The following is a 57,671-nucleotide window of genomic DNA, read 5'->3' on the forward strand; positions in this document are numbered from 1 at the left end:
AGTACGCGTCGTACCTGGTGTCGTAGCTGGTCGTAGCCGACCAGTAATAGCCGTTGACGTTAGCCGGGTTGCTACCGTTGCCGGCAAGAGGAAAACCCGAAGCAACCGCTGTGAGCCCGGGCGACGAAACGGCGGCGGGGCGAAGCCCGCACCGCAGGAAGAGTCGTCGCGGCGGCTTCGTCGGGGCGACCGACGAAACAGTACCGGAGCCGAAAAGCAGCGGGCGTCGCCGACCCGAAAAGGGACCGGACAAGCCCGCTGAAACTCCGGCGGGTTACTGAACAGGCACGGCTCGCTCCGCATACACCCCGCAGGATGATGCGGATTCCGGCACGAAACCCTCTGCAAGTGTTTTCAAAGATCGTTCGATTCGCCCCCGTCCCTGCGGACGACAGCGTTTTTGGTCAGGTATTTGTCCCATGCCGCCAGTTGCTTGGAGATCGCCTCGGCCCGCTCGCAGAGCAGCACGTACTGCTTGAGCGAAAGCTGTTTGAGATCGTGGAGGATGCGCAGGTAGATTTTCACCTCCTCGATATGCTCCCGACACAGCGCCACCTCGCAGAGTTTTTCGCGGCTTCGGTTGGCCCGGAACAGGCAGAGCATCATCGTCATCAGCATCTTTTTCAGGTCCTCGCCGATCGTGTAGCGGAAATCGCGCTGGAACGTCCGGCTGACCGTATAGACGCGCAGCAGCAGATCGTAGGCATCCTTAAATACCGGAAGATTCTGGTAGTGCGCCATAGCATCTCTTTTGAACCGATTGCAGGAACAGCATGCACTCCAGCGGCGAGGCGCTCTCCAAGCGGAAGCGCAGCACGTCGGCAAGGATAGCGCGCATCGAATCCGGCGTGCAGGTCTGCGGGAGAATGGCAGGAGTATCCCCGCCTTCCTTCCCGGAGCGCACTTCGGCCTGCGGTGCGGCATTCGCCGCCTTCGGGGTCCGGGCCGCCTTGCGGGCATCCGCTTCGGCAGCGGCACGCTCGGCCTCGCGGCACCAAACATCGTACTCCTGCGCATCGAATCCCAAGGCCGGGGCGCCGTAAATCCGATAATCCTCGCTGATTTCGGTCTGGATCCACTCGGAGTTTTCGCCGAACACCTCGTCGAGGGCGAAAAACGGAAATCCCAGCGAGTAGTAACGCCCCCGCTTGCAATCCGTCACGTTGACCTTGTAGCGCCGCACGTGTTCGGTGAAAAGAAAAGCCGACTCGTTGTAGAGTTTGGCGAACATTCCCTCGTGAAAAACGTGCAGACGCGGCTCTTCGACATCGAAAGAGGACAATTTTTCCTGAATGGTCATTTTTCATAAAAATTTTCAACGCCCAAAGGGCGTATTTCAACCCTGCGGCCTACAAGCCGCAGGGTAATAATCCAATCAATCGAATTCTCGCGCACGTTACTGCGCCGAGGTGAACTCGTCCGCAATAACGGTACGGACACAACGCACGGAATACAAGGCCGTCCCGTAGCCCTCCACCGAGGAATCGGTAGCGGTAACGCTCAGGTAGTACCCGCCGCGGACACCGACGCCGTACAAGCTGGGCGTAGCCGACAAGTAATAGCCGTAGACGTTAGCCGGGTTGCCACCGCTGCCGGCAAGAGGAAAGTAACAGCCAATATAATCGCCCGACACCTTATCTCTGGTTGCGGAAACGAGGAACGCACGCTGTTTGGAGAAAATAAGGTTCGTGTTGATCAAATTCAAGTGAGTCTGTGTCGGAACGACCCATTTCGACTTGTCGGCGGTCTTATACCACGGCGAGAACTTGCCGTCTTCATCCATGTTCGTGCTGCCGTCGGCGGCATCCCCGATAAGCCAATACTTCTCGACAAAGCTCGCGGTTCCGGCGCCGATTTTGCCGCCTGCGTCACTCCACGGATAATACTCGCCCTTCCAGTCTTTGTTGTCATTTTGCTTCCCGGCGCCAGTAATGTCCACCTTCACATCATTGGTATAGTATTTTGCGTATGTAAACCTATCGTTGGCGATACGCATAGGGGTACCTACGTTCCGGTCGGCAACCAACAGGTAATTCTCCCCGTCTTTAATCAACACGTCGTTTACGATGCATGACGTCTTGATCGAAATGGTTATGGCGAGTGTCTGCGCCTGGCCTTTATCCGGGCTTTTCGGTTCGGCTTTGATCGTGATCGTACCTCTGATTGTAGGGTCACCGGGGCCCGTTCGGAACACGTTGACGTAGAACGATTCGCCGTTCTGTAATCCTGTGAGTTTGTTTAAACACTTCGCATTTACGGTCCATCCTGCCGTGATCGTGCTGTTGTCAGCCCTGTCTTTGGAGAGGAACAAGTCGTAATCCTTGTTGAAGTCGGATTCCACGCTATATTGGTAGTTCGTGGGATCGGCCAGATTGACTATGAACTTCTTCTGCACCGAGATGCCGCTCTTCAACGTCGTGACCGTCGGGTCGAATCCGTCGATGACCAGTCCGTCCTGACCTTCGGGAACCGAAGGTGTCACGGTCAGCAAGTAGTCCGATTTGGGCTGGACGAAGCTCAGCGTCACCGGAGTGGTCTCCGAGTCCAAGCTCCCGGTATAATTCATTCGGGAGACTTTCAACGAGAAGGTTCTCTCACCAGCGGAAATGTTGGTCGGAACGTCCACTTCGAGCATACCGCCGTTGGCGCCCGATGCAGTCCATGTGACGCCGATACTGCTGCAGCTGTTATCCACGTCGACCACCTTCCATTGCGACCGCTTGGAGCCGGTCTGCACCTGCATGCGGAGCGTGCCGCCCGACCCGGGAGCTCTGTATTGGACGGTCCCGATCTGGTTGTCCACCATCAGCACCTTTATCTCGTCCTTGGACGAAAGCTGCATTACGTCGATCACGGCCGTCAGCGGACTACTCGAGCTCACGGTGCCGCCGGTAGCCTTGACGGCCAGACGCGCCTTGCGTAAAAATTCGGTGGCGTTGTCCTCTTTCGTGCGGATCGAGAACGACCCGTCGTCGCTGCGCACGTAGGTAAACTTGGCGTAGTCCGGGGCATCGGCAGCGTTCTGAACCCACTCGACGGACCACGAAAGACCCTCCTTGACCTGCACCTTGACCGTCTCGCTGAGGTCTTTCTCCCCGGCGAACGAAACCATGGCGCGGGAAATGGTCAGGAAGTTGCCCCGCTCGTCGGTGACGGTCGTATTGTCGTCGTCCTTCCATGTGTCGCTGACCGTGTAGTCGAGCAACGGTGCGCTGGCGTCCTCGGCCTCGCTCTCGCTCGGAGCCCCGGGCCCGCTCACGCGGGTGATGATGCCCCGGTAGAAGTGGTTGCGGCGCAGAAGCTGGCTGCGGCCGTTCTCGGCCATGTTGAACCGATAATAAGTCAACTTATTTCTCGGATTCGCGGTCGTATTGTCGGTGCCGTCCTGATAATAACCGGCGATCATCAGGTAAGTCGTCTGTTTGTCGTTCTGGACGACGACGGGAACCATATTGGGGAAGGCGTAGATCTGTGCCTTCACCTCCTGACGCTTGGAACCGTCTGTCAGGTCGGCAGGAGTTCCCACGGTGATCCACTTGCCGTCGTTGATGCCGCCCAGTTCCTCCCCGCTGGCGGGAGCCCACGGCACGTCGTTATGGAAGTAGTAGCCTCCCTTGCGGAAATGCACCAGCTTGACCTTCTCGATGATAAGGTCTTTAGCGGCGTCATGACGCAGGTCGAGGCGGCAAACGCTCCGCCAGAAGCGGAGGGTGCCCGAAAAGGTGTAGCCCGACTGGGCGTTGCCCGAGAAGCTCAGTTCGCTCGCGTTGCCCAGTCCGTCCTGCACCTCGCCCCACATGGGCAGGACGATGGAACCCGAGGCGCTCGAACCTTCCAGGTGAACGGAGTTCACCACGGCGTAGAGGTCCTGTCGGATGGTCTGATAGCTGCCGCTGGCGGCGGTATGGTTCAGATAAGCGTCGAAGGTGCTGTAACCCGTGGGCACGTGGTCGTGGGCGTTGCCGATCACCAGCGTCCGGTACGATTCACCGGCCGTCAGACCCTTCGGGATCGGGAACGAGACGTAGCTCGACCCGGCGGTGACGTTGGCGTGCTGGTAGGTGATGTAGTTGCCATCCTGGGTGAAGAACAGCACGTGCACGTCCTTCAGGTTGCGTTCGTGAGGGTCGGTGGCCACGGCGCGCGTGTCCGCCTCCATGCCGTCGATCGAGAAAGCTATACGCAACTCCCCGGAACTGCCCGTATCGGGGCCTGCGAGCGGATCCGTATCGTCCCGCACGCACCCCGCAACGGCGGCGGAGACCAGCAATCCCGCGAGGAACTTGCCGAGGCGGCCGCCGAATCGGTATTTCATTCTGTTTTGCATGTCATTCTAATGTTTTTTTATATACATTGACCTGGATAGGGTGTCTAAAAGTCGTTCTCGACGTCGCCCCCGTTCTCCCACTCGGTGTCCGAATAGGGGTGTTGGTACAGGTTGACCACCAGTTCGAGCCGTCCGATGCGGATCGTCAGCACCTCGTGCCGCTTTTGGCTGCCTGCGGGCAAGGCCTCTTTCGTACGGATGGTCAGCTTGCCTCCCTGTTCGGTCGCGGCGTCGGGGCGGTCGGCGGGCTTGGTCACCTCGAAGTGGCTGCCCGAAACGGAGGTATCGGTCAGTTCCTCGCTGGTGGCAGCGCCGTTCGGCAGCGAGAACTGCATGCTCCACTGCGACGGCTTGACGTTGCTCAGCAGTTGCAGCAGCGCCTCGACGCCCTGTCCGTCGTTCAGGTGCACCTCCTTACGCTCCACGGACGCCCAGTTCGTCCCGTCGAAGGCGATGTTCTGGTTGTTGTCCGTCCAGGTGATGATCTCGGCGGTGACGTCCGCCGTCCGGGACTCGTAAGCCTTGTCGGGAGTCTCCTCGCCACGTCCCATCACCTGCGTGATGCGGACGTTGTAACGGTGGTTGCGCAGCACGTCCATCAGCTTGCCCGACGGAGTGCCGCCACTGGCCGGGGTTCCCTCCTTGAAGTCGATGCGGTAGTAGGTGGTCGGGGCGTTCCCATCCGGGTATTTCCCGCCCACCACAATGGCGCAGCGGTTCAGGTGGTTGGCGTCCCCGGGCGTGCCGTCGCCCTTCAGGATGACGTCCGATTCCGGAATATAGATCGAGTAGTCGATCTGGTTTCCGGCAACGACGTACTTCCAGTTCTGGGTGAGGATAGCCGTCCCGGCAGGTACGGACGGGGCTGTTACCTTGCGTCCGAAGGCATCGTAGGCACTCAGCACCGGCATCAGCGACAGGCTGTTGTTGGGCTTGTAGATGTGAACCTCCGTGAGCGTGAAGTTCGAGACTTTCTCATCCACGGCGACGTCCACGCGGGCGACGCTGCGAAGCAGCGGTACGGAAAGTTTCTGCTGCGGTGTCGATGGGATGAGGTCCTCGTTGGCCTTGCCCCACATGACGAAACCTCCGGTGTTGCTCGTGTGGAGTTTGTCGGTTACCTGCTGCGTGAGTTTCGCTTGCAGGTCGTTGTAGGTCTGCAAGCGCCAAGACCGCCGCTCGTCGGCGTTGTACCTGTCGGCGACGTTGGCCAGCACGATGCACGTGAACGGCTCGGAGGCGAGAGCGCTCTCTACGGAGAAGCTCGTCTCGAACGTGTACGTTTTGTCGTCATCGGACTTGGCGGTCAGCTTGCTGCCCTCGGCCACGGAATGCAGTGTCATCCCGTCCTTCCGGAAGAACAGCACGAGCACGTTGTCGATGCGGGTTTCGTCCCCGGCGGTCAGCGCACGGCTGATGCTCCCGGACTCGGGCGCCCGGAGCAGGATCTCGACCCGCACGGAGTTCCCCGCAGAGGGACCGTCCGGCATCGGATCTTCGCCGTCGCGCACGCACGAAACCGCGAGAACGCACAAGACGGCGATCAGCCATCTCACTGTGCATTTGCCTTTGGTATATTTCTTAATGTCTATCATCTTGTTCTCTGTTAGTCCACTTCTCTGTGTCCGGCTATCCCAGACCGCCGTTCATGTCGATGACGTGCCAGTCGTTCACGAAGATTGAGACGCTGAAGTTGCCGTCGGGCTGAAGCTGCGACTCCAGACGTATGACGAACTCGTCGTCCAGGTCGAGGTCCACGGCGGGATTGGCCGACAGCAGTTCCGAGAGGCTCCCGTCGAAGATCACGCCGGAGAGGCCCCGTCCGCTGTCGTCGGGAAGCACCTCGACGTGCAGCCGCGAGTCGTCGCCCTCGGCCAGACGCAGCACCGTGAACTTATGGATGGAGCGGTCGCTCTCCCGACTCGATTCCGGAAGCCACACCACGGGGTTTTCGTCCCGCGTGCGGCCCTCAAAGTCGTACGTCCCGTTCGACGCGCTGATCGTGCAGGAGAGCCTCGGAAACTGCTCGTCCCGAAGGCCCGAAACCTCGACGCGCACGTCGTTGCTCAGTTTGTGCAGGTCCATCGGATGCGGAGCCTGCAACTCGCCGGTGACGGTCAGTCCGCGGCCGATCTCGTACCACAGGTGTTCGGGCTTCTGCTCGACGCTCGACCCGTCAGAGAGGGTCTGTATCGACAGGCGGCTTTGCGGAAACCGTTCGCTCGAAAGGACCCGGTATCGTTCGCCTTCCGAACATCCCCATGCTACGGCATGGTAGGAGCCGGGGGCCACGTTCCATGTGAACGTATTGTCCGGCCCGAGGTCCTTGCTGCGGGCGACGGCCGAGGCTTTCAGTTCCCCGCTCCGGGAATCGAACAGGTACAGGCGCACCTGTTCGACCTCGGCGGAGAAAAGGTCCCGGCCTTCGCGGTTGTAGGTATAGCTGAACTGCAGGCGAAGCGGAAAAAGGCAGTCGTCCCGGTTATCCCGGACACAACCGCAAAGGAAGGAGGCCCCTCCGAAAAGGAGGAGCGCTCTTCTCATTACATACAAGGCCTTTTTCTGCATAGTTGTGCGGATTGGTTAGCCCAGCGGCTCGTTCATATCCACTACCGTCCACGGTTCGATCGTGATGTCGGCCGAGATGTGGGTCTGGGTTTCCAGCGGAGTGGTCGGTTCGGTCGGAATCGTACCCGCGGCAGTATTGAAGCCCAGGTTGCTGATCTCGGTAATATTGACCTTGTAGTAATGGTTGCGGTTCACAGCGTACTTCTTGGTCAGAGTGGTCTCGCGGATGTCGCGGATATTGAGGCGGTAGTAGCTTATACCATTGGTATATGTCTCCACATCGTAAGTAGTCAGGTCGACCTGCGTATTCTTGTACGTAGTAGCATCGACCTCTTGTTTGAAATAGAGGATCTTGTTGTCTTTGGAAGCGAAGGTGATCTTACCCGAAGTGAGTTCTTTCTTGGCCAGCACGTAGAACGTTGTGCCGGGCGTCAAGGCAGTTTGGGTTACATTACCGGTAGCGTCTGCTGTTGCCTGGGGAGTAACCTGCAGGCTGACCAGCACGTAAGAGGTATTACCGGTAGTCGGATTCTCGTTGACGTTCTCGGCCAGGTACTTTGAAGTGGCATAAGTATTTTGATACGTCGTCCCGGCATTGATCCATTTGAGCTCATCATCCGTCGTGGGCAGTTTCATCAGGTGGTCGTAAGTGCCGTCTGCGTCAGCATCGGTCTGCTCGGCGGTTTTACCCTTGGGCGAGAACCCTTCTACAATGAGTTTGGCGAGGTACATCTGGGAATTCTGCTGTGCCAGCGTGAACTTGGCATCGGCGACGGAGGCATTAACGACCGGCTTCACGGGAACGTTAGTCCCGAACTGCATCTGCACTTTGGCGGCGCCGCGAGCGACGGAGATCTTGATGAGATTGGCGTCTTGCTTAGCCTCATCCTCCGTCCGCTCGGTCAGGGTAGCTTCCGTCTTACCGGCCATGAAGAAGCCGTTCTCTTCGGCGATATCCGTAGCAGCGATCAACTGTTTCTCGAAATCGCTCTGCAGCGAGCCGATAGCTCCCTGAGCATTGTTGTAGTTGGCCACGGCGTAGATCGTCTTGGTGCCGGTAGTCGTAGCGAGGGCCGTAGTGCCTTTATTGTCTGTATTCAGAGTAATCTTGCCCTTAGTCTCCAAGACCCCGCCGTTGAAGATGTAGATGTGGAGGTCGCTGATTTTTGTCTCTGTTTCTACGGCGTTGGGATCGGTGGAAGCGGCGCGCGTACTCTGATTCAGAAGAGACACCGAGAACGAAGCGTACGTCTTGACTCCGGCTTCCGGGGTAACACGGTTGCCACCGTCTTCCTTGTTGCATCCTACAGCCAGCAGCATCGTCGAAAGCATGCCAGCGATAATCGATTTGGTTTTCATAAAAATTAATTTAAAAAGTGATTAAAAAAAAGTGAAAAAATGGTTATTAATGTATCTTGTCGTCAGGATTGTTCGTCCGTCGCCCGCACGGGGTCCGTCACTCCGTCTTGACCTCGTATTCCACCTTGCACTCGATGCGCCGCAGTTCGGGGAAGAACTCCCGGAACATCCACCGGTAAGGCTCTCCGCCATAGAGATCCATCAGTTTGCGTTCGCGGCCTTCGTAAACGCCCGTATTGAGGATGATGCGCTCGATAGCGTTCTTCCACGCCGTATTGTCGCTCTGTTCGACCAGACGCAGCAGACCGCTCCAATCCTCTCCGCGGCCGGCCGTGTGCATGATGTCCTTCATCCACGGATAGAAGTCCAGCAGGTATTCCTGAAGACTGTGTGCACGGGTGCTCGACAGCCGGTCGTTGTATTGGGCCGTACCTTCGATCGAACAGTAACCCGTCAAAGAAATACGCTGGATGACGACCGTCGAATCTCCCTGTATCCGGTCAATGAACTCTTTGAAAGCGGCCAGGCGCTCCCCATTGTCGGCCAGTGTACGCACGATTTTGGCGCTGCCAGCCTCGTACTGCAAATGCAGGACGTAAGTTTCGTTGCGGAACATTCGGGGTGGCTCAGAAGCATGGATAACGACGGTATCACGAATGATAACCGTGTCGCGCACGATGCGCTCCTCGATGATGGGCTTCGGAGCGTTGAGCGCAGCGAGGCGGGCGGCCTCGGCCATGCGTTTCTTCTTCCCGAAGCGGTAAATGAGGTTCAGGGCGATCTTCGTCGGGCCGAACCAATGCTTCGAACCGGAGCTTACGCGGACCCCGCAATTTTTGGGGCAGAATTTATCATATTCGGTATAGATCCATCCAAGACCAAGCTGGCCCTCCATGCCCCACCGCTCGGAGAAGTTCCAGCGGTAGCCGTAGGTGAAGCCCGCGCCGACGCCCCAGCCCTCGTGCCGACGGTCGGCCGTCGAGGGATACATCTTGAAAGGCAGGTGCATCCGGTTCAGGTTATACTCCCCACCCAAGAGGTGGATGCCTATAAAGTGGCCCCGCTGCCGGGTCTTGGTCCAGAAGCGGAACTCCGGCTGAACCATCCAATGTTTCCATTTGCGGTTATCGCTCAGCGTCCACCCGTTGTAGTTGCCGGATATGTCCATCGACCACCGGCGGCCCAGCGGGAACTCCACGCCCAGGTTGATCGTGGCAGTGGCGTCCATCAGAAGGTTCGTTTTCAAATCCACTTCGTAGGGCACGGGGTCGTAGCGAAGCGTATCCCCCAGCGGGTATTCGGCAGCAGACCGGCCCTGCGCCACACACCACAGCGGCAGGAAAAATAAAAAGGTCAGTAAGGCTCTCTTCATACGGTATCGTCTCCTTTTTCGTCTATACTTATGCAAATAATTGTAAATCAAACACCCAAGACTTGTGAACGACTTTTAAGCGTTCGATTTATAACGTATATTGTTCTTTGTGATTTTCAAGAGATTACAAAACCGGTTGCAGTAGTATAAATACCTAATTGATACATTTTTACATCCGAATTCGCATTTTTTTGAATTCTTTTGCTATTTTTGTACCTAGAATCGAACGTTTTTTTGTCGGTCCCACGGGCGGCATCCGCCCGTTTTTTGTTCGGGAGTTTTTTGAGTTATAATATGCCCATCAAATTCTCGAAAAATGGTCATAGCTTATTTACGGGTCAGTACCGGCAAGCAGACGCTCGCCAACCAACAGAACGAAATCTCCAAATTCTCTCGAAGCAGAAATCTGACGGTGGATCGGTGGGTCACCGAAACCGTCAGCGGCCGCAAGAAAGGACGCGACCGCAAATTAGGGGCGCTCGTGCGCCGCATGCACAAGGGCGATACGCTCATCGTAACCGAGCTGTCGCGTCTGAGCCGCACGCTCACGGACATCATGGCCATCGTCGGCGAACTGCTCGAACGACAGGTGCATCTCTACAGCACCAAGGATCATTATGCCTTCGACGATACCATCAACAGCAAAGTGCTCTGCTTCGCATTCGGACTCGTCGCCGAACTCGAACGAAACCTCATCTCCCTGCGCACGAAAGAGGCGCTGGCCCTCAGACGCGAGCAGGGAATACCGCTGGGCCGAAAGAAAGGCACATATACCAAACTCCGCCTCTTGTTCGACAATCGACGCGAAATCGCCGTAATGATGAACTGCGGACGTCCTATCGCGGAAATATGCCGCCAATACGGAGTGGCTCGAACTACGTTCGTGCGATTTCGAAAAACCTGTCTCTGTCCATTCAAAAAAGGAACACGAACCCGATGGCGTGTCAACGGCCGTATCAGGTCGCTCGATGATGTTACCGAGATAAAGTGATAAGAAAATTACCCACCCAACACCTCCGACTTGAAGTTCTCTTTTCCGAGAACATACACCAGATCCCGACCCTTGGCAGTCAATTGACCGCCGAGGGTTATTCGCAGGTTCTGCGCGCTGCCGCCCGTCGGGAGCATCGCCTGCAACTTCGACAGCGGCGCGATGACTTCGGGATCCGTGCCGGCATTGGGATTGTCGCCGACCATTGCATAAGTGGGGCCGTATGCCAGACCGCCTTTGGCCAGCGCCGGCTCGCTCTTCTCCGCATTCTTGTTGATGAGCGCCGTCATCACGGCTGCCGCCGCGACCATCGCAGCACCGATGGCGATCGCCGCCCACGGATTGGCGAGGACGGATTTCAACGCCGACTTGAAGGCGATGATCATCACGCCGAACTCGATGAGTTGGAAAACCAGCGGGTAGGCCCCGCTCTTGAGAGCACGATGGCGGTTCAAAATCAATTTTACGCTTGCCATGATACTGAAGTTTTAGTTGTACTTGGCAAAAGTAAAGGGAAAGGCGCGTGAGGAGGTCTTAACGTGTGCGGGAGAGGGGCGAAGTTTCTGTATATCCTATTAATTAATGCAGGCTCAAACAGCGAATCGGAATATGACGGTGTGTCTAACTGTACGCTGCTGCGTGATTGGCGGGATATGGGCTCAGGTATTTGCGACAGGCGAACTACTGTCCCCTCGCGCCCTTAATGCGTTGCATCGGGGCGGATTCTTACACGCCCTTGGTGTAAATTATGACGGCAGGAGAAAGGATTCCGTATCGAGAATGAGGGAAATAAATTCCGCAAGGCAGTATTTTGCCACAAAAACTGAGGAAATAATTTAATTATTTGAGATTCAAGACTGAAAGAGAATAAAATTCAGTAACAGGTAGCTATTTAGTAGCAGTGCACGTTTCGCTGCATTGCCTTGCTCTGCACTGATAACGGGACAAAGATAGAAAATCAGACTGAAAAGTGGAAATGTATAGGGCTTTTTTAGGCTCTTGACTGATAAAAAACAGGAGATTGGAACGGGATTTTTGAATCGGTGCAAAAAAGTGGTGATTTTGCTCCGATTTTTCGTCTTGCAAAATAACTGATAAATAATCTGTTGACATTTGGTGCAAGGTGCACGTATCTATATAGATATACGTGCACCTTGCACCAACGTTTTATATGTGGTCAGAAAAAGGCTTTTCCTGTGCCGTACTATTGGGTTGTAAACAGGTTGAAATTAGTGTTTGCGCAATTCTATCTTGGTCGTTCTTCTGAAAATGCAATCGCACTGATGTTTTCCCTTTTGTATTTCGTTTGATGCCGCTCATTGTTTGGTGGTACTGGTACTGTAGAAATTAGGATGCACATAAGCACAACATTCAAGTAAACTTGATGTTCTGCGATTCAGTAATTCAGCAAATTTTCATGGTGTTCTGTTACGGTATCTTTGCAATAGAAAAGAATTCTATTGATGGAGTATAAAATCCATCCTTAACAAAATCATCAAAGATGAATGGAAATTAATGGCTAAATATCAGCCTATATTCTTGCAATCAGGATCGTGATTTTACTTTCCTGATAGGAAACCGTTAATTTCCTTTAAATGACTTGCCACCTCCCAGTTGCATCATGACCGTAAAACTATGGAATGCGGCTATCGCCACATCAGTGCTGTTAAATGTTAAATATCCCAATTATCCAAAATCCTTTTCCTTCTTTACCATTATAATGTAGTAAACTAAAAACAAGGAATAATGATGGACAGGAAAAAGAAAACGTTACTTTCTCCATTGTTGGATCGGACACTGGAAGCATTGAAAGGACAACGTAGCGTGCAAACGTTGGAGAACTACCACAGTAGTATAAATAAGGTAAAGGAATTTGTGGGGGATGGATGGGAACATCTGACGGTAGAAGACATCACAAGAGGTTGGACGGACAGATTCACCACATGGCTGGAAAGCCGCCACGCCGACAAACCTCAGACCGTGGACTTTTACCTTCGCACGTTCCGTGCGTTGTACAGTCATTCACTTGCACTTTCAGACAATAAAACGGACGGGAAACCTTTCGGCGGACATCATGGCGGGAGCAGCTTCCCCGCCAAACGTGCGCTCCGGAAAGAAGAGGTTCAGCGTCTGCTCTCTCCGGCCTTGCGGCAGACACTGCCGGAGAACCGGCGTGAGGCATTGGACGTATTGCTGTTCATCCTTTACGCCCGTGGAATGGTATTTAAGGATGTGTACAACCTGACCCACCGTATGGTGACGGACCGGCACATCCGTTACCTGCGCAGCAAGACCGGCGTGCCCATCGACGTGGAGGTAGTGCCTGAACTGGAAGAAATCATGAAACGGTATTATCGAGAAGATTCTCCTTTCGTTTTCCCTTTCCTACACAAGACAAGAAAAGGGTGTTGCGGGGAGGAACTCTCTGAGGAATCCGCCCTGCGGCGGATCAACCGTTCCATGCACGAGATTGGCAGGAAAACGGGACTCCCCGTGCCGCTCACCACCTACGTGCTGCGGCACACGTGGGCGACGTTGATGTTGGAAGACTGCCAACCGGTTGAACTTATCAGTCAGTGCATGGGTCACACCTCAATACGTACCACGCAGATATACCTCTCGCGCATCAGCAGCCGTAAGGTGGACCTTGCCGTAAGTGGCATGTACGACCGGATGCTGCGGCAGCCCAAACATAAAAGAAAGGAAAGGGACATCCCGTCCGGACACCGCCGGAAAACCGAATCTCTTGCATCGCAACTTTTGGAAAACAGAAACACACAGCCGCATATATCCCAAACTTCCGAAAACAAAAAATGTCCCTTTCTTAGCAAGAAAGAGACATCCGTTTCGTGTCACGTGAACACCGTAATATTTTTCGCTGCAAAGGTATATATTTCATACATTTGCAGCAAATTTTCTTCCGCTTTTTTCTCTGTTTCACCCGATATTTCTTCCTGCCTTTCCACCCTCTATTCTTTCCATGCGATGTGAAACGCATTTTCAACAACCTGTATCACAGAATTATACAAATCAATTTCCCATAATGTCTCTTTCTTGCTAAGAAAGGGACACGTGCCAAGGGCCGCCAAGATGTATGGAAAAGCGAAAAAATAGACAGGAAAGCAAATCCTGTTTCTTTTTCCCATCCAAATACAGTGAACCGTTGTATTTGCCGTACTATTCGCAAATGTACGGCAAATAGGCAAGAAAACATAAGGAGACGATAAAATGAAACAAATGACGAAGGAAAGGGGCGGGTCATGCTGACGAACCCCACACGATACGGGTTGATCGCCTGCCGCTATCTCGCATGGGGATGGCACTACGGTGTATGGCTCAACGCACCGGAGATAGCGGAGCGTTACCGCATCAACGTGCGTGCCCTCTCACCGGCGTTGCTGCGACTGGTACAGGCGGGTATCCTGCACTCACGTGTCGGAGGGCCGAAGCCGGGATATATGCTCTCACGCGACCCTGCCGAAATACCGATGCTGGAAGTGGTACGCGCACTGGAAGGAACCTTCCGCATGGACTGCTGCCGCACGGTACTCCCGAACGTCCAGTGCCAGTGCGAAGCGGATAACTGTCGGGTATGCGGAGTGTTCCGGGACATACTGGACGAGCTTCGGTCGCGGCTGTCGGGTGTTTCGCTCGAAGACCATGCCGCAACTGAAGAATTTCTACCAACTTACTGGGGGGGGGGTAAAATACTGCAAACCAATAAGATAGAATACTTGGTTTAAAACGGGCGATAACGCATGAGAAACGAGAACTAAAATTTAAAAAGAAACGATATGAAAAAAAGATTCATTCCGTCCCTGTTGCTGGCGGCCTTGCTTGCCGGGAACGCCCAAGCGGAAATCGTGTCGGACAGCCTCCGCACCACGGTGTACTACCGCACCGCGAGCGCACGGCTGGAGCTGCCGTACATGGACAACGCCCGCCACCTGTCGGCGCTGGGGGACAGCATCCGCGCTTCGGGAGCCGACCCTGCGGCTGTGCTCAGGCGTATCCGTATCCAGTCGTCGGCTTCGCCCGAGGGGAACAACAAGTTTAATAAGGAGCTCGCCAGAAAACGCGGCGAGGAACTACGCGACTATCTGAAAGGGAACCTCTCGCTTCCCGACAGCATCTTCACGCTCCAGCCTCTTGGCGAGGCCTGGGACGAGCTGGCAGAGAAACTCGCCCGCACCGACGTTCCTTGGCGCGACAAGGCGCTGGCCATCATCCGCGACACGCCCGAATGGGTGGTTCGCGAGGGCAAGGTGGTCGATGGTCGTAAACGCCAGCTGATGAACCTTTCCGGCGGACGCGCGTGGCAATATATGATGGAGAACCTCTTCGATAGCTTACGCAGCGGTGCACTCGTGGTGTGCGAGATGGAACGCATCGAGCGCGTGAAGCCCAAACCCGAATCGGCACAGGCCGAATTGAAGCCGGCACCCGAACAGGCAGTCGACAATGTGATGAACCCCGATGACACGGTGGACACCGCCGGGAAGGAGCTTGAAACGACCGCCACGCTTTATAACAAGGAGGACGAGACGATTCCGCAGGATAACACGAACGAAGAAATGGAAAAGAGACCTTTTTATATGGCGGTCAAAACGAACCTGCTCTATGATGCAGCCCTTGTTCCGAACGTGGGACTGGAGGTCTATCTCGGTGGTGGCTGGAGCGTCGGCGGCGACTGGATGTACGCATGGTGGAGCAAGGATTCAAAGCACCGCTATTGGCGCATCTACGGCGGTGAGTTGGAAGTGCGCAAGTACTTCGGAAGTAAGGCGGCCGAGAAGCCTTTGCAAGGACATCATGTGGGCGTGTACGCGCAGGGGCTGACCTACGACTTCGAAACGGGCGGCAAGGGCTACCTGAGCGATTTTAACTACGGTTTCGGATTGGAATACGGCTACTCGCTGCCCGTTGCCAAGAGGCTTAATATCGACTTCAGTATCGGTGTCGGTTACAGCGGTGGCAAGTACAAAGTATATGAGCCGGAGGACGGTTGCTATGTATACAAGGAAACGAAGAGACGCCACTGGTTCGGCCCGACGAAGGCGGAAATCTCGCTCGTCTGGTTGTTGGGTCGCGGCAACGAGAACAGCAAGAAAGGAGGTACGAAATGATACATATACGGATATACAAGGAACTGCACAAGGCAATCGCAGGATGTCTGGCGGTAATGCTGTTGCCCCTGCTCACGGCCTGTGAGCACAAGGATCTGTGTTACGACCATCCGCACTCGGCGAGCGTGGAGGTGGTGTTCGACTGGACGGAAGCTCCCGACGCCCACCCTGCCACGATGAGCCTTTACCTCTATCCGGAGGACGGTTCCGAGCCGATGCGTTACGAGTTCACCAAGCGTGAGGGCGGTACCATCGTCGTTCCGGAGGGTATGTACGATGCCCTTTGCGTAAACAGCGACAAGGAGACGCACCGCATAGTTGACAAGGAACGTATGGAGACATTTCAAGTGACAACGGGGAACACCCGTTCACTGCGTGGGACACTGGCCACGAGGTCGGAAACGGCACCGAAGGCACGCGGCGCGGAAGAGGAGCGCAGCGTGATGGAACCCGAGGCCCTCTGGAGCGACCATGCCGAGCGGTTGGACATCGGTCCTGCGAGCGGCGTGAAGCGGATCGTCCTGACCCCGAAGCCACGGGTGAACACTTGTACGGTGGAGGTCAGAAACGTGGAGAACCTGCGTCACGTGAGTGCACTCAGCGCATCCGTGACGGGTATGGCGGGCGGCTGGCTGGCAGGAATCGACGAGTTGACAACCGAGAAAGTGACCATCCCGTTCGAGGTACACGCCAATGAGGAGAAGACGCAGTTGTCGGGCAACCTGACCTTCTTCGGCCATTGTCCGAAAGAAACCGGCACGCACAAGCTGATGATCTATGCGCTGATGTCGGACGGCAGCACCTATTATTTCGAGGCGGACGTGACCGACCAGTTGCATGATCCGGCACAGGACCCGACGCACATCGTCATCGTGGTCGACAAGCTGCCGCTTCCGAAACCTGTGTCTGGCGGCGGAGGCTTGCAGCCTACCGTAAAGGACTGGGAGGAAGTGCACATCAGCCTGCCGATGAGCTAAGCAGAGAACAAGTGGAACAGAAAAGTAAAAATACAAGTATATGAACAAATCGATTTATATATGTGCGGCTGCCGCGATGATGCTGGCTTCATGCTCCAACGACGAGGTCGTGGAACAGGCGCAGGAGAATGCCATCAGCTTCCGCAGCATGATGGGTGCGAATACCCGTGGCGTGGTGGCTGACGTTAGTAATTTGAATACCCTCTGCGTGACGGCCTATCAAGGAACAAATCTGCACTTTGACAATGTCATATTCCAAAAGGACGGTACGGGCTTCTTCAACTCTGCCAAGCCCTATTATTGGCCGGAAACCGGCGAATTGACTTTCACCGTACTTTCAGGCAACTGGAGCGGTACCCGTGATTTCACCGGCTCTACAGAGCAATGGATGAGAAATGTCACCATCAACGATGATATTGTCAAGCAGGAAGACATGACCTATGTCAGCAATGTGGCAGGCACGAAAGCCGCCAACGGAAAAGTGGGCGTACCGCTGGAGATGAAGCACGCGCTTGTACAAGTTCAGCTCAATGCAAAGAATACCAATCCCAACTATGTGTACAAGGTGAAAGGATTCCGTCTCAACAATGTAGTAAGTAATGGCGACTTTGACTTCAAGAATGAACAATGGAATACTAATGGCAATGGCAACATAAAGCATAAGACACTTGAAGTTACCTACGACACTCCCATAGACTTGGCGGCGGATGCCAAATCTATCATGGGCACGGCTGGCAACGCCATGGTGATACCGTGTACTTCGTCGCAGTGGATCGTAGGCGGGGGCTCTTTTGAAGTTCCGCTTTCTGCCGATGCTCAACCACAGGCCAGTACAATAGAGGGAGCATTCTTCTCGGTCTTGGTAAATATCCAGATGAAGTTGGGAGCGACTGTTTATCCCGACAAGGTTGGAGGCTATGCGTGGGTTGCCATACCGGTGAACTATCAATGGGCACAGCAACATGGCAAGAAGTTTACCTATACGCTCGACTTCAGCAACGGTGCCGGACGTGTTGACCCTGTAGATCCGGGCACGGACTGGGATGCAAGCAAAGACCCTGCCAAGACGCAACCCGTCTTGGGCGGCCTGATACGCTTCGGCGTGACGGTCAGCGAGTGGGGCACCGACGACAAGGACGTGGACCTGAAAGACCCTGAAAAGTTCGATGTCACGGTGGACGGTTGGACGGACGACAAGAAGGACGCTCCCCTGAAATGAATCTGAAAAGTTATACAAAAGGTTATCAATCAATTATTTTTTTAATTATTCATTTTTTTAATTATTCATTTTTTTAATTTTTCAATTATGAACAAAATGATTTATTTATGCGCAGCGGCCGCATTGGCGCTGGCATCATGCTCGAACGACGAGACTGTGGAAATGGCACAGCAGAAAGGCATCAGTTTCCGTGCCGTAACAGGACTGAATACACGTGCTTCCGAAGTGACAACGGACAATCTGAGTGCCATCAAGGTTACAGCCTTTTGGAATGAGAACAAGAACAAGTACGACGGTTTTGATACTGAAGTTGATTATGTAAAGGAGGGCGGTGTATTTAATTCAGCCGATTCAAAATTCTGGCCGCAAGATGCAAACGAAGTATTGAGCTTCACCGCCTTCTCTACCAACTGGACGGGAACGAAAACCATCACGGACAAGGATAACATCAACGTGGGTGGTGTAGCGATTAACGCCGATGTGGACAAGCAGGCCGACATGGTATACGTTACAGGCATGACCGGAACCAAGGCTGCCAACGAAACTGCCGGTGTCGCATTGGAATTGGAACACGCCCTTTCCCAGATCCAAATCTCTGCAAAGAGTGACAATACGGTCTACACATACCAAGTGAAAGGTATCCGTATTTCAAACGTTGACGGAGAGGCCGACTTCAATGTCGTAAATGGTACGTGGAGCAACAACGCTACAAACGACCAGATTTACACTGTGGAGTATACTATTCCGGTAACTTTGAATGGTACTGCCCAAAGCATCATGGAACAAAAGCAGGATAATGGCGTTAACTACAGTGACAATGCCATGCTGATCCCGCAGGAAGCTACCACGGCTTGGGATGTTGAAAACGACAAGCAAAATGCCAACAAGGGTACATACATCTCCGTACTGTTGAGAATCACTAAGACGGCTGATAACAGTAACGTTTTCCCTGCTGAAGGTGCTGACACTTACGGTTGGGCTGCCGTTCCCGCTTCATTCACTTGGAAGAAGGGCAACAAGTATGTCTATACTTTGGACTTCACCAACGGTGCGGGACGTGTTGACCCTGTAACTCCGGGACCGGATGTTAAGCCGCAACCGGACGGAAAAGACCCGGACAAGGGAGACAAGATCTTGGGTGACCCGATCAAGTTCACCGTTACTGTTACTCCTTGGAATCCCCAAGAGAACAACATCGACATGTAATCCGACATTCGTATAATCAAAAATCAATAACCAAACCGCACTTCCGCCCGGTGGCTGTCCGCACACTCAGCCAAGGCAGGAAGTGCGCCCTTAGGCCGGACGGGGTTGAATGTCCCTTTCCGGTCACACGAAAAGACAAGCTAAAAAAGAAGAACTATGGCAAATAAAGCGATTCATGTATTGGCGGCAGCGGCCTTGATCCTTGCCTCGTGCTCCAACGACGACACGGTACAGGTAGCTTCGGGGAAAGGCATCCGCTTCCGCATGGCGGTGGGCATGAACACCCGTGCCCTCTCCGCCGACCTCGCCGGGCTGAAAGCCACCGGCTTCAGCGTGTCGGCGTTCGCCACGGCCGGCAACGAGGAGAAGTACGGGTTCCGGAACTTGCTGTTCACGCACGAGGCGGGGACGGAGAACGACTGGACGTCCGACCCTTTGAAGTATTGGCCGGACGACGGCAGCGAGCTGCGCTTCGTGGCCGCCTGTCCCGCGGCCGCGGACTGGGGAGGCACCTACGAGGGTGACAAGCCCGGCGAGCTGAAAGTGACCGGCTTCAGTCCGGAAGCGGACATCGCCGGACAAAAAGACCTGCTGGCAGGTTACGCCTCGGGTGACAGGAACAATGCCGCCAAGACGGAGATAGAGCTGCGCCACGTGCTCACGCAGGTGGAGGTACGTGCCAAGAGTTCTAACAATACCTACCGCTACGACGTGAAGGCGGTACGCATCGGTTCCGTCCGCTCCACAGGCGACTATACGTTCCCTTCAGCGGTAAATACCGACGGCAGCTGGACGCTGAAAGAGGGCAGCTACGCTTCCTATACCACTGAGGACTTAAAAGAGCCTGTACGCCTTACGGCGGATGCCACATCGCTCATGGGCGACGGCGGCACGGCGATGCTCCTTCCGCAGCAGCTCACGGCGTGGGACGCGAAAGACGACAAGGAGAACACAAAGAATGGTTCCTATATCGCCCTGCTGTTGAAGATCACCACCGATGCGGGCAGGCAGGTCTATCCATCCGCTGATGATGAATACGGCTGGGCGGCAGTGCCCATCGGAGGCCACGCGGAGAGCAAGAAGAACCACTGGCAGCCGGGCGACAAGTTCGTCTACACGCTCGACTTGACGGGCGGTGCAGGGGTAACGCCCCCGGACAGCCCCGATCCCGGTGAGCCGATACTGGGACAGCCCATCCACTTCACGGTGACGGTGAATAACTGGGTGATTCGCCATCAGGACGTGAACCTGTAAGACAGAAAACGAATTACGAATAATAAACGAATGACAGATATGAACTACAAGAACAAACTGATGGGCTTGTCGCTCATCCTATTGGCGATGTTCTCCGCCTGTACGGACGATGTGGAGAACGGAGGCCGTGACTCGGGCACGGGCGACCACCGCATCACCTTTGCCGTGGGCACGGCAGCCCCTGATGCCCGGACAAGGGCGGACGGCAGCCACTCTGGTGCCACCGAATCATACGAAACCAGCTCCGTGGAGATGCAGGGCAAACTGGATGGGAAAACCGTCTACCTGACTGCCGAAGTCTCCGACGCTTTCCCGGGTGACGACCAACCCTTGACACGGGGTACGCAGGTGACAGGGGGCGCACAGGTGGATGAATTTAGCGTGTCGGCTGCTATTTTAGATGCTAACGTTTTTGAACCCGAGACGTTGGATGTGATGTACAACGTGAAGGTGACGAAAGACAACGCCTCTTCCACATGGACTACCGGAACGCCGTATTACTGGCCTACCGGCAAGAAGCTGACTTTTTTCGCTTGGTATCCCTACAACTCGAAGAACCTGACCATCCCGAAAGACAACAATGTCAAGGATACGAAGCTGTTCTACGAGATACCCGAACAGGTAGCCGACCAAGAGGACTTCATGATGGCCAACAGCTATGACGTGAGCGAGACATCAAGCGTGCCGATTTGGTTCAGGCACATGCTCACGGCAGTGAAGTTCAAGACGAGCAACAATATCCCTGCCTGCACCGTCAAGTCCATTGCCCTGAAAGGAGTGAAATACAGAGGCTATCATAACTGGCAAGCACACGGCAGCAGTATACTTCCTTGGGATTTGGATGCTGACACCAGAGACTTCACCTTGAACTTTCCCGAAGGAAAGAAGGTAGCCGAGAATACCGAGACCGAACTCACGGGAGAGGGCGAGACTTTCTTCATGATGCCGCAGACATTTGGAGATGACAGCGAAGCCCGTTTGGAGATGACGCTGGAGATGAATGGCGTGGAGCAGACCATCGGTGCCAAACTGAAGGATCTTGCCAATGCTTATGGTTCGTCAGTTTGGAATCTGACAACAACGGTTACATATAATATCTCGCTCGACCAGAATGTCGAGTTGGAATTGAACAAGGATGTCTTCGTGGCTTCGGGTGCCGACGCTGTGATTTATGTGAAGAGCAACTGTGACTGGGAGTGTACACTGAGCGACCCGAACGGCATCACCGGCAGCGCCGCACCGGCCTTGTGCAAGCCGACGCTGAAAGGTAGCACCAGCGGAGTGCAGTCGGACAGTTTCGATAATGAAAACGCGAAACTCACCCTTGAAACCATCCAACCGACCGACACTGAGACGCGCAAGGGCAAGGTGAAGCTCACGTTTACGTTCCCTTCCAAACCGGGAAAGACGGTAGAGAAAGAGGTGACGCTGACTTCCAGTCTGATGGTGGAATATCCGACAGGAAGTGACATCTGGTACAAACTGTCCCAAGGGTCTATGAGTTGCCACGACTTGATGACCACCGATACGCCCACCTTGCCCGATAATGCCGACTTTGCCACGGCCATAGCCAAGGTGGTAGGTGCCGATGTGACATATAGCCGCGAACTGGTAGCGACAAGAACTGGAGGAACTTCTTATGATGGCGATCCGGCCGTCTTCACTTACTTCGGTATCCGCAGAGCCAAAGCTGACGGTTCGACCATCGTGGTGAACCTTTCCAGAATCACCTTGGAGAACTATGGCGATTCAACTTTCGATGAAAAGAACTTCATGACTTGGGGTGGAACTTACTATCCAGTAGGTAGCACATGGACGGTGACCAAAGACAACTATAATGTGAAGACTCACGTAGACGACATGGGTACGGATTTGTCTGTTTGGCAAAGCACTGCCATGGGTAACTGGGGATATGACCAAGCGTATGACTATAGTAGTTCTACTTTCCGCTATCCCGGTTACTACACCATCAAGAATAACAAGTTCGGCTACTACTCCATTGAAAAGGTCTCAAATTGAGAAACAGGCAAGGCAAGATCAATAACAGTTTGAACAATAAAAAAGACAAGATATGAACTACAGGAATAAACTAATGAACCTTTCTCTCATCGCGCTGGCAGTATTCTCCGCCTGTTCGGACGAGGTGGAGAACGGTACTCACCCGGGAAAGGGAGACCAGCGTTTGAGCTTCGCCGTAAGCATGGGAGGCACGAACGCATGGAAACCGACAGCCGGCACCCGTGCGGCTTCCGGTTTAGGGGAGAGCACGTACGAGCTGAAACCCATTGAGATGGAAGGCAAGGTGAACGGGAAGACCGTCTACCTTACCGCAGAAGTGACGGACGGATTTCCCGGCGACAACCGTCCGATGACGCGCGGCACGCAAATCTCCGAGACCAACAAGACGGATATGGAGACCTTTGCCTTATCGGCCTATACCGATGCCACCGGCACGCCCGACTTCATGTACAACGAGACGGTCACCTTGAATAAGGACGAAGGCCGTTGGTATCCCACGGGGACATACTACTGGCCCGCCAAGAAGCAGTTGAGCTTCTACGCATGGTACCCCAGTGCGGCGGACGGCATGACGCTCACCGACAATACCCATCCGGGCGCCCCCGTGATGACCTATATCGTGCCCGACGACGTGAAGAAGCAACAGGACGTGATGAGTGCCGTAGTCATCGGAAAGGATAATCCGACGCTGGCAGACGGTTTCGCCACCACCGACCTGACGTTCAACCACGCCCTCTCGGCGGTGAAGTTCGTGGCAGGGGATGACCTGCCCAACTGCGTGGTGAAGTCCATCAAGCTGGATGGCGTGCGCTACAAAGGTACTTACACGTTAGGAACGGACGCATGGACATTGACTGATGACACGCAAGCCTTTACCCTGCGTTTAAACAAAGTGGTGACAGGAAACGGTGGAGCCATTACGGAGGATGGCAAAGGCGAGACCCTCTTCATGATGCCGCAGACATTGTCCGATGACGTGAAGATAGAGGTGGTGCTGAATGACGGAACTGCCGACTTTACGGTGGGCGCATCCATTGGAGGCACGAAATGGGAAATGGGCAAGACCTATACCTACCACATCTCGTACAATTTTGTGTCGCTGATTACCACCAACGACCAGTTCATCGCCTACACGGACGAAACCCTGACGGATCAGGTGGCTTTCTTCTTGAGTGCATCCGCAACTACTGCCGGGACTACGGGTACGATTATAGCCCCGACTGGATTAACCGTTACACCTACCACTTTTGCAAGCGGTGCGTCTAACATCCCTGTGAAGGTCACTTGGCCAAAAGACTTGGGGAATTATATAAGTATGGAGATTCAGTTCGCAGGCAAGAAAAAACAAATCAGATTGTCCCGTCAGACACCCACTGAAGGGGATGCCCATTGGCTCTATTCCTTGCCCGAGACGACCAGCCAGCACTTGGAAAATGACATCATCGGCTTGCAGAACGCATCGGAATCGGACTGGATAGCCATGACCTCGTCTCCTACGTACACGAAGGACAATTATTCGCAGGTCATTTATGACAACTCCTCAAAGGGCGACATTTACCTGCAGACGTTGAGCATCCCGTCGGCGAACCGCTTCGCCTCGTTGCTTGCCACCAAAGAGGACTTTGACCAAAATGTGATGTACTGCGTGGAGCAGAAAGCCTTTACCGCCGATTTCGGCTTCAAGGGCTGCGAACGAAATATTTCCCGCGAATCGGAGAAATGGAACATCGTGCTGAACGGCGGACATTTCAAGGACAACGTCACAAACATGAAAGCCAGAGTGGTAATCTCCTCCGATGTATCTGATGAGCTGATCAACGATCAGGGACGTGATCTTACTTATGGCGAACCGGTGTCTATTGTCGTAAACAAAACTACATCTATGGCTGTGTCCGCCACTCCTTACGTGAAGAAGCGTTGGGACAACCTGCAAAACAATACGGCCAATAACGGCACACGCAAGGTAAACGTGCAGGTGAAGAACGACGGCATGGACGAGTGGTACGATTGCGGACCTGACGGATTGATGAGTGATAGGTTCACGTGGGGAAATAATTTTGCAATAGGATATAACCAATACCACGGAAAAGGTAATAATTGGAATAATGGTGCACTTCCAATAGTCCGGGATTATTATGAAGTGCATCAGAAACACCCGATGTTTGGCTTGCACAGATGGTCTATAATGAGGGACAACGGTGATGCAAATATAATGGGGAACGCCCTATATATGATATTCTGCAGTGCCAGACAGTGGAACGGATGGAATAATGGAAGCATCTACCGCAATAGTACGTCTGGGGGATGGTCATACATTGCATGCAATCAGGCAAACAGCATTACTGATCCTGAAAATCCCAATTACAATGATGTCTATAATGGCGGCCGATTCATCACCATTGGCGTAAATGGTCGTAACTGGAGATGGTCATCTTGGCAAAACTATCCGGGACCTCTTACAGTATGGATTCCGGTAGTATACACTGACTCCCATTGCGGATTGAACGCACGCCCTACAGACGGCACTCCCATTCCCGGAACATCGGTTAACGAATAGTGGCAAATCGCTTTAATAACCAACAAGATTATATATACACTTTAATTACATCAAGACTCTCCCCAGCACAGCGGGAGGGATTATGTATAATAACCCTAACAACTTGCCGCCCTTGTGAAAGACCGGCAAGTCTCCCTTTATTTCAATAAAACAGAATACGAATATGGAAACAAAGATACTTGAAACGGAAAAAGGCAACAAGGATACTGTCTATCTTCACTGGAGCGGAACGGACGAGACTTGGAACGCCTACGGCAAATCGGCGGAGAACGCCCTGCGTATGAACCCGGAACTCCGCACGCTGACGGACGAAGTGAATTTGGACGGCACGCAGGTGACACACCTGAAAGTGACCACCGAACAGTTCGAGCGGTACGGCCTTGCCGACTACTGCGTGGCGGTGGACGACGAGAGATTGAAACTGAAGATACCCGTGCATGGCTGAACGAACGGACATGAAGGACTTCGCCGCAAGGCTTGAGGAAGAGGCGGAAAAGAAGGTGGAGAAGATAGAGGCCGGAGACCTGAACATGATCAAGAAATCATTCGAAGCCTCGTTGGTGCTCGCGGACGCTTTCCTGCAACTGAAAGCCTTCATCGCGGACTATACTTTCCGTGACGAGGCAGAGGAAATCGAGTTCTTCAAGACGGTCAAACCCCGAATCTGCCACCGGCTCATCTACTACCGCAAGATATACAACATCGAGATGAACCGTCCCGTAGGCAACGAGTCACAGCGGAGCTACCTGATAGACGAGATACGGGGCATCAACCGTTACAACGAGAAACGTTCGGACTTCGTGCGTTACTACCGCTCCGGGCTGACCCACTTGGACGCACTCTATTACCTGAGGGGTAACCTTGACACGGCACTCTACTTGGAGTCGTTCCATCACGAGCGTGATCCGTCATTCTCGACCAACTGTGACTTCATGGCGGCACGGCTTCTCGCCAACGAGCGGCTGATCCGCTACCTGACGAAAGAATTAGAGGCGTTCGAACTGCGGCAAGCCGAAGAATCGTTGCTGAAGGTGCGCCTGACGTGGAAAGCGACGAAGACGGAACTGACCGAACTGCTATTTGCATTGGACAGTCGCAAGGCATTCGGGGATGTCCCGTTGACAAGGCTGTCGGAGTATGTGCAGAGGGCATTCAACATCGAGTTGGACAAGAACCTGTCCCGGACATTCGGCGACCTGCGCATCCGCAATCGGCAGACGCCTTTCCTTGACAGCCTGAAGGCCGCACTGCTCAGGCGGATGAACCGCCCGCTGAACAACCGCCCCGGAGGGCGGAACAAAAAGACGCTTTGAGAAGGATAAGAATTGAATAATAACAAACAGAAACCTAAATAGAAAAGGACAATGAAACAGGTATTTGTCAAACCTCTGTTGCTGCTGCTCGTGATACTGGCAGGGGCATCCTGCGACAAGGACGAGAAGGAAATCGGCTACGACGCGCTGCCCCAAAAGGCGCGGCAGTTCATCGCGCAGTATTTCCCCGGTGCGGAATGCACCCGTGCGGTGCGTGACAAGGACGGCGGCACGACCGAATATGAGGCATGGCTCTCGGACGGAGCGGAACTGGAGTTCGACGAACAGGGCGAGTGGACGAGCGTGGACTGCAAGTTCTCCGCGCTGCCGGACGGCATCCTGCCGGAATCCATCGCGACGGACATCACCGCCCGTTACCCCGATGCCGTACCTTACAAGGTGGAGAAACAACCGGGCGGTTACGAGATAGACATCCCCGGCTGGGAACTGTACTACAACTATCAAGGCACGTTCATCCGCACCGAGAGAGACCTGTAAAACTGCATGAAACACCAATAACTAAAGAGCTATGATCATCTATGACAGCAAAATCGCCCGTCTGCTCCAAGGCCGGCTGAATCCCTACGATTACGTGACCCTCCCGATCATTACCTTGACCGCCCTCCCCTACGGAGAGAAAGGAATTTGGGAGGAAATGGAGATGAGCATCCACCGCCGGCAATACACGGAATGCTTCCTTGCGTCACTGCTGCCGTCCCTGCTTCTGGGCTGGCAGGTGTGTTGGGCACTTGCTATCCTGCCACTGTTCACATATTACATCCTCTATTGGGCGGAACGTCAGGCTGTCGGCCATTCGGCATTTGACTACGAGGCAGAAAAGGAAAGCGAGGAAGTAAGCTACTTTGTAGTGAGAAAACGCTTTGCATGGAGCAAATGGTATTGGAAAAAGAAGCTGCCGGCCATCGACCGGAGCTGGTTCTGCTAAAGGAACAGGGCTGGCTCCTATACAGCTACTACAAGCGTGGGCTGCTGTCTGTTTAAGTTGTGTTCGGGCATCCTGGGGCCTTCTTTATGATTAAACGAGATGCAGCCAACGCTTCCTTTCATCACATTCCTCTATTGGGCGGAAAAGGAAAGCGTGGAGATAAAAAAGGAAAAAGTGCAATTCAGACATATATACGAAGAGTTACGATGAAGAAAACGGAATGCGTCCTTGTGAAAGGTCGCCAGATGTCCGCCGAAGGGCAGCAATGCCCGTAGGACACAGTTTTTTGATTTTTAGGAAAGTTCAATCCCCAAAAGGGATTGGATTTATTAAGTGGGAAACCACTTTTTTACATGAGAAAACAAGACCCGCACTTGTGAAAGCCCGGAGCTTGTACTTTAGCATGGCAGCCTGCCAGCTTTACCCCGGCAGGCTTGTCAGTTAAAATTTTCAAGTCAATGTCTATTTGATCAAAAAAGCCTTGCGGTGGCCGTTTGATGCAGCCTGTTGGGGTTATCTCCAAATGATGGCTTATAGCCGTATGTTCATGCTCGTCTCGTTCAAAATAATATATGGATAATAAATGTGATGGAATCCAACCTTTATTTACAGCAACCAAACTGCCGTTTATGATATGGTCACTGTGAGATTCGATGATTATTTGCACTCCATTTTTTACAGCTTTGGCTATCAGTTCCATCAAAACCGCTTGTCCTTTGGGGTGTATATGTGCCTCCGGGTTCTCGATGATGATCAATGCTCCTTTGGAGGCACTCAACACGGCAATTAGGATAGGAAGCACATAGGTGATGCCAAATCCTGTATTTAATGCGCTGACCTCTTCGGTTATCGTATTTTCTTCTCTGTTGAATTTGTATTTGAGCCTGAAGTCTTCTCCACTCTGTTCGATATTGATTTTTATGTTAGGTGATATTTTTCTCATCCAACGTTCAACCTGTACGGACAGCCTGTAGTCTTTTGTCACTTCTCCGTCAGCTTCTATGCCTAACTTTGTCAGTGGAATTTGCTCGTTTTTGTATTGTTCCAAGTAGTGGATTGCATATTCGCATTGTCCCATGATTTTGGAGATTTGTTTTTTTGTAACGACCAATGACGTATCTCTGTTATAACTTTTCTGGGGACCAAAACGGAATGCACTTAAGTATTGGAATTTATCATTGAATAGAGAGTATGCGGACAAGGTATTTTTATCGACAACATTGTTCTTATCACCCAAGAGAAAGGTATCAAGTATATCATCCGGATAGTTGAACGTATAGTTTAAATGAGGCTGATCATCAAAATTCATCTCCAAACGGAGACTATGTTCCTTTGAGGATTGACAGGCCAATTCTCCCGAAATACCCAAATCACACAAGTCGCCTTTCAGATTCAGCCCTGATTCGAGGTCATTCATAAAGAAAGACTGCCGTAACAGCAAAAGCGATTGTATGATGGATGATTTTCCCATTCCGTTCATACCGGTAAAAATAGTCAAACCACCCACTTCTATTTTAGTATGATCATGCAATTTGAAATTGCTTATTTCCAGTTTATTTATCATCTGATTTTTCTATTATTTGGTTTATAAGATTTCTGACCTGTTCAAACCTTAATTCCACATTGTATTTTTGTCCGGTACCTGTTGATATAGAATTGATGAATTTACTGTTGTTGAACAAGTCCATCATTCCTTTTCTGAAGTCTTTTGCATAAGCAGACAGTTGGTCTCTTTGCGCATCGGACAGCCATGCTATATTTACGCTGACCGTATCGTATACAGACTTTGATATGGGTTTTCGTTTATGGTTTTCATCATTTCTCTTGCGAAAAGTGTCTTCTTTAAAGATGTTGTAACAGCAAACCATCGATCGGTCAAACGCTTTTTTTATTTGTTGTCTTTGCTGCTCTGTCATTTTATTCAGTTCGCCCATTTTATCATTCAGGAACAAGTCCAATTCTCCGGTGTAATCTTTGTAACCAATATAGAACGCAACAAAACGATTGACAAAATCCCTATCTTCCATTCGTTTAGATTTTATTGAGTAATTGGTAGCTCTTTTAAAAGAATCCAACTCTGCCAATTCTTTTATAAACGAGGCTGCTACACCTTGATTTAAGGCATGTCGCATTTCCTGTGGTTTGAGAGGTTCTCCCGCTGTATTTACTCGTTGGAAGATAATGTATTTCACATCGTTGGGAGTTCCTTTCCTGGAAATAGTGAGCATCGAAAAGAAGACCTTCGAGGAAATGAAAGAACGCTTTGAAAAGTTCTCGGAACATGTGAAAGGCCTCTGTGCCCGTTACCGTCCGCCTGAAAGGATGAACTGGATGGACAGTGCGGATGTCTGCGAGAAGTTGGGCGTCAGCAAGCGGACGGTACAGACCTACCGTGACCGGGGACTGTTGCCGTACAGCCAGATCAACCACAAGATTTACTACCGGACGGAGGACGTGGAAGCGTTCTTGGAAGCCATGAGCCGGGAAACGATGGAGGAGGAATGAATATGGAGGTGATCACAAAGGACTTGGAGGAGGTACGTTCGTACTTCGAGGCGTTGGAGCAGGGCATGAGGTATATAGACACCGTGACGGCGCATTTCCGTCCGGCTATGAACGGGGAGGTCTACCTGACGGGGGATGACGTGTGCCGGATTCTGCATATCACGCAAAGGACATTGCAGGATTACCGGACGCAGCGGCTTATTCCCTACATATCCCTTCCGGGAAAAACGCTTTACCGGCAGTCCGACCTGTTGCGTATGCTGGAGGAAAACTATGTGGAAATGAGGAAAAGGCGCAAACGGGGGAAAAGCCCAACATAACAGCACGATACGGTACATAGGTAAATGCAGCAAGGGCAGGAACTTCACAAACGTTGTTCCTGCCCTTGCCGCATATTGCACCTTGCGCTCAGGCTGTTTCCCGAAGTGACAGGTGCCCACGTGCCGGTCTTCCGGCTTTTTTCTTTTCCCTGTCGAGTACATTCTTCTGCATGGCCGATAGGTTGGCGGAGATGGCCCGGAAATCGGAACTGACCATTTTGTTCGTCACTTCGGCATAGATTTGGGTCGTGCTTATGTGCTTGTGTCCGAGTATCTTGGAGAGGGATTCTATCGTGCCTCCGTTGCAGAGGTAGACCGTGGTCGAGAATGTGTGCCTGCTCAGATGGAATGTCACGTGCTTATTGATGCCGCAATATTCGGCGATCTTCTTCAAGTGTCCGTTGCAAACCCCGTTGCTGGGCATGGGGAACACAAGGTTGCCGTCAGCCATTCCCCGATACCGTCCTATCAGTTCCTTTGCTATTTCCATAAGTGGAACATTACTTGCCACCCGTGTCTTGGTGCGGCGGGTGATGATCCACTCCTCGCCGTCGAAATCCATCCGCTGTATCTTGTCATAGGTAAGGGTCTTTATGTCAATGTAGCTAAGCCCGATGAAACACCCGAAAAGGAAGAGGTCGCGTACAAGACAGGTCTGCCTGTCAGTGAATGTGGCGTTGGCTATGCGGTGCAGTTCCTCTTCCGTGAGGTAGCCCCGATCCGTCTCCTGCATTTCGAGGCTGTACTCGCCGAACGGGTCGGTACGGACAATGCCGCGCCTCCAAGCCCGGTCGGTCAGGCTGAGCAGGGGCATGGTGTAAATCCAAAGGGTATTAGGGCTTAGTCCTTTTTCCACCCGCAGGTATCTGTCGAAATCCGTGATGACCTCTTTAGTCAGCTCCTTGTAGGACATATCGGTCCGCTTTCTCTTTTCCCACAGGAAGGACTTGAAATGGTGGTAGACGGACAGGTACTTGTTATAGGTTGACTTGGCACGCTGCCCTTTCTCCACCATCTGGCGGAACTCCTCGTTTGTCGCCTCGAAATCCTTCAATATGCAGTTCTCCATCATGCCGATTCCCAAGAAGGCGTTCCTTAGCTTTTCCGCCGTGACGAAATCCTCTTCCCTGAGGATGCGGTGGTAATGGTTGGTCAGACGGGTGGTGATTTCATTGAGCAAGCCGTTTGTCTTTACGGCTTCTACGGACTTGCCGCTTGCAGCACCGTTCTTCCAAATGGTGGGGTTGACAAACAGCTTGGAGCTGAATACAATATCCTGACCGTCAATGGTTATGCGAACCATGATGGGTGCTTTCCCGTCTTTTCGGACGGATGTTTTCTTGATGTAGAAAAGGGTCTTGAAGGTGCTTCTTTTCGTTGCCATAACTCAAAAATTTTAGTTCATAAAGGTAGTTGTTTATTCGTTACCATGAGCTATGCAAAACGCTGCAATCCGGTGAAACAGAACCGGTTATTTCAGTTATTTACGTCATTCAAACAGGTAGCTGTTTAGTAGCTGAACTCCGTCTGAAAACGACAAATTCCATGCTTTTACACAAAGGTCTGTTCCGCCCTACACTGCATACAAGATGCTGACCTACATTTTGTTAAGTTGAACTTTGCTTCTCTTTGCGTCTCATCTCAATTTTTTGGAAAAAAAGTAAAGTATTTTCGTGACAGAACGCGGGGTTATGCGTGAAGAGCGGTAGAATACGCTACGACACGATGGATATGTTTGGCAGTAAAGTCCCCGAGCGGATTATTCGGCGAACAAATCGTCGAGTTCGACTTCGCTCTGTACGTTCCCGCTATACATATTCTTCTTCACTCCATATGTCGTGACGAATGTCTGATGCAGGGCCTTGCGGGTCTTCGTCGCCGAGCGGAAACTTTCTGCCCGTTCGCGCAGGTGCGCATCGTACTGTTTGGTAATTTCGACCTCGCCTTGCGAGAATTTCATCTCGCAGAGATCGATCGTCTGGTCCCGGCGGTCGATCAACAAATCGATCTGAGAGCCGTCGCCTTTCCATGCGCAGACATCGCTCTGCACGCCGCTTATACCCAACTTCCGTTTGATTTGGCGGATATGATGCAGGCATAACTGCTCGAAGGAATATCCGCTCCATGCCCTGCGTGAGGGCGAGTCGATCATATTTTGCCAATGGTTCTCGTCCTGTCCGCGATAGCCTTTGACATAACGCAAATGGAACAGCGAGAACAAGTCGGTCAGCTGGTATATCGTTCCGCGCTCTCGCTTGCCGAATGCCGTGTACGGACGGATAAAATCACAGTCGGTCAAGTTTCGCAGGGCTTTTGTCAAGGCTCCGCCGTCTTCAATTTTTGTTACTGCCATAATTTCCGTTCGGGTCATCCCCATCGCCTTGCTTGCCAGTGCTTCGATAATCTGCCTATGTAACGTAGCCTCGTTGAACAATGACCGGAACAGGAATTCGTATTCCCGCGCCAACGGTGCATTCTGTATGAAAAAGAGGTTATCCACATTCTGCGTGAGGCTCAGATTGCGTTCGAGCATTCGCAGATATAGAGGCGTGCCGCCGAGAATCATGTAACACTCCGCTATCTGATAACGATTCCAATTGATGCCGCGTGAGAGAAGATACTGCTCCGTCTCATGCAGCGTAAACGGCGCAAGGTAGATGCTGCGTGTAGTACGATTGTACAAACCTCCTTTGTCGGAAAGTACGTTTTCGCGCATCCATGTCGTCGCACTGCCGCAGACAATCAGCTTCAACCGGTCGTTCGCCGCTCCCCACGAGTTCCAAAAATACTCGAATGCCTTTATGAAACGGCCTTTCTGAGTATCCATCCACGGGAGCTCGTCGAGGAAGACGACGATGGGCTTATCGCCGCCTAACGATTCGAGATACTCACGCAGTTGGGCGAATGCCTCGAACCAGTCCTTCGCGGCCTCCCATTTGCGTCCCGAATAGTATTCCAACTGCCGGTTGAATGCCCCGAGTTGCTCCTTTTTGGTGCCCTGATAAATCCCCGTAGAATAAAAACCGAATGCATCGTTAAAATACTGACGCACCAAAAAGGTCTTGCCGACTCGGCGCCGACCGTAGATAGCTATCAGCTCCGACGACTCCGATTCTATACGCCTGCGCAGGATCTCTTGCTCGGCGGCTCTGCCTATGATCGTATCTGCCATCTTGCAACACGCTTGATTTTCGGGCAAAGATAACGAAAAATATCGATTCTTTATCGGTAACTCGTTTTATTTCTGACTTACCGATAAAGAATCTGATGTAACAATAAGCAACCAGATAAGGTCGAGTGCTTGCCGTCGGGCGCTGCTTCGTCGAATGCAATATAATGAAAACTAGACCATTCAACGACAATGAAACGACACTCCATACTTACCCTTCTCCTGAAATAGTCGCAAATATTTATTATTTTTACGATAGGATAAGTGAGAAAAGAGTCTAACGGCCGAGGTATTTTCATACGTCCGGCACAACGAACCGAAAGATGATTGAATTCCGCCGTGACGACGGCATAAAGGAACGGCAGGCGATCCATGCCCGATTGGGGAAATACAATCGGGAGATGTGCCCGTGGCTGAAAGACCATTCGCCGCTGCAAGACCCGGAGAGGAAACCGGAATATGCCGACTTTCTGGCATTCGACGACGGCAGGCTGATAGGCGGAATCGTAGGATTCGTTGCCTATAACTGGTATTTTCTGGATTTGCTGTACGTGGAGGAGGCGTACAGAGAACAAGACGTGGGCACACGCCTGATCCGTCTTGTCGAGGAGTTCTGCCGAAACGAACGCCTGACCGGAATAAGGCTGGAGACGTGGAATTTTCAAGCCAGAGGGTTTTACGAAAAGAACGGATTCTCTGTTTTCGGGGAACTGGAAGACTGCCCGCCCGGAACATCCGTCTATTTTCTCAAAAAGCAACTATTTCGATAAGCCGAGTGCAAAGCTGCGCTTGCGCGAGCTATGCCGAGGCGAGAAATAGACGAATGAAATTCAACGTTTTCGATAAGCCGAGTTGCAGAGCCGAACCTGCACAGGCTATGCCGAGGAGAGAAAACGACTGTTGATAAACGAACTAAAGGGCCGTCCTATCGCTGCGGACGGCCCTTGCGGCTACATTTTTATCCCCTTTACTGTACTGTTCACCTCCATCGGTCTGACGAACTGCACGTGCTCCCGTAGGAACTGCGACTTATTCGACGCATCGGATGGCGGCTCCGTTGTCGCCCGTTCTCCGGTCAGTGGTGATTGTGTTTGTACCGTTTCGCCATTGGTCTGCTGTTCCTGTGCGGCTTCGGGCTTGGGCGGAGCCAACTCCAACTGAATCTTACGCTCCAATGCCGCTACTTCGGATTTCAACTGCTTCAACTCATCCTCCTTCTTCCACACACCGCCGACGGTCTGCTGCAAAATCGGAATATCCCGCTCGTATTCGACGTTCTTCTCGCGGTACTGCTCCACGAGCTTGGGTATGCGCTCCAACGCATTGATGAAATTCATCGCCGCCGCTTTGGTGTCGGCCATCGCTATCTGTCCGTTGTTGTAAGTGTACTTGAATGCCCCCTCCACGAAGAAACGGTTCTGCCTGACCTCCTTACCATCTTTCAGGGACGATTCGGTCTTGACGAGAATCGGGAAGCCGTACAGCTCGCCGACGCGCATGTACTCGCCGCCCGTTGTGGCGTTCTTGGCAATCTCCTGTAAGCGTGCTCCGAGGCTCTTGTGGTCGGCGGCATCCAGCCCGTCGAGCCGCAGGGCGTTGAGTTTGTTGCCCTCCTTGTCGGTCTGCACCCGTGCAAGAAACGTCTCGTAATCCGCCGACATTTTGACGATGCAGTCGTTGTTGTGGGCGAGCGTCTTGGTGTACTCCTCCAATTTCCACGCGGAGCCGCTCTTGGCCTTGTGGAACGACTTTCGCTCGCTCTCCAACGCCGCCACTTTCTTCTCCAACCGCGCCTTGTCGAGCAAGTCCGTATTGCCGGACAAGATAGCCATGTATTCCGAGAAGTTCATGCCCGACTTCTCGTCCATCGCACCCTCGTCGATGGTTCGCGCACCCATCGCCCCGCTTTTGAGCTGTGAGATGAACGTCTGCTTGCAGTGCAGCAGGTTGAACTTGTAGCTGTCGAGCGATTTTTCGACGGCATAGATGATTACATCGACCTTGTTTCCCGCGAACTGCTTGGCGATCTCGTTGCCCTTGCGCACGGCGCGTCCGTCGCGCTGCGCGAGGTCGGAGGGGCGCCACGGCGTATCGAGATGATGCACCGCAACGGCTCGTTTCTGTGCATTGACACCCGTGCCGAGCATGGAGGTCGATCCGAAGATCACCCGCACCTTACCCTCGTTCATCGCGTCGATAACGGCCTTGCGCGACTTCTCGTTCTTGCACTCCTGAATGAAGCGAATTTCCGAGGAGGGGATGCCGTAATCCTCGATTAGCTTACGTTTGATCTCGCTGTACACATTCCACTGTCCCGGCTGGAACGTCCCCAAATCCGAGAAGACGAACTGCGTTCCTTTCTGCGCGTCGTACTTGCGGTAGTACTCGGCAATCATGCGGGCGCAGTGGCTCGCTTTGTTGTCCACGTGGTCGTCGTAGCTGGGGTCGATCAGCCGCATATCGAGTGCCATCTTGCGGGCATAGTCCGTTGCGATCAGCATCTTGGCCTTGTCTTCCGTTTCGGAGAGCGGTGCGCGTCCGAGTATCGTCGCGTCGCCCGATTGTGCAAATTGCATCAGTTTTTCGATAAACTCCTCCTGCTGGGGCGTGGGCGGGATATTGTGGAGTATCTCGTTCTTGTCGGGACGATCCACGCCGACATCCTCTGCCGTACGATAATCGGTAATCTCGGAGTAGAACGCCGCCAGCTCCGGCACTTTGATGAAGTAGCGGAAGCGTTCTTTCTGCACGATGTTGTTCGTTACCGAAAACTCGAAATCGGTGGATTTCTTGGCAAAGATGGCAGCCCACGCATCGAACGAGTTGATACTCTGTCTCTCCAATTCTTTCGGTCGCAGGTATTTGAACAGTAGGTACAGCTCCGTCAGCGAATTGCTGATGGTCGTACCCGACAGGAACGTCGCGCCCAAATCCTTGCCCGTGCGCTCTTGTATAGTGCGGATGGCATAAAGCATATTGAGCGCTTTTTGGCTGCCGTCCTGATTGCCCAGCCCCGCCACGCGGTCGTGGCGCGTGTTGAACATCAGATTCTTGAACTGATGACTTTCGTCCACGAAGATATGGTCGATGCCCATTTGTTTGAAGTCCACCACATCGTCCGTGCGCGACTTGATGGCGTGGGCGATACTCTCCAGCTTTACCGAGAGGTTGATTTTGCGCTTCTCCAATCCCCGCAACATCGCCCGTGAAATCTCTTTGCCCTGCCTGCGCAGCACGTCGAGGTTTTCCTCCACTGTGTCCAGCTCGGCTTGCAGGATGCGCTGCTGCAATTCGGGCGACTGCGGTATCTTGCCGAATTGGTCGTGCGACATGATGACGCAATCGTAGTCGTTGTTCTTGATGTTGTTGAAGAACCGCACGCGGTTTTCGGGCGTGAAGTCCTTTTCCGAGGCGTAGAGTATCTTCGCGTTCGGGTAGGCCGTGCGGTAACATTCGGCAATCTCCGCGACGTTGGCTTTCAGCCCGATAATCATCGGCTTGTGTGCCAGCCCCAGCCGCTTCATCTCATGCGCCGCCACGCACATAATCAGCGTCTTGCCCGTGCCGACCTCGTGGTCGCAGATGCCCCCGCCGTTCTGCTTCAACATCCAGATGCAATCCTTTTGGCTCTGATATACATCCTTGATATTGAACCGCTTTTCGAGGGCTTTCAGGTCGAGGTCGGGGAACGTCTGATGCGAACCGTCGTACTGCGGACGCACGAAGCAGTTGAACTTACGGTTATACCTGTCCGTCAGCCGTTGCTGGAACTCCGGCGACTGCTCCGCGAGCCACTCCACGAACCCGTTTCGTATTTCGTCGATCTTGGCATTGGCGAGCTGTATGCCCTCGCTGTCGCGCACCTTGATGTCGTTGCCGTTTTCGTCCTTGCCGATGCTTTTTTTCATGTCGGGCACGGTGTTCACAAGGGCGTGTTTCAGTAGGGCGATACCGTCGTAGGTACGGTAATACCCTTTGACGCAATATTGGTCGAGAATCTTGGCGTTCTTCCCGCCGCATTTGACCGAATAATCGTCCATACTCTCCGAATAGCCGATGCGCACATCGGTATCGAACAGGTAGGAGGCGTAGGCGGAATAGATGCCCGTGGGTATCCACCGCTCGCCGAGGTTGAAATCCAGCTCGTCGAACGTAATCGGACGCGGCGCGGCCTCCTGCAAGGCGGTAAGGGCTTCTTTCTCCCGCTCGCCGTGCGGATTCTCACTCATCCATGCCTCGATGCGCTCCGCCTTATCCACCACGTTGCCCGCGATAAAGCGGTCTTTGATTTCATAACCGCCGGAGAGCGGATTGTAAAAGATACGCCCTTTCAACTCGTCGATCAGCTCCTCGCGGCTGTTGTCCGACAAGGATTCCATGTAATCGAGATTCACGCCGCCGTATCGGTTGAGCGAGGCCGAAAGCGCCTCCTCGGGCGTATCGACGTGCGTCGTCTCGTTCACAGCGAACGCTACGGGATGGTCGAAGATGTCGGCCTTGACGAACTGCCCGTTCTCCGCCCGTTCGAGGGCGAGGATGTCGCGCCCCGACGTGTCCATCATCAGGAGCTTGACGTTCGCTTTGGCGTTCAGATTCCCGTAACGGGCGACGAACTCGTCGTAACAGGTGTTCAACGCCTCGCGCTGCGCCGACCCTTCATCGTGATACTCCGCCTCGTAAGCGTAGAGCCGCTCGTAAGCGTCGCGCACGGAAGTGTAAGCTGCAATCTTCTCTCGCTGCTCCTTTCCCAGATCGAGCGGGTGGAACGTCGCTCCGTAGCGGGTGACGTCTTTCAGGTAGCCGATCTGGTAACCTGCCCCGACGGTGTTTACCTTGACAAACGATCCCTCACGATGGTGCGGTTCGAGCAATCCGTCGAACGGGCGGGGCTTCATCTCCTCCTCGTGTCTGCGCTGCCGCTCGGCCTCCGATACCAGCCTGCTATGACCGCTTTCGATAGGTTGATCGACCGTTGCGGTCTGGACGGGTTGCGCCGTTTTCGCTGTCGCTTCCGTCGGCGTATCGAAGAGCGATGGCTGACGCGGCTGCGCCAGTTTGGGACGGTTGCTTCGTCGGCGGGGCTTGCCGCCCGTCTGGGCGATACGCCGCTCCTCCGCCGTGAAGCCGAACAGATCGTAGAGGCTCATAACCGGCGGCTCGATTTCAGGTTTCTCCTCTTTGGAAGATACGGCAGTCCGTTCCGTTTCCTGCCGAACCGTTGCGGTAGGCGGCTGCACCGTCTCTTCGACGACGGTCGTCTCCTCGAAAACACCCGCTTGCGGTGGCTGTTCGTCCCATAACCGTTGCTCTTTCTCTTTCGCCCACACCCCGAATGCGGCCAAATCCTCTACCGACAGCTCTGTGCGCAGGGGCGATTCGGTCGCTTCTACTTTGGCTTGCTGCTGCTCTTGCAGTCGTGCATTCCGAATACCGCCGGAGTAGAGCCTCATCGCCAACCGCGCATGCAGGTTGTGGTCGAGCAGCTCACGCAGCTGCGTTGCGATGCCCTCTGCACCGCCGTCGTGCTCGTAAACCATTGCCGGTCTGCCGTAAGGATCGGTGTCCAGCACCGCACTCGTATAGATGATCTGCTCTTTATGTTCTATGAAATAGCGGTTGGTGCTTACACCATGCAGCGTTCCCGTTCGGGTAAACGATTTTTCGTCCTCCGTCAGCCCCTCTTTGTGGGTATCCTTTTGCAAGACGATCAAGTCGCTGCCGACCTCTGTTCCGGCATAGTCTGTAAAGAGGTTGTTCGGCAGGCGGATCGCCGAGACAAGGTGCGCCTCTCGGAGCATTTCGAGCCGCACCGCTTCGTTGCGCGGGGAGTTCATCACGCCTTGCGAGGTGATGAACGCCACGATGCCGCCGTCGCGGACGGCATCCAGCCCTTTGAAGAAAAAGTAATTGTGGATGGCTTTCGCAGCGTTACGGCGACCAGCCGATTCGCTTGCGGAGAAGGTCGGATCGAACACCGCCACGTCCCCGAACGGGATGTTGGAGACAGCCGCGTCGAAATAGCCGTCGAACGGTTTCTCGATGCGCTCGAAACCCTCCGCCCGCACTTTCTTGTCGGGATAGAGATGCGCGAGGACTTTACCCGTCAGCAGGTCTTTCTCGAAGGCCATGACATCGGTATCGGCGTTCTTCCGGAGAAACGCCTCGACGAACGCGCCGTGTCCTGCGGAGGGCTCCAGCAGGCGGCGCGGACGCACGTTGTAATCGTTCAGTACGTCGGCCAACGCCTCCGTAACGGCTGGAGGTGTGTAGAACGCCGTCAGCACGGAACTTTTCAGGCTGTCGATATAACGTTTGTATTCGTTGTCGCTTGCGCTGTGTTCGCGGATCAGGCGGTGCAGCTCCGTTGTCATGGGGAACAGTTCGAGGTCGGATTTCGCCCACTGCACGGCATCGGTCAGATCGGCGGCCGGATTGAGAATACATTTCAATCCACCGAACCCGCAGTAGCGGGCAAGCCGCTCCCGTTCTTCGGGAGTAGCTGCCCGCCGTGCGCCGTCCAACTCGAAAGCCGTGCGTATCGCCTCGATGTTATCCCGCAGCTTGGCTTTACGGTTAAATGCCATCTTCTTCGAGGATGATCGAGACGGCTCCCGTAAGTTCCGTGTAGAGCTGCTCGTATTCGGGCGAGTAGGCGAAATCGTCCGAGAGCGGATATTGCGTGAAGATGCTTTCGACATAAGGCAGCAGCCGGAGCGCGACAGCAGGTGCGTCGCTTTGTGCGATCTCATCCGAGAACTCGTTCCAGAGCACCTCGATGATCGTGTCGTACTCGGAGAAGCGAAGCCCCTCCAACAGGGCGGCCATCGCCAGCTCCTGCGCCCCTTCGGGCAGATAGCCCTCGCGTCGAGCCTGCTCGAATACGTCGGCGGCATGGTCGGCACGCTCCTCGATGAAGGCCGCGTCGTGCGCCTTGTCGGGATGGTTCTCTTTGAGGTAGGATAACAGGTAAAGCCCGTAATAGGATAACTCCGCAGGCTTGTTGTTCTGATTCATATTCTTGTGGATTTAGTGGATTATTGCTAATTTTGTAATTAAATTAATTTGCACGATTATGGAAGTGATTGCATTGGAAGGTGATCCTAATAGCGGAAAAACCAAAACATTAAATCTTGTCTATGCTCTTTTAGTACAAGCTGGATATACGCAAGTTCCCGGCGTTTTTCAAGATTTGTGTAACGATGATTGTTTAGATGTTTTTCAAAATTCTGAGAAAACTGTCGGCATCGTAACACAAGGAGATTACGCTATTGGTGATTATTCCGTTAAAAATCATCTTACATACTTACAATCATTAGGTTGTGATGTTGCTGTTTGTGCTTGTACCGTTGGTACAAGTAAACAGAAAATCAAAGATGCGATAAAAGCATATCCATCTCATCATTTCGAGCCTAAATCTAAAAGTAATTCTATTGCTGCACAACGTATAGACAATTTCAATTGTGCGACTAAAATAATGGGTATGATCTAATGAAAAAGGCACTCGGTATCCCTCCGAGTGCCACCACTAAATCCACAGAGAATAAATCGGTATCGGCTATCGAGTAGTCGCAATGACCTATGACCGTGAACTCAGTGGCGAATATACGCATTATTTCCTTTTCTTGGGTTTGCGCGGTTCGTTTTTCATTTCGGGAAACTCGAAAACGGTGTTGAACTCCGCATCGAAAGCGACGACGGCGGAGAACGCCTTGCCCTGCTTACTGTTGAAGCCCTTGATTACTCCGGTTCTCCCCTGCGTGAGCAGCTCGGTAATTTCCGCATCGGAGAGCGTCTTGCCCGCCTTGATGCGGAACACGGGCAGTCCGCACGCGGCGTTGTCGCAGCGCACGACCTTACCGTAGAACTGCATCCGTCCCGTTTTGCATTTGGGACAAAGGCAGTCCGACCCCTTGTGCGCAAAGAGCTTGTCCGAGGCGAGCAGCTCCGAGGTAATCTGTTTGGTGTAGATCTCGATCGCCTCGCGGAATGTCTCGGCACGCATCTCGCCCCGCTCGATTTTGGCGAGCGCAGCCTCCCAATCGCCCGTCAGCTCCACGTTGGCGATACGCATATTCTTGACTACCGAGTAGAGTGCCAGTCCCTTTTCGGTCGGCACGAGCGACTTTTTCTGTCTTACCATATACTCTCGCGAAAAGAGCGTTTCGATAATCGCCGCGCGGGTCGCAGGCGTGCCGATACCGCACGCTTTAAGCGCCTGACGCATTTCGTCGTCTTCTATCTCGCGGCCTGCCGTCTCCATCGCTGCCAGCAGCGTCGCCTCCGTGTGCAGCGGTTTGGGCTTGGTCTTGCCCTCGGTCATCGAACAGCCGCCGACAAGAAGCGTCATGCCCTCCGTCCATTCGGGCAGTACGGTATCCTCCGCCTCCTCGCCGTAGATGCCGCGCCAGCCCGCCTGACGGACGATCGTCCCTTTGGCGACGTACTCCACGCCGTCGCATACGACCGTGACGGTCGTCACGTCCTTGATACATCGTTCGGCGAAGGCTTCGAGCATACGCCCGACGATCATGTCGTATACGGTCTGTTCGTCGGCTGAAAGCATTTTGGGCTTCACTTCCGTCGGCAGCAGCGCGTGGTGGTCGGTAACTTTGCTGTCGTCCACGCTGCGGCGCGAGAGCGTGTCGCCCACAAGCGCGAGCCGTTTCGCCCACACGGGGTTATTCTTTTGTGCGCGCAGCAGGGCGGGTATCTCTCCGAACACATCTTCGGGAATATAGCGGCTGCCTGTGCGGGGATAGGTAATCGCTTTGGCCTCGTAGAGCTTCTGGGCGAGGGAGAGCGTCTTCTCCGCCGAAAACCCGTGCTTGGTGTTGGCCTCCTTTTGGAGCGTGGTCAGGTCGTAGAGCAGGGGCGGCTCCTGCACGGTCTCCTTGCGCTCGACTTTCGTAACGCTGACCGCTCGCTGCGTATCGAGGGCCTTGTAAGCGGCTTCGGCAGGGGCTTTCTCTTTCCACTTCTCGACGGAGGAGAACTTGACGACCGTATCGGCTTCGGCGCCGGGCGTGGCGAAATGCACCTGCCACACAGCCTCGGGCGTGAAACGGTTATTCGCCCAATACCGCTCGCAGACCATCGCCAGCGTGGGCGTCTGCACGCGGCCGAGCGAATACGTCCCGCGGCCGGCGGCTATCGTAATGGCCTGCGTGGCGTTGATGCCCACCAGCCAGTCGGCTTCGCTGCGGGCTTGGGCCGCATAGTAGAGGTTGTCGTACTTGTTGCCGCTCTCGATGCGTTCCAGCCCCTCGCGGATCGCCTTGTCCGTGAGCGAGCTGATCCAGAGGCGGTCGAACGGCGTGGCGCATCCGATGTATTCGTACAGGTAACGGAAGATCAGTTCGCCCTCGCGTCCGGCATCCGTCGCCACGATGATGCGTTCGCTTTCGCGGAACAGCCGCGCGATGATTTTGATTTGCGCCGCCGCCTCGCTGTCCGGCTTATAGCCCTTATCGGCCTTGACTTGACGCGGCACGAGTTGGAAGACGGGCGGGATGATCGGCAGGTTGTCGCGATGAAATCCCTCGATGCCGTAGCCGTCCGGCAAGGCGGGCTGCACCAGATGCCCGAAAGCCCATGTTACATTATACTCCGCTCCGGCATAATAGCCGGTCTCGCGTTTGGTCGCTTTCACGATGCGGGCGATCTCCCGCGCCACGCTCGGCTTTTCTGCAATGATCGTTTTCATGTTCGATTTATTTTACTGTGGATTTAGTGGTGTAGGACTGAAAGTTCCGATTTCGTTGGATGTCGGGATCATATCTTCATTCCCGTCCGTTTTCGGATGTTCGGATTGCGGTTCTCCCGCTGTTCCTGCCGTTCCTGCTGTTTTGCGTCGGCAGGCGCGGTCTGCTCCTTTTTCATCGGTTCGCCCGTGTACTTGGTCGCCTCGTGCGTCTTACCCTCCGAGTTGACTGCCACCTGTGCTTCCGAAGCGTGAACGGGTTTGATTTCGTGGATCTGCGACTTGTCGGCTACGGTACGACGGAAGTCGTATTTGCCCTTTTCGTGATTCGGCCGGACGTAGGCATTGAACGTGCGGCCTTTCTTGTCGGTAAGCCCCTCCATCAGCACCCATTTGTTTTGTGCCCAGCCCTGTCGCATCTCATTGAGAATCGGCAGCCCGAGCAGCGTTTTACCGATATAGACCTTGTGTCCGTCATCCTGCGTCTGCCCGTTTCGCTGTTCGGCGCGCTGCGTTTGCCGCTGTCCGCCGAAGTGAAAATCCAATCCTTGTTTGTCGGCGTTGATCTGAATCGTGGCATTGAACCGTTTGCCGCTCTTGGAGGTCATGCCCTCCAAATAGACGCCTTTGCCTGCGGCCAATGCCTCCTGCTGCTCCTTGTCGAGCTTGACGCCTTTTACCTCGTCGGGAATACGGAGAGCGCTGACAGGCACGGAGATCGTTTCGTTCGTCTGGCGGTCGAGGCTGATATAGGAGGGGACGAGTTCGCCCGTGTTCTTGTCGAGCACCTCGGCGACACGTCCCAGATTGCCCGTCTTTTTCAGGCTCTCCCGATCCGCATCCGTGAACTCGATGTTCTCGTAAGATTTGAGATCGGGCTCTCGCCGTAGCGGATGCGGCACGAGTGAAACCGTACCGTCGGGATTCTCGCGCAGCGACAATCTCGCTTCGACCGGAAAACGCACGCCTCCGATTTCGGGATAACAGGTTACAAGAGGCGATTTGCCGTGGCCGAGCATACGATCCAAGTATCCGGCTTGACGCAGGTCTTCGATCTTTACGCCCCAAAGGCGCTCGAACGCTTCGCTATCGACCTGCGCTTCGTCGATAGGCCGATACTTCTCATCCTGTCGTTTTTCCTCCTTTTCGGGTTCGGGCGGCGTTTCCTGCGCCTGCTGCGCAGCGACCTGTTCGTACTTGGTCGTATCGACCTTGTGCGGTGCAAGTACATCCCGAAAGCCGACGGGGTCTTTCAGCAGGTCTTTCATTACCGCCACGACATTCTCCACACCCTCTGCGGCGACACGGTAGAAGCCGAAGCGTTTCGGCTCCTTGCATTGGCGGTAGAAATTAGCGAAGAAGTTGTCCAGCACGTCTCCGTGCCTGTCGAAACGCAGGAAGTCCTGCGCGTGTTCTGCTTTGGCGGGGCGCAGATTCGGCGTGCCGTCGCTTTTCAGCCCCGCGACCACTCCGATTTCACCCGTCTGCTCGTCTCGGACGATCAGAACATCTTGGTCTTTCTTTTTCTGTTCCATACATGATTGATTTATAAGCGTGCACGATGCACGACTGCGAAATTAGCTGCGGAATAAGCCGCCGATGCCGTTTACGTCGCGCCGGACAGCTTGTGGCGTCGGGTTGATAGCTTGTGGCGTCGTCAGTGCTTCGGAGCGGAGGAGCGGCGACCTGCCGAGAACGTCTCCAAATGTTTTTTCAGGAACTCCTGTACGTCCGATTCCGTGTAGTAGGTTTTGTGCCGTAGCTTCCGATAACGCAGCATCCCCGAACTGCGGTAGCGTTGCAAGGACTGCTTGCTCGTTTGCAGGAGCTGGCACAAGTCCTGATTGTCCAAGAGGCGTTCGCCGTCCACATACATCGCCTCCTTGATCTCCTTGCCCGTAAGCGTGCAGAGCATCCGCTCGTGGCGGTCGAAGCGTTCCATGATCTTCGACATCCACAGCTCGAATGTTTCGGTGTCGAGTATCATAAGGCCGGCGATTTATGGGTGAGATAGTAGTTCTTGCGAAACTCGTCCAATGTCTGCGGAGTGCAGGCAACGATGCGGCGGGAGATGCATGCCTCCACGTCGGAGAGGCGATAGAGGCATTTGCTGCGCACCATCGTGTAGGGGATGACCCGCTCCTTGCGCATCCGTTGCAGCGTGCGAGTACTTATTTTCAGCAGGTCGGCCAGCTCTTCGCTCGTGAGCCAGATTTCCGGTGTCTGCTGCGGTCGTGCCTCTTTCTTGAAGACGTAATCGGCGATCCGTTCGATTTTCTCGCTTAAATCCTGATAGACCTTGTGGTCGAAAGTGATGATTTCCATTTCTGCTGCATGTTGTTCTTTGCAGCAAAAATCCGATATTGCCGGACGGCGGGTTCTATGGTCGGTAACGACACGGGAATGATTTTCCCCAAGAAAGGGGTATAAATGAAAAAGCGGCGGAAGAATTCGATGTTCTTCCGCCGCTTCGAGGCTTCGCTTGCACTCGTCAGAAATAGGTCTTGACCGCGAATGCGAATTGTTCGATGAAAATCCGTTTGAAAGCTGACACGTTGTTCTGTTCGTAGAACAGCAGCATCGCCTTTTTATAGTCGATCGAATCGACCGTGCGGAACGACAGCGGGCAATAGCCGTGGGCGACGAGCAGCGCGTTGCTGACGATACGCGCCGTGCGCTTGTTGCCGTCGGCGAACGGCTGGATGTACGACAACAGCAACAACACTATCAACGCTTTCTCGAAAACGGATTCTTTTCCGTTCACCAATGCGCATGTCCGCTCCAAAGCCTCGCGAATCTGGAATTCATTGTCCAAGGGGCGATAGTTCGTGCCGGTGATGCCGACGCGGCGCACGCGGATATTGCGGTCTACGGCCAACTCCCGGACCAGTATCGAATGAATGTTCTCGATCTTCGCCACGGTCAGTTCCGAAAGGTAGTCGGGATTGTCGAGAATGAAATCCAGCGCTTCCTTGTGGTTCAGCAGCATCACGGCTTCGTCCTTGCTCTTTCCAGCGGCCGTCTCCTTTTCGAGCAGCAGCCGTTCGGTTTCGAGCAGCGAATAGGTGTTGCCCTCGATTTGCGACGATTTCCAGCTCAGGTCCACTCCCAGCCGCTCCATCTCTTTGCGGTATTCGGCAGCGGAAAGCTTCGACAGATTCGCGGCGAACGTGTTTTGCAGCGAACCGAGTTCCGCAGTCTCCGATGGCGTGAACAGCGATGCCTTCGCGAGGGTGTCGATCAGCTCGAAATTATAGGATTCGCGTATGGTTCGCTCGTCGATTTCCTTACTGAAATAGCTCTCCAAGTCGATGGATTGTAGCAGTCCGAACCCCGGAGCTACGGAATAGCGGGCCGCTTTCCGCAGTCCTGTAACAACGACGGTTCCCTCCGCAACAGCTTTTGCCAATTCCCTTTTGACGGTGGCATAGCCGCCGAGGTCGGGCAGCGCGTCGAAAATCGCTTTCGACGAGGATTGCGGATTGTCGCGCAGGTAGGCGAGTATGGAATTGAGACGACCGGTTTTCATCGTAGATAATTTATAGCTCACAAATATATATAAATAAAGCTCGATTCGGGCGTATTTGCACTAAAAATCGCGCCGAAAGTGAGCTTTATTTCCACGACGACTTCCTATCTTCGTTGGTTTCAATTCATTCTATCATTCGCTTCTTCGAATCGCAGAAAGATAGGCGTTGTCGGTTTCGGCTGTAACGATCGGACGACTTGTTCTGTAATCCATCGTCGGAACGCCTTGCTCGAAGGCGTGTCGATTCGAAAACAGAGTGCAATAATCATATCGAGGTTATAGTATTCGACAACGTATCGGCATCCATTACGCACTATACTTTGTTCCGTCCACACTTCGCGTTCGTCTAACTCGTGTGCGGCGAATATCTTTTCGATATGTCGCTTTACGGTCGCTCCCGTAATATGGAATATCGAAGCGATTTCTTCGACGGTCACCCATACAGTTCTATCCGAAGATGGAATAATCGCAATGCGGCCGGATTCTATGGTAATGGTTCCTCGCTCCATAGCTATGCCTCCAACGCTATTTTTTCGATTTCGCCTAATTGTCCCGCCAACGCCTGCATATCCCGGCCGATCTTGTCGTTGGTAATGCGGGCATAGATTTGGGTCGTCACGATATTCGTGTGCCCCAGCATCTTCGATACAGTCTCGATCGGCACTCCTTTGGCCAGCGTCATCGTCGTCGCGAACGTGTGGCGCGCAAGGTGGAACGTAATATTCTTCTCGATGCCGCATAGGTCAGCAATTTCTTTTAGATACGAGTTGAGTTTCTGATTACTCAATACGGGCAACAATCGACCGTCGGGCAGCGTTCCTTCGTATTTCTTCAACAGCATTTGAGGTACTTTCAATAGCGGTACATTTACCGACGTCTGCGTCTTATGTCTGTGCGTCATGATCCATAGTTTGCCGTCGAATGAGGTGCGGATATTCTCTTTGGTCAGATTCCGCACGTCGATATAGGCCAATCCCGTAAAGCACGAAAAGATGAATACGTCGCGCACCTGCTCCAATCGTCCGCACGGCATCTTCTTTTGCAGGATGCGTTGCAATTCCTCGTCGGTCAGGTAGCCGCGGTCTACTTTCTTCAACCGGATGCGGTAATTGGCGAACGGATCGTTGAATATCCATCCGTTGTTCTTCGCCTCGATGATAATCATCCGCAGCGTTTGCAGAAATTTGGCCGCCGTATTTTGACAGCATTGTTTTTCCGTCCGCAGATATTGCTCGAATCCCACAAGAAACGAATGCGTTACTTCTTTTAACGCAATGTCTTTGACCCGATACTTCGCTTGAATGAATTCTTCCACCCTTCGGAAGCAGCGGTCATATTTGCGATAGGTCGCCGCACTCTTGCTGATGCCTACTAACTTCTGTACATCTTCGTTATGTCTGCGGAATGTTCCCAGCAGCGTTTGTTGGCGAACGGTAATTCCTAAAAAGGCGTTACGTACCTTTTCGGCCGTTACATAGGTTTCGTATTTCTCAATCTCCCGATAGTGGTTGCGCAGGCTCATCCGAATGTCGTCGAGCAGCGCGTTGAACTCGCGCACGGCCTTCGTCGTCCCGAGCATCTTTTGATTCGTCGCATCCCACAGCTCCGGCTCGATGTCCAGCTTCGAGCTGAATTGTACGGATTCGCCATTGACCGACACGCGGATCATAATGCCGATTTTGCCCGCCCTGTTTACCTGATTCTTTCGCGCGTAGAAAAGAATCGTAAATGTGCTTTTGCTCATAATACCTCCTTGTTTTGCTCCTGCCGGGCGATTTCAGTAACGATCGTCCTCGGCAAAGGAACGGTTAATAATTGGTTTACGAGCAGACACTTTCAGGACAATAGGCGACGAATCAGCGACTTATGTCGTAAATCGTTACTAAAATTCGTCAGCCGTTTTAGTAACGGTTTTAGTAACGCGACTTCGTCTTTTCGGGGCTTTTTCGTGTCTTTCGGATGTCCGACGAGAGAAAGAAAAAATCCCGCAAAACCTTGATTTTGCGGGATTTGTCGTCGTTTGACCCTTTTTTGTCTTCGGGTCGAAGTGGAGAATACGAGATTCGAACTCGTGACCTCTTGCATGCCATGCAAGCGCTCTAGCCAACTGAGCTAATCCCCCGATGCAGGTGCAAAGATAATCGGATTTTTTTATTCTGCAAAATCCGAAGTGAAAAAAGAGGCGCTGAAAATGAATTTCAGCGCCCCGAAGCGTTCCGGCTGTGGAAAAACCGGCTATTCCACCTCCCACGTGGCGCCCGACCGAAGCAGGTCGTCCACGCAGCGGATCTTGCTCGCGGCCTTCACCTCCTCGACCTGACGCTCCACGGCACGGTCGTACACCGCGTCGTCCTCGACCTCGCGGATCACGCCCAGCGCCACCGGATAGTCGGGGTACTTCATGGCCGCCAGCATCGAATGCAGCGTCGTGTCGCGCTCGTGGGCGTCGTGCGTCAGCACATCGTCCAGCGTATAGCCGTCCTGACCCACGGTCACCACCTTGAGCTTCATATTCTCGAACACGAGACCTTTTTCCTTATTGGCCCCGAAGAGCATCTTCTCGCCGTGGCGCAGCGTCACCGTGCGTTCGGCGCGCGTGGCCTTGTCGGCGGCGAAGTCGTAGTGGGTCTTGTCGTTGAAGATCACGCAGTTCTGCAACGCCTCGATCACCGACATGCCCTTGTGCTTGGCGGCGGCGATCATGCACTCTTTCGACAGCTGGACCTCCATGTCGATCGTGCGGGCGAAGAACGTGCCCTTGGCGCCGATCACCAGCTCGCCGGGGTTGAACGGCTTCTCGACCGTGCCGTAAGGCGAGGTCTTGGTGATTTTGCCCAGCTTCGAGGTGGGGGAGTACTGGCCTTTGGTGAGGCCGTAGATCTCGTTGTTGAACAGAATGACGTTCAGGTCCACGTTGCGGCGGATGGCGTGGATGAAGTGGTTGCCGCCGATGGCCAGCGAGTCGCCGTCGCCCGTCGTCACCCACACCGAGAGGCGCGGGTTGGCGGTCTTGACGCCCGTCGCCACGGCGTTGGCGCGTCCGTGGACGGAGTGGAACCCGTAGGTCTTCATGTAGTAGATGAAGCGCGACGAACAGCCGATGCCCGACACGAACGTGAACAGGTTGTGGGGCGTGTCGAGCGCGTCGGCGATCTCGGGCAGCGCGCGCTGCACGGCGCTGAGTATGGCGTGGTCGCCGCATCCGGGGCACCAGCGTACCTCCTGGTCGCTCTTGAAATCCGCAGGGGTGTATTTGTAGTCTGCCATGGTTACTTCAATAAGGATTCGAATTTCTGTTTAAGCTCTACAACCGTGAAGGGCTGGCCCTCGCACTTGTTGTACTGTTCGTAGGGGAACTCCTGGAAGTTCTGGCGCAGGTAGTTGGCGAACTGGCCTTCGTTGAGTTCGCAGACGACGATCTTTCCGAATTTCGAGAAGATCCCGCGCACGCCCTTCGGCAGCGGGTTGATGTAGTTGAAATGGCACAGCGAGACTTTTTTGCCCTCTTTGCGCATCTCGTCCACGGCATTTTGCAGATGGCCGCGCGTGCCGCCCCAGCCTACGACCAGCAGATCGCCTTCGGCATCGCCGTAGACGCTCTGCGCCGGGATGTCCTCGGCGACTTTGGCCACCTTCTCGGCGCGCGTGCGCGTCATCTTCTGGTGGTTGGCCGGGTCGTGCGAGATGCAGCCCTTCACGCAGTCCTTCTCCAATCCGCCCACGCGGTGCTCCAGACCCACTTTGCCGGGGAACGCCCAGCCGCGGGCCAGTTTCTCGTTGCGCACGTAGGGCATGAATCCGCCTTCGGGGGCCTCGTCGATGATCGGGGGCTGGATGGCGGGGTAGTCCTTCATCGACGGGATGCGCCACGGCTCCGAGCCGTTGGCGATGAATCCGTCGGTCAGCAGGACCACGGGCGTCATGTGCTCCATAGCCAAACGTCCGGCCTCGAAGGCGTAGTGGAAGCAGTCGCTGGGCGACGACGCAGCCACGACGATCACCGGGCATTCGCCGTTGCGGCCGTAGAGGGCCTGCGCCAGGTCGCTCTGCTCGGTCTTGGTCGGGAGTCCCGTCGAGGGGCCTCCGCGCTGTACGTCCACCACCACGAGCGGCAGCTCGGTCATCACCGCCAGACCCAGCGCCTCGCTTTTGAGCGACAGGCCCGGTCCCGAGGTGGTCGTCACGGCGAAGTTGCCTGCAAAGGCGGCTCCGATGGCGGTGCAGATGCCCGCGATTTCGTCTTCGGCCTGCACGGTCTTCACCCCGAGGTCCTTGCGCTTGGCCAGCTCCTCGAGGATCACCGTCGCCGGAGTGATCGGATACGAACCGCAGAAGAGCGGCAGTCCGGCCTTCTCGGCGGCGGCGCACAGGCCCCACGCCGTGGCGACGTTGCCGTTGATCGACCGGTAGGTGCCCTTCTCGCGGGGAGCCGGGGCCACGGTGTAGTTGTTGGCGAACTGATGGGTGTTGGCGGCGTAGTTGTAGCCTGCCGCGATGGCCAGCTTGTTGGCCTCGGCCACGGCGGGATTCTTCTTGGCGAACTTGCCGTCGAGGTATTTCAGGGCGTAGTCCTCCGGACGGTCGAACAGCCAGAAGCAGATGCCCAGCGCGAACATGTTCTTGCACTTGACGATCGCCTTGTTGTCGAGTCCGGTCTCTTTCAGCGCCTCGCGCGTCATGGAGGTGATGTCGGGAACCACGACGTTGTATTCGTCGAGTTTGAGCTCTTCCAGCGGGTCCAGTGTTGCGAATCCGGCCTTTTTGAGGTGTTCCTCGGTGAGCGAATCTCCGTCGAGGATGACCGTGGCGCCGGGTTTGAGCCATTTGCGGTTGGCTTTGAGCGCCGCGGGGTTCATGGCCACCAGCACGTCGCAGTAATCGCCGGGGTTGAGTTCGCGGTGGTTGCCGAAATGTACCTGGAATCCCGAGACGCCCGCCACGGTGCCCTGCGGGGCGCGGATTTCGGCCGGATAGTCGGGGAAGGTCGAGATGCCGTTCCCCAGCAGCGCCGAAGTGTCGGAAAAGAGCGTGCCCGTAAGCTGCATGCCGTCGCCCGAATCGCCTGAGAAGCGTATCACGACATCCTGCAACTCCCGCACTTTTGTTTGTTCCATGATTTTGATTTCAGATTAGGGTTAGTAACAACGATTTCACAATAATTGGGGGAAAGGGGGGCGGGACGGTGCGAATTCGTCCGTGTCCGTGCCGACCCGAATCCTACATTATGCAAATATATTAAATAATATTGTCAAATAGGTCTTTTTTCGGTCGAATTTTTGGGAATCTTTCGCCCGGGCGCCGATTCCCGCCGCTCCGGAGCGCTGACGATTCGTAATTCGAATCGTGCGTTTTTTTTCGGAATGTTAATTGGAAACTGCCTCCGGCATCGCGTTTGAAACCGGATATGTTATTAAAATTTTTTGTAAACCCGGCCTGCGATACCTCGCTTTTCCGGGTTTGTTTCCGACTGCTGCGGGGGTTCGTTTCTGACGATTTTTTGATTTCGGTGCGGTTTCCTCGTTCTTTTGGGCTACTTTTGCAGTCTCAAATACGGATTTTAAGGATGATTGCAGTTTCAAATTTAGAGGTACAATACGGAAAAAGGGTTCTTTTCAAGGATATTAATCTCAAATTTACTCCGGGCAACTGCTACGGTGTGATCGGAGCCAACGGGGCGGGGAAGTCCACGTTCCTGAAAGTCCTCAGCGGCGAGGTAACCCCGTCGAGGGGCAATGTGGCATTCGGGGCAGGCGAACGGCTGTCGGTCCTCAGGCAGGACCATTTCGAGTACGACGCATATACGGTCCTCGATACGGTGCTGATGGGACACCAGCCCCTGTGGAACACGATGAAGGAGAAGGAGGAGTTGTATGCCAAGCCCGATTTTTCGGAGCAGGACGGGCTGCGGGCCGGGGAACTCGAAGAGAAATTCGCGGAGATGCAGGGCTGGAACGCCGAGAGCGACGCCGCCAACCTGCTGAGCAGTCTCGGGGTCAGGGAGGCGCTGCACTACCAGTTGATGAGCGATCTGAGCGCCAAGGAGAAGGTGCGCGTACTGCTGGCGCAGGCGTTGTTCGGCAAACCCGACAACCTGCTGCTCGACGAGCCGACCAACGACCTCGACCGGCCGACGATCGCCTGGCTCGAAAATTACCTCTCGAATTACGAAAATACGGTGCTGGTTGTGTCCCACGACCGTCACTTCCTCGACGCAGTGTGCACGCATACTGTTGACATCGACTACAACGACATCAACCTCTTTTCGGGGAATTACAGTTTCTGGTACGAGTCGAGTCAGCTCGCCCTGCGCCAGCAGCAGAACCAGAACAAGAAGGCCGAGGAGAAGAAAAAGGAGTTGTTGGAGTTTATCCAGCGATTCAGCGCCAACGTTGCCAAATCGAAGCAGACGACCTCGCGCAAGAAGATGCTCGAACGGCTCAATATAGAGGAGATCAAACCTTCGATGCGCAAATATCCGGGCATTATCTTCCAGCCCGAACGCGAGGCCGGCACGAAGATTCTCGGGGTTGAAGAACTGAGCAAGACCGTGAACGGCGAACGGCTGTTCAGCAATGTCAGCTTCACGGTCGAGAAGGGTGACAAGATCGCCTTTCTGGCGCGCGATCCGCGGGCGGTTTCGGCGCTGTTCGACATTCTTGTCGGCGACGACAAGGCCGATTCGGGCGTTGTGGAGTGGGGCACGACGATCAATTACGCCTACCTCCCGCTCAACAACGCTCCCTATTTCGAGAGTCAGCTTTCGATCGTCGATTGGCTGGCGCAATTCTCGTCCGATACCTCGGAGTTGTATTTGCGGGGGTATCTGGGCAAGATGCTGTTCAGCGGCGAGGAGATTCACAAGAAGGTCTGCGTGCTTTCCGGAGGCGAGAAGGTGCGCTGCATGGTGGCGAAAATGATGATCCAGCAGCCCAATACGCTCCTGCTGGACTCTCCGACCAATCACCTCGATCTTGAATCCATCCAGGCGTTCAACAATTCGCTGATTAATTTCAAGGGTAACGTGTTGCTGAGTTCGCACGATCACGAGTTCGTCAATACGGTCGCCAACCGTATCATCGAACTTACACCCAACGGCATGATCGACCGCTATATGGAGTACGACGATTACATCACGGACGAGATCGTCGCCCGGCGTCTCGAAGCCCTGTGGGCTTAGGTGTTGCTTGGGGACTCTGCCGTGAAATTAAGATATGCGTAACGATCCGATAATTCGGATCGTTACGTTGAGATGAACTTGCCTGGGTCATCTCGGAAGCGTGTGAACTCCGGCCGTTATTTTTCGAGAACGGCCAATCGGGAAACCGAATTGCAGACGATCAACTTCGGAGGAATCAGGATCTGGGTATCTCCCGTTTTGTTGTCGGCGATGCTTTCCGTCAGGATTTTGACGGCGAGGATACCGATCTCTTCGGTAGGCTGGCTGACGCGGGTAACGGCCGGATCGAGATAATCGAGGTAGGTGTTGTTGTCGAAGGAGATGATTGATATGTCCTGGGGAATGCGGAAGCCCGACTCGCGGATGGCTTTGACGGCTCCCAGCAGGATCGTGTTACTGAGCGTGAAGATCGCCGTAGGGATTGACGGTCCATTGAGCAGTAATTTGGTTTCCAAGTACCCATTTTGTACTGAAAAATCCGTTCCCGAGATGCGGGCGTTTATTTCCAGATTATTCTGTCGTAGCGCCTCGCGGTAACCCCTGACCCGTTCCTTGTTGGGCATCGAATAGGGCACGCCTTGAATGCAGGCGATGCGTTCATGTCCGAGCCCTATGAGGTGCATCGTAGCCTCATAGCCGCCTTGGTAGTTGTCGGTGCAGACATAGGGGAGCGACGTGGCGTTGAAGTAGCGGTCGATGAGCACAATGGGAATATTGTGCTTGCTGATCCGTTCCAAAAAGGCGGGGTCCCGGTCGCAGGGGACGATGATGATGCCATCGACTTTGCGTGAGATAAGCGACAGCACGTCCTGTTGTTCGTTCTTTTCGTTTTCCATCGTGTCCACGATCATTGTAGTGAATCCCTGTGTTTTGGCCTGACGGATGACCACGCTGGCGATATTGGCGAAATAAGGGTTATCGACACTCGGAATGAGTAGTCCGATGATGTTCGTCCGGCGTGTCGTCAGTCCTTTGGCCAGCAGGTTGGGGATATAGTTGCAGCGTTTGGCCTCTTCCTCGATGAGCCGGACCGTTGCTGCGCTGATACGGTATCTTTCGGCTTGCCCGCTCAATACGCGGGAGATCGTGGAGATCGAGAATCCGGTTCTTTGCGAAATGGTGACGAGTGTTTCGTTTGCCATGGTGTATGTCTGCATATTTTAGGCAAGATACGACAAATCCGGGAGAAATAAAAATCGAAAATTCATTCGAAAATAAAAAAAATCGGGCTGAAAATTTTTTATTTCGAAAATATATATTTAAGTTTGCACAAGCGCTTGCATAAATGCTTGCCTAACCAACTACCGACCTAAACCATGAATCGATTCTGCACTTGTCCGGCTTCATGCGGCTGTGATTCGCCCGGATTCTCTGTTTCGGGCTGTTCATTTCCCCTTTTCGCTCTCTCCGCCGATTTGAGGATCGAAGATAGTGTCGTCATATCCCAGCAACAAAATCCGTATGCTTTTCGGTTCCGGGTACCCTGTTTGCAGTTGTGCTCTTGATTGGGCGCTCTCTTTTTTCTTATTTGCGCAAGCGTTTGCGTAATTTATGACAGTGATTTGGAAAAATATTTTTCGATTTGAAAATCATAATTTACCTCATATAAAATGGAAGAAATCGTAGTAATAGGCAGTTCCAATACGGACCTGGTCATTAAAACACAGCGTATCCCTGAACCCGGCGAAACCGTACTGGGCGGCGTCTTTATGATGACCGCCGGCGGCAAGGGGGCTAATCAGGCCGTGGCGGCGTCGCGGCTGGGCGGACGTACGACTTTTGTGGCTCGCGTTGGCAAGGACCTGTTTGGCGAGAAGTCGCTCGAAAACTATGCGAAGGACAATTTGAATACCGACTTCGTGTTCGTTGATGAAGAGGCTCCCTCGGGAACGGCGCTGATTACCGTGGACGGTAAAGGCGAGAATTGTATCGTGGTCGCTTCGGGGGCCAACGGCGCTTTGAGCCGGAACGACATTGACGCCGTGCGGGAACGAATCGGCAAGGCGAAATATGTACTCATGCAGTTGGAAGTGCCTATCGGAACTGTCGAGTATGCTGCCGAAGTGGCCGTAGCCGAAGGTGCAAAAGTAATCCTCAATCCGGCGCCTGCGGCGAAGCTCTCCCCGGAGTTGATGCGCAAGTTGTACCTGATTACTCCTAATCGTACCGAAAGCCAGTTACTGACCGGTATCCCTGTCGAAAGTTGGGAGGATGCCGAGCGGGCTGCCGATATTCTGCTGGCCGCCGGCGTGGAGAACGTGGTGATTACAATGGGGGCGATGGGGTCGTTGTTGAAAAATGCGTCGCAGTGTGTCCGGGTTCCGGCCCGCCGCGTCGAGGTCGTGGATACGACGGCCGCCGGCGATGTATTCAACGGAGCGTTGTGCGTCGCTTTGTCTGAAGGCCGGGAGCTCGTTTCCGCCTTGGAGTTCGCGACGACGGCCTCTTCGATCTCCGTGACGCACATGGGAGCCCAGTCGTCCATCCCGACCCGCAGCGAGGTCGATGCTCTGATGCAATGAATGTCAACCAACAAATAAATCACTTAAAACTTCTGAATTATGTTTGTCGTTAACAGTTACGCCCTGGCCGTCATATTCTGCTTCGTTACGATGCTGTGTTGGGGATCGTGGGGTAATACCCAGAAACTGGCCGGAAAGACCTGGCGGTATGAACTCTTTTACTGGGACTATGTCATCGGCATGGTGCTTTTTTCGCTCCTGATCGGCCTGACGATGGGCAGTTTCGGCAGCGAGGGTCGTCCCTTCCTCGAAGACCTCGCACAGGCCGATCCGAAGGGTATCGGCAGCGTCATCCTCGGCGGTGTCATTTTCAATGCGTCGAACATCCTGCTTTCGGCTTCGGTGTCGCTGGCCGGTCTGGCCGTGGCCTTTCCGCTGGGCGTTGGGCTGGCGCTGGTGATCGGCGTGATCGTCAATTATATCGGTGCGCCGAAAGGCGATCCCGTAATTCTCTTTCTCGGTGTGGCGCTGATTGTGGCGGCCATTGTCTGCAACGGCATTGCCTCCGGCAAAATGAATGCCGGCAGGGAGCGCGGAGCCGACAACCGCAAAGGGATTCTGCTGGCGGTGCTGGCGGGTGTGCTGATGGCCTTCTTCTATCGTTTCGTGGCTGCGGCGATGGACCTCGACAATTTCAGCGATCCGACCGTCGGTATGCTGACGCCTTATTCGGCGATCTTCATCTTCTCAATCGGAGTGTTGCTGAGTAACTTTGTCTTCAACACTTACGTCATGAAGCGTCCGTTCGTCGGAATGCCCGTTGCCTATAAGGAATATTTCAAGGGTACGACCCCGACTCACCTGGTGGGCATGCTGGGAGGCGCAGTCTGGTGTCTGGGTACGGCATTCAGCTACATTGCGGCCGGCAAGGCCGGAGCTGCCATTTCCTATGCGCTGGGGCAGGGTGCACCTCTTATTGCCGCTGTTTGGGGCGTATTTATCTGGAAAGAGTTCAAGGGTGCCGGACGATCGGTAGGCTATCTGCTCGCGGCCATGTTTGCTCTCTTTATTGCCGGCCTGGGCTTCATTATCGCCGCCGGTGGAAACTAACTCTTCGATCTTAATCCCTTAATCCGCATTCGTATGAAAATCAAACTGATTACGACCGTCCTGCTTTTCGCGTCGATCCTGGCCGCAGTCTCCTGCAATACCGATACGGCGACCAAAACGCTCACCCGCGAGCAGCTTTTGGACAAAATCAAGGGCGGCTGGGCCGCCCAGACCTTCGGCTGCACGTATGGCGGCCCGACGGAATTCCGGTATAACGGCTGTATGATCCCCGACAGCGTGGAGATCGTATGGCCCGACGGTTACTGCAAATGGTACTACGAAAATGAAGGCGGTCTCTACGACGATATTTACATGGACCTTACGTTTGTCGAGGTCTTTGACAAATACGATTTCGACGTGCCGGTGGATTCCTTGGCCAATGCCTTCGCCTATGCGGGCTATAAACTGTGGCACGCCAATCAGGCGGCACGCTACAACATTCTCAACGGGATTTCCGCTCCCGCG

The 57,671-nt window shown here is 53.9% G+C and carries 45 protein-coding genes and 1 tRNA gene (1 of these 46 running past the window's edge); 22 read left to right on the forward strand and 24 right to left on the reverse strand.

Annotation, left to right across the window (positions count from 1 at the left end; all coding sequences use genetic code 11):
* Positions 1–354 precede the first annotated feature (354 nt).
* The 7 genes from NQ519_RS12075 to NQ519_RS12105 all read right to left on the reverse strand — a co-directional run bounded on the left by NQ519_RS12075 (position 355) and on the right by NQ519_RS12105 (position 9,626).
* Positions 355–741, reverse strand: coding sequence for a four helix bundle protein (locus NQ519_RS12075; RefSeq protein WP_019150900.1), 387 nt, complete (start codon positions 739–741; stop codon positions 355–357).
* Positions 710–1,300 (reverse strand): hypothetical protein, encoded by a 591-nt coding sequence (locus NQ519_RS12080; RefSeq protein WP_019150899.1) that lies wholly within the window; start codon positions 1,298–1,300, stop codon positions 710–712. Before NQ519_RS12080 ends, NQ519_RS12075 begins: the two co-directional genes overlap by 32 nt.
* Before the next feature lie 96 nt (positions 1,301–1,396).
* Entirely contained in the window at positions 1,397–4,327 is a 2,931-nt protein-coding gene (locus NQ519_RS12085) for a hypothetical protein (RefSeq protein ID WP_026076559.1), read from the reverse strand.
* Positions 4,328–4,371: 44 nt separating this feature from the next.
* On the reverse strand, positions 4,372–5,922 hold the full coding sequence (locus NQ519_RS12090; protein WP_044118634.1) for a FimB/Mfa2 family fimbrial subunit: 1,551 nt from the start codon (positions 5,920–5,922) through the stop codon (positions 4,372–4,374).
* 34 nt (positions 5,923–5,956) lie between these two features.
* Positions 5,957–6,871, reverse strand: coding sequence for a FimB/Mfa2 family fimbrial subunit (locus NQ519_RS12095; RefSeq protein ID WP_019150896.1), 915 nt, complete (start codon positions 6,869–6,871; stop codon positions 5,957–5,959).
* 39 nt (positions 6,872–6,910) lie between these two features.
* Positions 6,911–8,254 (reverse strand): Mfa1 family fimbria major subunit, encoded by a 1,344-nt coding sequence (locus NQ519_RS12100; protein ID WP_019150895.1) that lies wholly within the window; start codon positions 8,252–8,254, stop codon positions 6,911–6,913.
* A gap of 97 nt (positions 8,255–8,351) precedes the next feature.
* Positions 8,352–9,626 carry a DUF3575 domain-containing protein gene (locus NQ519_RS12105; protein ID WP_019150894.1) on the reverse strand — a complete coding sequence of 425 codons (1,275 nt, stop codon included), beginning with the start codon at positions 9,624–9,626 and terminating at the stop codon, positions 8,352–8,354.
* A gap of 316 nt (positions 9,627–9,942) precedes the next feature.
* Between NQ519_RS12105 and NQ519_RS12110 the strand changes: the two genes are divergently transcribed.
* Entirely contained in the window at positions 9,943–10,617 is a 675-nt protein-coding gene (locus tag NQ519_RS12110; protein WP_019150893.1) for a recombinase family protein, read from the forward strand.
* A gap of 8 nt (positions 10,618–10,625) precedes the next feature.
* On the opposite strand, the gene NQ519_RS12115 is transcribed toward NQ519_RS12110, so the two are convergent.
* Positions 10,626–11,093 carry a hypothetical protein gene (locus NQ519_RS12115; RefSeq protein ID WP_019150892.1) on the reverse strand — a complete coding sequence of 156 codons (468 nt, stop codon included), beginning with the start codon at positions 11,091–11,093 and terminating at the stop codon, positions 10,626–10,628.
* A gap of 1,270 nt (positions 11,094–12,363) precedes the next feature.
* Between NQ519_RS12115 and NQ519_RS12120 the strand changes: the two genes are divergently transcribed.
* From NQ519_RS12120 to NQ519_RS12180, 13 genes are all read left to right on the forward strand, one after another.
* A complete protein-coding gene (locus NQ519_RS12120; protein ID WP_019150891.1) occupies positions 12,364–13,608 on the forward strand; it encodes a tyrosine-type recombinase/integrase in 1,245 nt (414 codons plus the stop codon).
* A 269-nt stretch (positions 13,609–13,877) separates the two neighbouring features.
* Positions 13,878–14,360, forward strand: coding sequence for an RrF2 family transcriptional regulator (locus tag NQ519_RS12125; protein ID WP_094582423.1), 483 nt, complete (start codon positions 13,878–13,880; stop codon positions 14,358–14,360).
* 51 nt (positions 14,361–14,411) lie between these two features.
* Positions 14,412–15,743: a DUF3575 domain-containing protein gene (locus NQ519_RS12130; RefSeq protein ID WP_019150889.1), complete on the forward strand. Its 1,332-nt coding sequence runs from the start codon at positions 14,412–14,414 to the stop codon at positions 15,741–15,743.
* Entirely contained in the window at positions 15,740–16,720 is a 981-nt protein-coding gene (locus tag NQ519_RS12135) for a DUF5119 domain-containing protein (protein ID WP_147513185.1), read from the forward strand. Before NQ519_RS12130 ends, NQ519_RS12135 begins: the two co-directional genes overlap by 4 nt.
* 40 nt (positions 16,721–16,760) lie before the next feature.
* Positions 16,761–17,939, forward strand: a complete 1,179-nt coding sequence (locus NQ519_RS12140; RefSeq protein WP_026076557.1) for a fimbrillin family protein — start codon at positions 16,761–16,763, stop codon at positions 17,937–17,939.
* Between the two features lie 87 nt (positions 17,940–18,026).
* Complete coding sequence (locus NQ519_RS12145) at positions 18,027–19,145, forward strand: fimbrillin family protein (protein WP_019150886.1); 1,119 nt, start codon at positions 18,027–18,029, stop codon at positions 19,143–19,145.
* Positions 19,146–19,301: 156 nt separating this feature from the next.
* A complete protein-coding gene (locus tag NQ519_RS12150) occupies positions 19,302–20,399 on the forward strand; it encodes a fimbrillin family protein (RefSeq protein ID WP_044118633.1) in 1,098 nt (365 codons plus the stop codon).
* A 39-nt stretch (positions 20,400–20,438) separates the two neighbouring features.
* Positions 20,439–22,418, forward strand: coding sequence for a fimbrillin family protein (locus NQ519_RS12155; RefSeq protein WP_019150884.1), 1,980 nt, complete (start codon positions 20,439–20,441; stop codon positions 22,416–22,418).
* Between the two features lie 52 nt (positions 22,419–22,470).
* A complete protein-coding gene (locus tag NQ519_RS12160) occupies positions 22,471–24,975 on the forward strand; it encodes a fimbrillin family protein (protein WP_019150883.1) in 2,505 nt (834 codons plus the stop codon).
* Positions 24,976–25,138: 163 nt separating this feature from the next.
* Entirely contained in the window at positions 25,139–25,420 is a 282-nt protein-coding gene (locus NQ519_RS12165) for a hypothetical protein (RefSeq protein ID WP_019150882.1), read from the forward strand.
* Positions 25,413–26,288 (forward strand): RteC domain-containing protein, encoded by an 876-nt coding sequence (locus tag NQ519_RS12170; protein ID WP_019150881.1) that lies wholly within the window; start codon positions 25,413–25,415, stop codon positions 26,286–26,288. The genes NQ519_RS12165 and NQ519_RS12170 overlap by 8 nt, the downstream gene beginning before the upstream one ends.
* 51 nt (positions 26,289–26,339) lie before the next feature.
* The gene (locus NQ519_RS12175; RefSeq protein ID WP_044118631.1) at positions 26,340–26,786 is read left to right on the forward strand and encodes a PepSY-like domain-containing protein; all 447 of its coding nucleotides are present in this window, start codon (positions 26,340–26,342) and stop codon (positions 26,784–26,786) included.
* 31 nt (positions 26,787–26,817) lie between these two features.
* On the forward strand, positions 26,818–27,234 hold the full coding sequence (locus tag NQ519_RS12180; protein WP_019150879.1) for a hypothetical protein: 417 nt from the start codon (positions 26,818–26,820) through the stop codon (positions 27,232–27,234).
* A 349-nt stretch (positions 27,235–27,583) separates the two neighbouring features.
* Here NQ519_RS12180 and NQ519_RS12185 read toward each other — a convergent pair whose 3' ends face one another.
* Together NQ519_RS12185 and NQ519_RS12190 are read right to left on the reverse strand one after the other, a co-directional pair.
* Positions 27,584–28,798, reverse strand: coding sequence for an AAA family ATPase (locus tag NQ519_RS12185; protein WP_083871029.1), 1,215 nt, complete (start codon positions 28,796–28,798; stop codon positions 27,584–27,586).
* Entirely contained in the window at positions 28,788–29,426 is a 639-nt protein-coding gene (locus tag NQ519_RS12190) for a hypothetical protein (protein WP_175576948.1), read from the reverse strand. Before NQ519_RS12190 ends, NQ519_RS12185 begins: the two co-directional genes overlap by 11 nt.
* 19 nt (positions 29,427–29,445) lie before the next feature.
* Between NQ519_RS12190 and NQ519_RS12195 the strand changes: the two genes are divergently transcribed.
* On the forward strand, positions 29,446–29,739 hold the full coding sequence (locus tag NQ519_RS12195) for a helix-turn-helix domain-containing protein (protein ID WP_026076555.1): 294 nt from the start codon (positions 29,446–29,448) through the stop codon (positions 29,737–29,739).
* Between the two features lie 2 nt (positions 29,740–29,741).
* Positions 29,742–30,059, forward strand: a complete 318-nt coding sequence (locus NQ519_RS12200) for a helix-turn-helix domain-containing protein (RefSeq protein WP_026076554.1) — start codon at positions 29,742–29,744, stop codon at positions 30,057–30,059.
* Positions 30,060–30,147: 88 nt separating this feature from the next.
* Here NQ519_RS12200 and NQ519_RS12205 read toward each other — a convergent pair whose 3' ends face one another.
* Together NQ519_RS12205 and NQ519_RS12210 are read right to left on the reverse strand one after the other, a co-directional pair.
* Positions 30,148–31,443, reverse strand: coding sequence for a site-specific integrase (locus NQ519_RS12205; RefSeq protein WP_019150874.1), 1,296 nt, complete (start codon positions 31,441–31,443; stop codon positions 30,148–30,150).
* A 375-nt stretch (positions 31,444–31,818) separates the two neighbouring features.
* A complete protein-coding gene (locus NQ519_RS12210; protein ID WP_019150873.1) occupies positions 31,819–33,231 on the reverse strand; it encodes an AAA family ATPase in 1,413 nt (470 codons plus the stop codon).
* Positions 33,232–33,551: 320 nt separating this feature from the next.
* On the opposite strand from NQ519_RS12210, the gene NQ519_RS12215 reads away from it, so the two are divergent.
* Positions 33,552–33,998, forward strand: a complete 447-nt coding sequence (locus NQ519_RS12215; protein ID WP_019150872.1) for a GNAT family N-acetyltransferase — start codon at positions 33,552–33,554, stop codon at positions 33,996–33,998.
* Positions 33,999–34,178: 180 nt separating this feature from the next.
* Here NQ519_RS12215 and NQ519_RS12220 read toward each other — a convergent pair whose 3' ends face one another.
* A complete protein-coding gene (locus NQ519_RS12220) occupies positions 34,179–39,812 on the reverse strand; it encodes a helicase-related protein (protein WP_019150871.1) in 5,634 nt (1,877 codons plus the stop codon).
* A complete protein-coding gene (locus tag NQ519_RS12225; protein WP_019150870.1) occupies positions 39,802–40,242 on the reverse strand; it encodes a DUF1896 family protein in 441 nt (146 codons plus the stop codon). Before NQ519_RS12225 ends, NQ519_RS12220 begins: the two co-directional genes overlap by 11 nt.
* A 58-nt stretch (positions 40,243–40,300) precedes the next feature.
* On the opposite strand from NQ519_RS12225, the gene NQ519_RS12230 reads away from it, so the two are divergent.
* Positions 40,301–40,717 carry a hypothetical protein gene (locus tag NQ519_RS12230; protein WP_147513184.1) on the forward strand — a complete coding sequence of 139 codons (417 nt, stop codon included), beginning with the start codon at positions 40,301–40,303 and terminating at the stop codon, positions 40,715–40,717.
* A 120-nt stretch (positions 40,718–40,837) separates the two neighbouring features.
* On the opposite strand, the gene NQ519_RS12235 is transcribed toward NQ519_RS12230, so the two are convergent.
* The 9 genes from NQ519_RS12235 to NQ519_RS12275 form a co-directional block, all read right to left on the reverse strand.
* Entirely contained in the window at positions 40,838–42,931 is a 2,094-nt protein-coding gene (locus tag NQ519_RS12235) for a type IA DNA topoisomerase (protein WP_019150869.1), read from the reverse strand.
* A gap of 68 nt (positions 42,932–42,999) precedes the next feature.
* A complete protein-coding gene (locus NQ519_RS12240; RefSeq protein WP_019150868.1) occupies positions 43,000–44,463 on the reverse strand; it encodes a DUF3945 domain-containing protein in 1,464 nt (487 codons plus the stop codon).
* 122 nt (positions 44,464–44,585) lie between these two features.
* Positions 44,586–44,915, reverse strand: a complete 330-nt coding sequence (locus NQ519_RS12245) for a helix-turn-helix domain-containing protein (RefSeq protein WP_019150867.1) — start codon at positions 44,913–44,915, stop codon at positions 44,586–44,588.
* Complete coding sequence (locus NQ519_RS12250) at positions 44,912–45,253, reverse strand: helix-turn-helix domain-containing protein (RefSeq protein WP_019150866.1); 342 nt, start codon at positions 45,251–45,253, stop codon at positions 44,912–44,914. The genes NQ519_RS12245 and NQ519_RS12250 overlap by 4 nt, the downstream gene beginning before the upstream one ends.
* Positions 45,254–45,419: 166 nt before the next feature.
* Positions 45,420–46,457 (reverse strand): Fic family protein, encoded by a 1,038-nt coding sequence (locus NQ519_RS12255; protein WP_019150865.1) that lies wholly within the window; start codon positions 46,455–46,457, stop codon positions 45,420–45,422.
* A gap of 511 nt (positions 46,458–46,968) precedes the next feature.
* Positions 46,969–48,201 (reverse strand): site-specific integrase, encoded by a 1,233-nt coding sequence (locus NQ519_RS12260; RefSeq protein ID WP_019150863.1) that lies wholly within the window; start codon positions 48,199–48,201, stop codon positions 46,969–46,971.
* 304 nt (positions 48,202–48,505) lie between these two features.
* Positions 48,506–48,579 (reverse strand) — tRNA-Ala (locus tag NQ519_RS12265).
* Positions 48,580–48,692: 113 nt separating this feature from the next.
* Complete coding sequence (locus tag NQ519_RS12270; RefSeq protein WP_019150862.1) at positions 48,693–49,724, reverse strand: 2-oxoacid:ferredoxin oxidoreductase subunit beta; 1,032 nt, start codon at positions 49,722–49,724, stop codon at positions 48,693–48,695.
* Positions 49,725–49,726: 2 nt separating this feature from the next.
* Positions 49,727–51,571 (reverse strand): 2-oxoacid:acceptor oxidoreductase subunit alpha, encoded by a 1,845-nt coding sequence (locus NQ519_RS12275; RefSeq protein WP_019150861.1) that lies wholly within the window; start codon positions 51,569–51,571, stop codon positions 49,727–49,729.
* A 449-nt stretch (positions 51,572–52,020) separates the two neighbouring features.
* Here NQ519_RS12275 and NQ519_RS12280 point away from each other — a divergent pair, with 449 nt between their 5' ends.
* Positions 52,021–53,634 (forward strand): ABC-F family ATP-binding cassette domain-containing protein, encoded by a 1,614-nt coding sequence (locus NQ519_RS12280; RefSeq protein ID WP_026076552.1) that lies wholly within the window; start codon positions 52,021–52,023, stop codon positions 53,632–53,634.
* 116 nt (positions 53,635–53,750) lie between these two features.
* Here the strand turns inward: NQ519_RS12280 and NQ519_RS12285 are convergent, their stop codons facing one another.
* On the reverse strand, positions 53,751–54,776 hold the full coding sequence (locus NQ519_RS12285) for a LacI family DNA-binding transcriptional regulator (protein ID WP_026076551.1): 1,026 nt from the start codon (positions 54,774–54,776) through the stop codon (positions 53,751–53,753).
* A gap of 468 nt (positions 54,777–55,244) precedes the next feature.
* Here NQ519_RS12285 and rbsK point away from each other — a divergent pair, with 468 nt between their 5' ends.
* The 3 genes in view from rbsK to NQ519_RS12300 are tightly spaced (at most 39 nt apart) and all read left to right on the forward strand, a layout consistent with a single transcriptional unit that may run on beyond the window.
* Entirely contained in the window at positions 55,245–56,156 is a 912-nt protein-coding gene (gene rbsK / locus NQ519_RS12290) for a ribokinase (protein WP_019150858.1), read from the forward strand.
* Positions 56,157–56,195: 39 nt separating this feature from the next.
* The gene (locus NQ519_RS12295) at positions 56,196–57,206 is read left to right on the forward strand and encodes a GRP family sugar transporter (RefSeq protein ID WP_019150857.1); all 1,011 of its coding nucleotides are present in this window, start codon (positions 56,196–56,198) and stop codon (positions 57,204–57,206) included.
* Between the two features lie 33 nt (positions 57,207–57,239).
* Positions 57,240–57,671: the start of an ADP-ribosylglycohydrolase family protein gene (locus NQ519_RS12300; protein WP_019150856.1), read on the forward strand. 1,086 nt of this gene lie beyond the right edge of the window; 432 of the gene's 1,518 nt are visible here — the first part of the coding sequence; the start codon lies at positions 57,240–57,242; its stop codon lies beyond the right edge, outside the window.

This window comes from Alistipes senegalensis JC50, assembly GCF_025145645.1.
Classification (GTDB): domain Bacteria; phylum Bacteroidota; class Bacteroidia; order Bacteroidales; family Rikenellaceae; genus Alistipes; species Alistipes senegalensis.

Bases quoted from the DNA above. Each gene is read 5' to 3' on its own strand.
- NQ519_RS12075 (WP_019150900.1), bottom strand. From the start codon at position 741: ATGGCGCACTACCAGAATCTTCCGGTATTTAAGGATGCCTACGATCTG.
- NQ519_RS12080 (WP_019150899.1), bottom strand. From the start codon at position 1,300: ATGACCATTCAGGAAAAATTGTCCTCTTTCGATGTCGAAGAGCCGCGT.
- NQ519_RS12085 (WP_026076559.1), bottom strand. From the start codon at position 4,327: ATGCAAAACAGAATGAAATACCGATTCGGCGGCCGCCTCGGCAAGTTC.
- NQ519_RS12090 (WP_044118634.1), bottom strand. From the start codon at position 5,922: ATGATAGACATTAAGAAATATACCAAAGGCAAATGCACAGTGAGATGG.
- NQ519_RS12095 (WP_019150896.1), bottom strand. From the start codon at position 6,871: ATGAGAAGAGCGCTCCTCCTTTTCGGAGGGGCCTCCTTCCTTTGCGGT.
- NQ519_RS12100 (WP_019150895.1), bottom strand. From the start codon at position 8,254: ATGAAAACCAAATCGATTATCGCTGGCATGCTTTCGACGATGCTGCTG.
- NQ519_RS12105 (WP_019150894.1), bottom strand. From the start codon at position 9,626: ATGAAGAGAGCCTTACTGACCTTTTTATTTTTCCTGCCGCTGTGGTGT.
- NQ519_RS12110 (WP_019150893.1), top strand. From the start codon at position 9,943: ATGGTCATAGCTTATTTACGGGTCAGTACCGGCAAGCAGACGCTCGCC.
- NQ519_RS12115 (WP_019150892.1), bottom strand. From the start codon at position 11,093: ATGGCAAGCGTAAAATTGATTTTGAACCGCCATCGTGCTCTCAAGAGC.
- NQ519_RS12120 (WP_019150891.1), top strand. From the start codon at position 12,364: ATGATGGACAGGAAAAAGAAAACGTTACTTTCTCCATTGTTGGATCGG.
- NQ519_RS12125 (WP_094582423.1), top strand. From the start codon at position 13,878: ATGCTGACGAACCCCACACGATACGGGTTGATCGCCTGCCGCTATCTC.
- NQ519_RS12130 (WP_019150889.1), top strand. From the start codon at position 14,412: ATGAAAAAAAGATTCATTCCGTCCCTGTTGCTGGCGGCCTTGCTTGCC.
- NQ519_RS12135 (WP_147513185.1), top strand. From the start codon at position 15,740: ATGATACATATACGGATATACAAGGAACTGCACAAGGCAATCGCAGGA.
- NQ519_RS12140 (WP_026076557.1), top strand. From the start codon at position 16,761: ATGAACAAATCGATTTATATATGTGCGGCTGCCGCGATGATGCTGGCT.
- NQ519_RS12145 (WP_019150886.1), top strand. From the start codon at position 18,027: ATGAACAAAATGATTTATTTATGCGCAGCGGCCGCATTGGCGCTGGCA.
- NQ519_RS12150 (WP_044118633.1), top strand. From the start codon at position 19,302: ATGGCAAATAAAGCGATTCATGTATTGGCGGCAGCGGCCTTGATCCTT.
- NQ519_RS12155 (WP_019150884.1), top strand. From the start codon at position 20,439: ATGAACTACAAGAACAAACTGATGGGCTTGTCGCTCATCCTATTGGCG.
- NQ519_RS12160 (WP_019150883.1), top strand. From the start codon at position 22,471: ATGAACTACAGGAATAAACTAATGAACCTTTCTCTCATCGCGCTGGCA.
- NQ519_RS12165 (WP_019150882.1), top strand. From the start codon at position 25,139: ATGGAAACAAAGATACTTGAAACGGAAAAAGGCAACAAGGATACTGTC.
- NQ519_RS12170 (WP_019150881.1), top strand. From the start codon at position 25,413: ATGGCTGAACGAACGGACATGAAGGACTTCGCCGCAAGGCTTGAGGAA.
- NQ519_RS12175 (WP_044118631.1), top strand. From the start codon at position 26,340: ATGAAACAGGTATTTGTCAAACCTCTGTTGCTGCTGCTCGTGATACTG.
- NQ519_RS12180 (WP_019150879.1), top strand. From the start codon at position 26,818: ATGATCATCTATGACAGCAAAATCGCCCGTCTGCTCCAAGGCCGGCTG.
- NQ519_RS12185 (WP_083871029.1), bottom strand. From the start codon at position 28,798: ATGATAAATAAACTGGAAATAAGCAATTTCAAATTGCATGATCATACT.
- NQ519_RS12200 (WP_026076554.1), top strand. From the start codon at position 29,742: ATGGAGGTGATCACAAAGGACTTGGAGGAGGTACGTTCGTACTTCGAG.
- NQ519_RS12205 (WP_019150874.1), bottom strand. From the start codon at position 31,443: ATGGCAACGAAAAGAAGCACCTTCAAGACCCTTTTCTACATCAAGAAA.
- NQ519_RS12210 (WP_019150873.1), bottom strand. From the start codon at position 33,231: ATGGCAGATACGATCATAGGCAGAGCCGCCGAGCAAGAGATCCTGCGC.
- NQ519_RS12215 (WP_019150872.1), top strand. From the start codon at position 33,552: ATGATTGAATTCCGCCGTGACGACGGCATAAAGGAACGGCAGGCGATC.
- NQ519_RS12220 (WP_019150871.1), bottom strand. From the start codon at position 39,812: ATGGCATTTAACCGTAAAGCCAAGCTGCGGGATAACATCGAGGCGATA.
- NQ519_RS12225 (WP_019150870.1), bottom strand. From the start codon at position 40,242: ATGAATCAGAACAACAAGCCTGCGGAGTTATCCTATTACGGGCTTTAC.
- NQ519_RS12230 (WP_147513184.1), top strand. From the start codon at position 40,301: ATGGAAGTGATTGCATTGGAAGGTGATCCTAATAGCGGAAAAACCAAA.
- NQ519_RS12235 (WP_019150869.1), bottom strand. From the start codon at position 42,931: ATGAAAACGATCATTGCAGAAAAGCCGAGCGTGGCGCGGGAGATCGCC.
- NQ519_RS12240 (WP_019150868.1), bottom strand. From the start codon at position 44,463: ATGGAACAGAAAAAGAAAGACCAAGATGTTCTGATCGTCCGAGACGAG.
- NQ519_RS12245 (WP_019150867.1), bottom strand. From the start codon at position 44,915: ATGATACTCGACACCGAAACATTCGAGCTGTGGATGTCGAAGATCATG.
- NQ519_RS12250 (WP_019150866.1), bottom strand. From the start codon at position 45,253: ATGGAAATCATCACTTTCGACCACAAGGTCTATCAGGATTTAAGCGAG.
- NQ519_RS12255 (WP_019150865.1), bottom strand. From the start codon at position 46,457: ATGAAAACCGGTCGTCTCAATTCCATACTCGCCTACCTGCGCGACAAT.
- NQ519_RS12260 (WP_019150863.1), bottom strand. From the start codon at position 48,201: ATGAGCAAAAGCACATTTACGATTCTTTTCTACGCGCGAAAGAATCAG.
- NQ519_RS12270 (WP_019150862.1), bottom strand. From the start codon at position 49,724: ATGGCAGACTACAAATACACCCCTGCGGATTTCAAGAGCGACCAGGAG.
- NQ519_RS12275 (WP_019150861.1), bottom strand. From the start codon at position 51,571: ATGGAACAAACAAAAGTGCGGGAGTTGCAGGATGTCGTGATACGCTTC.
- NQ519_RS12280 (WP_026076552.1), top strand. From the start codon at position 52,021: ATGATTGCAGTTTCAAATTTAGAGGTACAATACGGAAAAAGGGTTCTT.
- NQ519_RS12285 (WP_026076551.1), bottom strand. From the start codon at position 54,776: ATGGCAAACGAAACACTCGTCACCATTTCGCAAAGAACCGGATTCTCG.
- rbsK (WP_019150858.1), top strand. From the start codon at position 55,245: ATGGAAGAAATCGTAGTAATAGGCAGTTCCAATACGGACCTGGTCATT.
- NQ519_RS12295 (WP_019150857.1), top strand. From the start codon at position 56,196: ATGTTTGTCGTTAACAGTTACGCCCTGGCCGTCATATTCTGCTTCGTT.